34 protein-coding genes and 1 riboswitch are annotated in these 43617 nt (G+C 48.2%); of the genes, 14 read left to right on the top strand and 20 right to left on the bottom strand.

Going from position 1 to position 43617, the window contains the following annotated elements:
* Positions 1-110 (bottom strand): GIY-YIG nuclease family protein (locus KDK19_RS21375; protein ID WP_257276131.1); only part of this gene is annotated, 110 nt, incomplete at its 3' end.
* Positions 111-547: 437 nt separating this feature from the next.
* Here KDK19_RS21375 and pgtP point away from each other — a divergent pair.
* Positions 548-1903 (top strand): phosphoglycerate transporter protein PgtP, encoded by a 1356-nt coding sequence (gene pgtP, locus KDK19_RS21380; RefSeq protein WP_257276130.1) that lies wholly within the window; start codon positions 548-550, stop codon positions 1901-1903.
* A gap of 173 nt (positions 1904-2076) precedes the next feature.
* Here pgtP and KDK19_RS21385 read toward each other — a convergent pair whose 3' ends face one another.
* On the bottom strand, positions 2077-2508 hold the full coding sequence (locus KDK19_RS21385; protein WP_257276129.1) for a DUF2147 domain-containing protein: 432 nt from the start codon (positions 2506-2508) through the stop codon (positions 2077-2079).
* 97 nt (positions 2509-2605) lie between these two features.
* Positions 2606-3817, bottom strand: coding sequence for an aromatic amino acid transport family protein (locus KDK19_RS21390; RefSeq protein ID WP_257276128.1), 1212 nt, complete (start codon positions 3815-3817; stop codon positions 2606-2608).
* Between the two features lie 138 nt (positions 3818-3955).
* On the opposite strand from KDK19_RS21390, the gene KDK19_RS21395 reads away from it, so the two are divergent.
* The gene (locus KDK19_RS21395) at positions 3956-4297 is read left to right on the top strand and encodes a 5-carboxymethyl-2-hydroxymuconate Delta-isomerase (RefSeq protein ID WP_257276127.1); all 342 of its coding nucleotides are present in this window, start codon (positions 3956-3958) and stop codon (positions 4295-4297) included.
* On the opposite strand, the gene hisA is transcribed toward KDK19_RS21395, so the two are convergent.
* The gene (hisA, locus tag KDK19_RS21400) at positions 4294-5061 is read right to left on the bottom strand and encodes a phosphoribosylformimino-5-aminoimidazole carboxamide ribotide isomerase (RefSeq protein ID WP_257276126.1); all 768 of its coding nucleotides are present in this window, start codon (positions 5059-5061) and stop codon (positions 4294-4296) included. The two genes, KDK19_RS21395 and hisA, sit on opposite strands and share 4 nt — an antisense overlap.
* A gap of 143 nt (positions 5062-5204) precedes the next feature.
* On the opposite strand from hisA, the gene KDK19_RS24630 reads away from it, so the two are divergent.
* The gene (locus tag KDK19_RS24630; protein WP_368736483.1) at positions 5205-5408 is read left to right on the top strand and encodes a S1/P1 nuclease; all 204 of its coding nucleotides are present in this window, start codon (positions 5205-5207) and stop codon (positions 5406-5408) included.
* Here the strand turns inward: KDK19_RS24630 and KDK19_RS21405 are convergent.
* Complete coding sequence (locus KDK19_RS21405) at positions 5402-6151, bottom strand: META domain-containing protein (protein WP_257276125.1); 750 nt, start codon at positions 6149-6151, stop codon at positions 5402-5404. The genes KDK19_RS24630 and KDK19_RS21405 overlap by 7 nt on opposite strands.
* Positions 6152-6329: 178 nt before the next feature.
* Here KDK19_RS21405 and KDK19_RS21410 point away from each other — a divergent pair, with 178 nt between their 5' ends.
* Positions 6330-6461 (top strand): hypothetical protein, encoded by a 132-nt coding sequence (locus tag KDK19_RS21410; RefSeq protein ID WP_257276124.1) that lies wholly within the window; start codon positions 6330-6332, stop codon positions 6459-6461.
* Positions 6462-6534: 73 nt separating this feature from the next.
* Here KDK19_RS21410 and KDK19_RS21415 read toward each other — a convergent pair whose 3' ends face one another.
* The 3 genes from KDK19_RS21415 to KDK19_RS21425 form a co-directional block, all read right to left on the bottom strand.
* Complete coding sequence (locus KDK19_RS21415) at positions 6535-6915, bottom strand: SET domain-containing protein (RefSeq protein WP_257276123.1); 381 nt, start codon at positions 6913-6915, stop codon at positions 6535-6537.
* A 143-nt stretch (positions 6916-7058) separates the two neighbouring features.
* A complete protein-coding gene (locus KDK19_RS21420; protein WP_257280691.1) occupies positions 7059-8861 on the bottom strand; it encodes a DEAD/DEAH box helicase in 1803 nt (600 codons plus the stop codon).
* A 656-nt stretch (positions 8862-9517) separates the two neighbouring features.
* Complete coding sequence (locus KDK19_RS21425) at positions 9518-10093, bottom strand: lysophospholipid acyltransferase family protein (RefSeq protein WP_257276121.1); 576 nt, start codon at positions 10091-10093, stop codon at positions 9518-9520.
* A 330-nt stretch (positions 10094-10423) separates the two neighbouring features.
* Between KDK19_RS21425 and KDK19_RS24635 the strand changes: the two genes are divergently transcribed.
* From KDK19_RS24635 to KDK19_RS24650, 4 genes are all read left to right on the top strand, one after another.
* A complete protein-coding gene (locus KDK19_RS24635; protein WP_368736487.1) occupies positions 10424-11026 on the top strand; it encodes a hypothetical protein in 603 nt (200 codons plus the stop codon).
* Between the two features lie 237 nt (positions 11027-11263).
* On the top strand, positions 11264-11863 hold the full coding sequence (locus tag KDK19_RS24640; RefSeq protein ID WP_368736484.1) for a hypothetical protein: 600 nt from the start codon (positions 11264-11266) through the stop codon (positions 11861-11863).
* Between the two features lie 250 nt (positions 11864-12113).
* Positions 12114-12713 carry an RING finger domain-containing protein gene (locus KDK19_RS24645; protein ID WP_368736485.1) on the top strand — a complete coding sequence of 200 codons (600 nt, stop codon included), beginning with the start codon at positions 12114-12116 and terminating at the stop codon, positions 12711-12713.
* 202 nt (positions 12714-12915) lie between these two features.
* Positions 12916-13494, top strand: coding sequence for an RING finger domain-containing protein (locus tag KDK19_RS24650; protein ID WP_368736486.1), 579 nt, complete (start codon positions 12916-12918; stop codon positions 13492-13494).
* Between the two features lie 73 nt (positions 13495-13567).
* Here KDK19_RS24650 and moaA read toward each other — a convergent pair whose 3' ends face one another.
* Positions 13568-14548 carry a GTP 3',8-cyclase MoaA gene (gene moaA, locus KDK19_RS21430; protein WP_257276120.1) on the bottom strand — a complete coding sequence of 327 codons (981 nt, stop codon included), beginning with the start codon at positions 14546-14548 and terminating at the stop codon, positions 13568-13570.
* Positions 14537-14702, bottom strand: a riboswitch (molybdenum cofactor riboswitch). It overlaps the preceding gene by 12 nt.
* A gap of 407 nt (positions 14703-15109) precedes the next feature.
* Between moaA and moeA the strand changes: the two genes are divergently transcribed.
* From moeA to aqpZ, 6 genes are all read left to right on the top strand, one after another.
* The gene (moeA, locus tag KDK19_RS21435; protein ID WP_257276119.1) at positions 15110-16348 is read left to right on the top strand and encodes a molybdopterin molybdotransferase MoeA; all 1239 of its coding nucleotides are present in this window, start codon (positions 15110-15112) and stop codon (positions 16346-16348) included.
* A 267-nt stretch (positions 16349-16615) separates the two neighbouring features.
* Positions 16616-17785, top strand: coding sequence for a Na/Pi symporter (locus KDK19_RS21440; protein WP_257276118.1), 1170 nt, complete (start codon positions 16616-16618; stop codon positions 17783-17785).
* Between the two features lie 105 nt (positions 17786-17890).
* On the top strand, positions 17891-18637 hold the full coding sequence (locus KDK19_RS21445) for a TonB family protein (RefSeq protein ID WP_257276117.1): 747 nt from the start codon (positions 17891-17893) through the stop codon (positions 18635-18637).
* A 287-nt stretch (positions 18638-18924) separates the two neighbouring features.
* Positions 18925-20529: an esterase-like activity of phytase family protein gene (locus tag KDK19_RS21450; protein ID WP_257276116.1), complete on the top strand. Its 1605-nt coding sequence runs from the start codon at positions 18925-18927 to the stop codon at positions 20527-20529.
* 200 nt (positions 20530-20729) lie between these two features.
* Positions 20730-22436, top strand: a complete 1707-nt coding sequence (gene pilB, locus KDK19_RS21455; RefSeq protein WP_257276115.1) for a type IV-A pilus assembly ATPase PilB — start codon at positions 20730-20732, stop codon at positions 22434-22436.
* A gap of 326 nt (positions 22437-22762) precedes the next feature.
* Positions 22763-23473, top strand: a complete 711-nt coding sequence (gene aqpZ, locus KDK19_RS21460) for an aquaporin Z (protein ID WP_257276114.1) — start codon at positions 22763-22765, stop codon at positions 23471-23473.
* Positions 23474-23520: 47 nt separating this feature from the next.
* Here the strand turns inward: aqpZ and putP are convergent, their stop codons facing one another.
* The 11 genes from putP to KDK19_RS21515 all read right to left on the bottom strand — a co-directional run.
* Positions 23521-25011, bottom strand: a complete 1491-nt coding sequence (putP, locus tag KDK19_RS21465) for a sodium/proline symporter PutP (protein WP_257276113.1) — start codon at positions 25009-25011, stop codon at positions 23521-23523.
* Positions 25012-25170: 159 nt separating this feature from the next.
* Entirely contained in the window at positions 25171-28341 is a 3171-nt protein-coding gene (gene putA / locus KDK19_RS21470) for a bifunctional proline dehydrogenase/L-glutamate gamma-semialdehyde dehydrogenase PutA (protein ID WP_257276112.1), read from the bottom strand.
* 304 nt (positions 28342-28645) lie between these two features.
* Positions 28646-30442, bottom strand: coding sequence for a hypothetical protein (locus KDK19_RS21475; RefSeq protein ID WP_257292908.1), 1797 nt, complete (start codon positions 30440-30442; stop codon positions 28646-28648).
* A gap of 141 nt (positions 30443-30583) precedes the next feature.
* Positions 30584-32617 (bottom strand): hypothetical protein, encoded by a 2034-nt coding sequence (locus KDK19_RS21480; protein ID WP_257292909.1) that lies wholly within the window; start codon positions 32615-32617, stop codon positions 30584-30586.
* 200 nt (positions 32618-32817) lie between these two features.
* A complete protein-coding gene (locus KDK19_RS21485; RefSeq protein WP_257292910.1) occupies positions 32818-34932 on the bottom strand; it encodes a hypothetical protein in 2115 nt (704 codons plus the stop codon).
* A 111-nt stretch (positions 34933-35043) separates the two neighbouring features.
* Positions 35044-36837: a hypothetical protein gene (locus KDK19_RS21490; protein ID WP_257280687.1), complete on the bottom strand. Its 1794-nt coding sequence runs from the start codon at positions 36835-36837 to the stop codon at positions 35044-35046.
* 88 nt (positions 36838-36925) lie between these two features.
* Positions 36926-38491, bottom strand: coding sequence for a hypothetical protein (locus tag KDK19_RS21495; RefSeq protein ID WP_257276106.1), 1566 nt, complete (start codon positions 38489-38491; stop codon positions 36926-36928).
* A 156-nt stretch (positions 38492-38647) separates the two neighbouring features.
* A complete protein-coding gene (locus KDK19_RS21500) occupies positions 38648-40615 on the bottom strand; it encodes a hypothetical protein (RefSeq protein ID WP_257292911.1) in 1968 nt (655 codons plus the stop codon).
* 114 nt (positions 40616-40729) lie between these two features.
* Positions 40730-41275, bottom strand: coding sequence for a hypothetical protein (locus KDK19_RS21505; RefSeq protein ID WP_257288069.1), 546 nt, complete (start codon positions 41273-41275; stop codon positions 40730-40732).
* 58 nt (positions 41276-41333) lie between these two features.
* Positions 41334-42410, bottom strand: a complete 1077-nt coding sequence (locus KDK19_RS21510; protein ID WP_257292912.1) for a hypothetical protein — start codon at positions 42408-42410, stop codon at positions 41334-41336.
* Positions 42411-42515: 105 nt separating this feature from the next.
* Positions 42516-43617 (bottom strand): hypothetical protein (locus KDK19_RS21515; protein ID WP_257254203.1); only part of this gene is annotated, 1102 nt, incomplete at its 5' end.

Below are 43617 nucleotides of genomic sequence, written 5' to 3' on the forward strand. Positions count from 1 at the left end.
CCGCCTTTCTTTTCGCCCGAGTGCTCTTTCCAGCGCCGTTCGATATTGGTGGTAATACCCGTGTACAGACTGTTGTTACTTGCCAGAATGATATAAACGAACCAGTTCATGGAACCTGCATATAAAAGATAATTAACAGCATTTTACTGTACCGGACAGGCAAGTACATGGCTTCAATAACAGAAAATTAAACGATAGTTCTATTTAACAAATTTCATTCGGATATTAAGTTTTTTAGACTTTCGACTTGCTAAATCACAAATCTGGACTGAAATTAACACTTGATAAAAACCCATAGGCACATCTTCACACAGGTTCTGTGGGACTTATAAAGCAGCTTCTCTTTTGATATCGGTGAGTCTAACCATCATTTTGCAGTTGCCTGTAAGAATGATTCTCGCAGTATGGAGAGAAAAGCCGTTTCGGATCATTCAGCCATGGACCCAATTGTCGGCCAAAGGAATACAAGACGTAACTCTTGGCTGCCCAGACATAAAAACATATTCGGGAAAAATGGCACTAGCAAATAAATTCGGGAGTACTTCATATGCTGGGCTTTCTCAGTCCTCCTGCTCATCAAGAGCAGATTGCGTCCAAAGAAGTCGATGAAACTTATAAAAAGCTCCGTTTTCAGGTTTTGTTCGGCATCATTGTTGGCTATGCCGCTTATTACCTGATTCGCAAAAATTTCTCTCTGGCCATGCCCAATCTGATTGAACAGGGTTTTAGCAAATCCGAACTCGGCGTGGCCCTCTCAGCCGTCTCTTTTGCCTATGGCTTTAGCAAGTTTCTCATGGGCAACCTGTCTGATCGCAGTGACGCCCGGAAATTCATGAGTATTGGCCTGATTCTTTCGGCTCTGACCATGATCTTTATGGGAACCGTTCCTTTTGCCACAGCTTCAGTCCCTGCCATGTTTGCCCTGCTGTTTCTTAATGGCTGGTTTCAGGGCATGGGCTATCCGGCGGGCAGCAGGGTCATGACACATTGGTTCTCCGTTAGAGAAAGAGGGGTTAAATGGGCCTACTGGAATACCTCTCATAACCTCGGAGCCGGTCTGGTGGGACCTATGGCCATATTTGCGGTCTTTCTGTTTGGCGACTGGCAATCACAGCTCTGGTTCCATGGCGTCGTAGCCCTTGTTCTGGCCGGTATCACCTGGACATTATTAAGAGATACCCCCCAGTCCTGCGGTCTGCCCAGCATCGAAGCCTGGACTGGCGATAAGCTTAAATCCTATGACGAGCATCACCATGAGCAAGAGATGTCGGCCAAAGACATCTTTTTCAAATATGTATTCAACAATAAACTGCTCTGGTATCTCTCACTGGCCAATGTCTTCGTTTACCTGGTTCGCTACGGAGTACTGGACTGGGCGCCAACTTACCTGAAAGAAGTTAAAGGTTTTTCAATGGCTCAAAGTGGCTGGGCCTATTTCTTTTACGAGTTTGCAGGCATTCCGGGTATCCTGCTCTGTGGCTGGGCCAGTGACCGCTTTTTCAGAGGCTGTCGTGCTCCAGTCAGTATGTGGATGATGGCGCTGGTCTGTGTAGCCATTGTTATCTACTGGCAGAACCCTGCCGGGCACCCGATGATTGATAACCTCTGCCTGATATTTGTGGGCTTTCTGATTTATGGTCCTGTGGTGCTGGTAGGTTTGCAGGCCGCTGACTCAGCCCCGAAGAAAGCGACCGGAACCGCCACTGGCCTGACCGGCCTGTTTGGTTACCTCGGTGGTGCGCTGTTTGCCAACCTGGCCATGGGAGTCATTGTTGACGCGATGGGCTGGAGTGGCGGTTTTATGCTGATACTGGCAGCCTGTGGCATGGCAATTCTGTTTTTGGCACTGACTTTGAAAAAGGAGAAAGACGACAAAGCTGAGCTCTTCAGTCAGTACAAATGACTGCCATATGGCTTCATTGGAGCCATTCACTGACCCCGGCAGTCATCTCTGCCGGCTATTATTGGCCCATGGACTTAGGGCCATTTTCAAATCTATCTAGCAGCCTGTCGGACTTAAGGCTGTCCTACTGCGTCTTGCAATCCTCGCTACGGACGCTTAAGTCCGACAGGCTGCTAGTCGGCTTTAACCCAAACCTGGGTTCTGCCTAACAATGAAAAGCCCACATACCCCCTAAGCTTGAGCTTTTTACCTCCGTCAATCAATTTCATGCTGCCGCTGTATACTTTGCCCGACTTCGGATCTAGCACTTTTCCGTTGTCGTATTGAGAACCGTCTTTTTTCATCCCCCAGAGAAAAGTCAGCCCCTCTATCTTCTGATCCTTATTATCACCTTTGCATTTTTCACAGACCGCATTTCTGGATGCAGGATCAAGGATCTCCACAATCTTGCCTTTCAGCTGATCACCTTCTTCCCAGATAGTCACCAGAGATTCCTTTTTATGGGTTTCTTCATCAACGGTGTACCATTGACCAACGTATCCATTGGCAAGAGACAAAGCCGGGAGAAGCAGCGCAGAGGCTACCAGAAGTGCTTTTCGTAACATGAGGAGTTCCTGTTTTCCTGAGTGGATGAACTGATATTAATCGGATCATTCTCAAACAACCAGACAAACTCTTCTGACAGTGATTTTTTATGAATGATCAAGAATCCAGAGCTGGCAGCCAGCCGGAAACAATGCCTGCCTGAGCAAGAATGACGGCCAGCCCGATCAAACACATAATCACCAGCAACAGTTTGCCCCCGGCCACCTGATAAGGCTCTTCAAGGTCCTGCTTTCGTGCTTCCCAGACCAGCATGACAGGAATAAAGACCGCCAGAATCACCAAAGCCACAGCAGCATAGCCCAGAGTCATCACGAAGCCTCCCGGAAACAAAACCGCCACCAGCAATGGCAGGCCCAGTGTCAGGCAGACAGTCTGAATACGACCCATGATGTTATCAGGTCTCTGGCTGACCTCAGCCAGATAATCAAACAGGCCAATGGCCACTCCTAAAAATGAAGTACCCAGCGCACAGACTGTGAAACCACTGATGAGATAACTAAAGCCGGAATAATGACTGGCATCCCCAATTTTACGGATAAGCTGGCCCACTGCATCCGGACTACTGTGCAGGCTGTTGATCTCCACAGATGACAAAGTACCGTTGGTCGCAACCTGCCAGAGTGAATAGACCACAAGGGGCAAGACACTGCCCAGCACCAATGCCAGGCGAAAATCTCCGGGCCTGCCTTTGACATATCGCACGACGGTAGGTACTGCACAATGATACCCAAAGGAGGTGTAAAGTACTGGCAAAGCGGCGAAGAGCATACCGGGTTCACCGACTCCAAGGGTGAGATTTTCGGCTTCTGCTTCTGGCAGTAGAAGCACCATGATGAACATCAATAACATCATCATCAGGAAGAACATTGTGCGATTGGCATAATCCACAACCACAGTCCCGATCACCACCATAACGGCAATAACAACTGCCACCAGCGTAGCTGACTGAGAAAAACTGAGAGCCAGTCCCATCCTGTGGCTGAAGGAAACAACTTGCCCTGCGCCGGCTGTGATATAGGCTGAACAGAGTGAATAATATAGAAACAGCATGGCCAGAATAGCCACAGCCTGACCAGATTTTCCCAGCAACCGCCCCACCACACCATGAAGGTTATCGGCTTCTGGCACGGCGCGGCAGGCCTCCGCTATGAGCAAACCTCCATAGCAGGCCAGAGCAGCCATTAACATCATCAGCAGGATGCCTGACCAAATACCCGTAGCAGCAGAAACCAGCGGCAAAGCCAGCATACCTGCCCCAATAGATGTGCCTGCTACCAGCAGGGTGCTTCCCAGTGTTTGACTGTTCATGTATTAGTTCATCGTTTCCTTTCCAAACAACCAGAATAGACAAGAATCAACAGGAATTTATAGAGCCACCTTTCTTGCTGTTTCTCTTCCCGAGCTTTTGATAGGCTACTTCACAACACTTCTTAAAGACAATTCGCCATGCCACATTGCGTCATCGAATACTCTTCAGACATTGAACAGAATCACTCAATCAGAGATCTGATTTCAACTGTTCATCAAAGCGCTCTGGAATCAAGGCTATTTAAAGCAGAAGACATCAAGTCCAGAGCCATCCCCTGTGAGTACTTTCAAACCGCTCAGCCTGAGCAATCCTTTGTTCACATCACCGTCAGGATTATGAAAGGTCGTACCACCACCGAGAAGAAAGACCTGAGCCAAAAAGTGCTCAGTGCTGCTGACCAGATCATCCCGAACGTGAATATTCTGACGGTTGAAATTCTTGATATTGATACTGACAGTTATTCAAAACGGCTTGCTTAAGATGGGTAATCCGTTTTACAGCTCGCGACGACATCCATAAACGCCAGGGAACCACCAAAAATATCCAGAGCACTGCCTATGGTAATGTGCACCTGACCGTTACCGGCTTTTCTCACCGCCTCAATGTCTTCCAGAGAGGCAATCCCCCCCGCATAGGTCACCGGAACGGGTGAATATTGAGCCAGCAGGGAAACCAGTTCCAGATCAGGCCCACCCATCAAGCCTTCAACCGATGCGGCATGAACAAGAAACTCATCACAATAGTGAGCCAGCTTCTCCAGTGTCTGAGCATTGATTCGAGTATCGGTAAACTTCTGCCAGCGATTCGTGACAATGAAATAGTCACCGCCTTTTTTCTTACAGGAAAGATCCAGCACCAGGCGCTCCCTGCCCACCGCGGCCAGCAATTTGTTGAGATTTTCAAAATTGATCTGACCATCCTTAAAAACGTAGGAGGTCACAATGACGTGGGAGGCTCCCATATCAAGGTACTGAACGGCATTTTCTGCTGTAATACCGCCGCCAACCTGAAGGCCTCCGGGCCAGCCTGAAAGAGCTGAAGCGGCGGCGACCTCATTACCGGGCCCCAGTTTTATGACATGGCCACCGGTTAACTGTTCCTGACGGTAAAGTTCCACAAAATAAGCCGCTGAACGGTCACTTTCAAAATTCACCTGAGCCGAATTATCACCATCACGCAGAGAGCTTCCCACAATCTGTTTCACCTTGCCTTCGTGCAGATCAATACAGGGTCGAAACTGCATAACGGGAACTCCTTTGTGTCTTGTTAACAGTAAAATGGAAGGTCTAAATCTATCACATTAACCGTGAGCTGAGAGAATCTTTCCAGCCATACCCTGACCAATAAGTTAGTAGTTGCTTCCGGAACAGAGGAAAAGAAGGCGCCATGTGTCGGTGGAAGTCCCCTGCAAACCGGACCAGGGAGAGCCTTGATATACAGAGAACATCAGTCTTTGATCAGATCAAAACAGGCAAGCCTCTCAGCAAAGAATATTTGCTGAGAGGGCAAAGGATTGCAAAAGAGAGGATAACGACTTCAGGTTATCAACTGGCTGAAGTTCTGAACAGGCATTCAAGCCATAATCATTGACCTGAGTTAAATTCCAGAGGTCTGGAGAAATCAATAATCTTATTCGAAGTACTGTGGGAAATCAGCTTTCCATTTTGCCTGACTTCTACAGCAACAGAATAGGTGTGGTTTGGCTCAATCAGAGAGGGCGAGTATGGAACATCAAATTTCAAGGGTCCATCAACCCCCTGATCCAGCCTGATTTTTTTCTCACCAATCAGATTCGAGTGATGATCCTTGTTGGTGATATCTTTCATCGAAACGATAACATCCGAGCCAGCAGGGAAACTGCCTGTGGATGATTTGATGACCCCTCTGACTTTCGCGCTCTCTGCAAAATAAGTGATCGTCTCATCATTGTGGCGCCCCTTGAGAGTCATCACCAGACCATTGGACGTCATGGTGTCAACCTGCTGAAGCCCTTTGAAATAAGCCATTTCCTGTTTCATGTAAGGTTCCGGACAGGCCATCATGGTGGAGCCCACTCTACCAAACTGCAGCTCATCCTGCTGCATCGTATAGCTACCAAAGTAACCATTACAAGGGCCGCGACCACTGATCTGACCATCCTTGCTGGAAGCAGACTGAAACTCAAGGGTAACTCTTTTACCATTTACCGGTGGCGCGCCATTCAGGGAATGCAGCACCCAGGTTTTACCCTCAACGTCAGTGGGTGTTACCACCACACTCTTGTCCGGTGTAGTACAGGCAGCAAGAAAACCTCCTGCTGCCAGCACCAGAACATAACGGCCCATGGTTCTCATGATTTTACCTTATACCTCACGTGAGACGGTTCTTGATTTCTGCTCTGGCAGAAAGGCCTGAGCATAAACCCTGAAGCTGCTCATTGAAAACCGCCAGAAACCTTCATTACCAAGGCCTGACACAAAATACGGAGCTATATACGGAATACAGTTCTATAAAAAGTAGTACAGAATCCTGATGAAACCCAAGATTGCAGTGACACCACTAACCCGGATAGAAGCGACACCTATACACGACAAAGAAGTAGCAAACAGTAGAACATCGACCGATACTCATATGACTGAACACCTCCAGATAAACATCTCTTAGTGTAGCAGCCAAATGATTCACAACATAAATCAATCATACTAACTAATGATTCCTGAATTCAGGTATCCACTGTTCAGGGTTCCCACTGAATACCTTCCCAAAGCGGCGATCGATCGTTTGGTGAACCGTTGTAGTTAATCGTTATCTCTTCATTGGGCCGAATTTTTTTAATGGCAATAAATTCAATCACCCGGTCGTCCATATCAAACCGATAGAGTGCATTAGGTGTGTAAGAGTGGTTATAAATTGAACCCAGCCCCAAAGCAATGGCGGCTGAATCCATTGCCTCGCCCCAGGTAAAGTAATAGTTGTATATTGACGTTTGATCGATATGTTCAAGATCTTCAGGAGGCAATTCAAGAACAGGGCAACGCTCGATGACCGTATCTCGCTCAATCTTTTTACGGGTAAAGACTCCTCGCCCTTTCGAGCCAGAAAATGCCACGTATAGCATAAACGAGACCTCTTTAATTTTTATTTCCTGACAGTCTACCCGCCCTTTAACGGTCTGTTAATCGACTTTTGCAGTGCTCCACTCAAAAAAAAAGCAGAAGTACCGGGCTTCTGCTTTTTCATCATCAGGGAAAGATGACCGGCTTATGCTTCACGACGAGGCCTGCGTGAACTCTGACGTCTGTCTCCACCACGATTATCACGATCTCTTCTGAAACCTTCACCTTCACGACCACGACCACGACGAGGAGGACGACTGTTATCACGACGACCATCATCAACCCAAACTTTCAGACCGAGAGCCTTGTTGCGTACCTTGACATTTTTCAGAGCATCCAGCGTAGTCGCATCCACACCTTCCGGCAGGTAGATGGAAGAGCAGGTGTCGAAAAGGCGGATGTGACCGATGTTTTTGCCAGAAATATTACTTTCGTTGGCAATCGCACCGACCAGGTCTCCGGGCGAAATACCCTGATCGCGACCTACATCAACACGGTAACGAACCATGCCTTCATTATCTTCTTTCCGATCACGACGAAGACGCTCACCACGATCACGGTCTCCCCTGTCGCCACGATCCCGGCGCTCACGCTGTGTACGTTCTGGTTCTTTACCATCCGGGAACGGACGATCTTTCTGAGCCATAAAACAAAGAACAGCGGCCATGTCTTGGTAACTCAGTGCATGTTCGGTTTCCAGCTCAGCAATGATTTCACGAAATGCATCCAGCTCTTCACCCATTTCCAGGGATTTCACAACCTCTTCCTTGAAGGCACGGATGCGCATATCACGGACGTCACGCATGGATGGCAGACGCATAGTTTCGATGCGCTGACGGGTAGCATGCTCAATAGCACGCAACATACGACGCTCACGATGCGTAGCAAACAGAATAGCAACACCCTGACGACCAGCACGGCCAGTTCGACCAATACGATGAACATAAGCTTCCGTGTCATAAGGAATGTCGTAATTTACGACGTGAGACATACGCTCAACGTCAAGACCACGGGCTGCAACATCGGTGGCGATGAGAATATCGAGAGAGCCTTTCTTCAGTCGATCCACCACTTTTTCACGCAGCCCCTGACTCATGTCACCGTTTAATGCAGCAGCAGCAAAACCTCTTGCCTCCAGCTTTTCAGCCAGCTCTACGGTCGCGGTTTTGGTGCGCACGAAGATAATCATGGCATCAAAAGGTTCGACTTCAAGGATACGGGTCAGTGCGTCCAGCTTGTGAAAGCCGCTGACCATGCAGACTTTCTGAGTGATGGTATCAACAGTGGCGGTTTTCGCCTTGATCTCAACAGTGGCAGGATTTTTCAGATGCGTATCAGCAATCTTGCGAATCTGTCTGGGCATAGTGGCAGAGAACAGGGCTACCTGACGCTCTTCAGGTGTCTGTTCCATGATCCATTCAATGTCATCGACGAAGCCCATGCGCAGCATTTCATCGGCCTCATCCAGAACGACCGCTTTAAGTGCATCCAATTTGAGGCTTTCTCTGCGGATATGGTCCATGACACGACCCGGCGTACCCACAATAACATGAGCACCACGCTTGAGACCTCTCAGCTGACCACGCATATCCTGACCACCATAAACTGGCAGTACATGGAAGCCAGGCATGTGACGGGCATAACGCTGGAAAGCTTCAGCCACCTGGATGGCCAGTTCGCGCGTTGGTGTCAGGACCAGAACCTGAGGATCATTGGCCTTCATATCCAGTCTGGAAAGCATTGGCAGGGCAAAAGCGGCGGTTTTGCCTGTACCGGTCTGGGCCAGACCCAGCAGGTCTCTACCATCCAGAATCCGGGGAATACTCTGAGCCTGAATAGGAGAAGGTGTTTCATAACCAACATCCTGTACCGCCCTGATCACCGCCGGAGAAAGGGGCAGTTCAGCAAAGGTAATCATTGACTCAGTAGGGGTTGTGTCGTCAGACATCAAGTGCTCCGAAAAATTAGGCATTGATATGATCAGTGCTGTCCCTGTAGATACTCTGACAGGCAGCCGACGGGGTAATGCCGGTCTTAAGCCGTGAGAATCACCCATGGGCCAGTCGCAGGTAGAAAGACGGTCATCATGTTCTATGGAACAGGACAGGTTTCAGAGAGTCAGACAAGTTATTGATTAGCTTGAATAATCCAATGAAAACGCTGATCGCTCTTTCCGGATCTTGCGACCTGAGCCTGTGAACAGACTCCCATGTACACTGATCCACTGCACGATCCTTTTCGTAACGTGCGGTGATTATTAACCATGTTCCGGCCGCTCATTAACAGCCAGCGGCCTTTTCACTCATGGCAGTTGGGTGTCCATGACTTCGTTGATGATCTCGAAAGAACTGACAGGGTCGGTATCCGATGAGCATTCAATATGCAAACCGACCACAGAGGTAAACGGAGTACCAGGACTACTGGGAAGCCTTATTGAACAGCCTTCCCACAAAAGGGCGGTCATTCTATCGCTAATCGCTCAACATAGATAGCTGTATTTCAAGCAACCGGCCTGTTTTTAGCCGATAGAGAGAAGGGGTTTATAGCTACTGATGACTATTTGCAGCCATTTACCTATCCCACACCAAATACCAGCAGGTCTCTTCAGAATCTATGAGGCCTTTTGCCCGTCATCCCCCGATAGAAGTCCTGAATCTTCTTCAGGTCATCCTCGTATTTTTCCGTAGGGAAGAACATGGGACCAAAACCTCCCACTTTGGTTTTAAAATCCAGAAACCCCAGGGCAATGGGCACACCTGCACCAGCCGCAACATGATAAAAACCACTTTTCCACTGGCCTACCTTGCTGCGCGTTCCCTCAGGAGGGATAGTCACGATAAGATCCTCAGAAGCATTAAACCGGTCGACGACTTGCTGCACCAGTCCGGTATTTCGGCTTCGCTCCACAGGAATGCCACCCATCCAACGCATTATGGGGCCCATGGGCCCCTTAAAAAGGCCGCTCTTGCCCATCCAGGAAATCTTGATACCGAATCTGAAGGCAATGGCTATCACCAGAATAAAGTCCCAGTTGCTGGTATGGGGGGCAGCAATAAGGACATATTTTCGAGCATTTGGCTTTTTACCTGACAATTTCCAGCCTGTCAGTTTCAGACCCAGAGTAGAGATAAAGCGAAAGAGAGTATTAACAATGGGAGTATCAAAGATCGTATGAGTCATCAAGAAGGTTACCACAGGCAGTCAAGATCGAGACTGGCCCAGTATCCATAACAAATTAATGTTTATGATAAATTACATTCGCCCGGCCAGTCTTCGAGCGGGATTATACCCGTCCTAACCGGAATGTACACTTCAGCACACATTTTTACGTTTACCAAATTTCTCTTAAAATGGCCCAGAGGGGCCATGACGTGCAGGCACTGATAGAAGCGATCAGTCCGGGGGACTGATCATTCGGTGGGTGTTTGCAGATACAGAGTGTTTTTTTGTAGTGTAACCTTTCGTAATCTATCATCATCGAATGCTACCTGAAATTGATGCGCGATGAATATGTTTAGTTTATGCAAACTAGTGATTGTTATCTCACTAATATCATATGGTGCTTCCTACGGGTCTCAAGATAATACTTTTAATGATGAACGTGTAAATTCCAACCACACTATTTCAAATGAGGATTACGAACAGAACTTTTCGAGTGATCTAATAAATTTATTAACCTCAGTCTTGTTATATTATGATGAATTCAGACTGCCTTTACGTATAGCTGAAATATCAACTATTTTTTTGCTAAATTTCTATCTACTTAAAACGGGTAATATTTTCCCCCGTGAATGTATTTTTATTCTTGCCATTGCCTTGTTGTCAAGCTTTGTCTCTAACACTTCATATGACCTAAAAACAATTACCAATAATAGTGATAAAAACTCACCAGTAATCTATTTTAAACTCGTTGCACAAGAAATAGAGCACGTATCATCTTTATTGATTTACGACTACCTGTCAGTAAAGCTCTTTGCCGGGTTGTGTCCTATCTGTATAGAAACAGTGAGATACCCTGGCTGCTATGCGGCCTGTAAAAGGCACTGGTATTGCGAAGTGTGCATTCGTTCATGGCAGACACAATCACTTCTTTGCCCTCTATGTCGGCAGTAACCTCCAATTAAAATAATGAGAGCAACCGTCACCTCCTTCAATAAATGAACATTTCGGACAGTGAACTGCTTTTAGCTGAAGCATCTTTTTCTCCAGCCATTTTCTGTGGATAAAATATAGCCAGGACTTTCGTAACTCAGCAGTTGTTCGCAAGCGCAGTCTGCTGAATTTTTTTGTGATGTGACGCTTCATAACCTATGCTGACCAACTACACATTTAAATTCACATACAATAATTATGTTTGATTTATGCAGATTAGTGATATTTCTCTCGCTACTGTCTTATGGTGCTTCCTACGGGTCTCAAGATAATACTGGTTATGACGAACATGAAAGCTCCAACCGCACTATTTCATATGAAGATTACAAACAGAGCTTTTCGACTAACCTGTTAAATTTATTAACCTTTCTCTCGTCACATTATGATGAATTCAGGCTACCTTTACGTGTGACCGAGATAGCAGTTGTATGTTTGTCACATTTCTATCTACTTAAGCTGGGCAATACCCTTCATGATGAATATAATTTTATTTTTTTATCAGGCATTTTATTAAGCGGTGTTGCTAATATTTCATATAATCTAAGAATTAATCTGCATAATTATGAAAGCCTAACATTATTCATATTTAAATTAATCGCGCAAAGAACAGAGCACGCATCATCATTATTAATAACCGAATATCTGGCAGTAAAACTTTTTTCAGGATTATGTCCTATTTGTCTGGAACCGATGAGATACCCTATCGCCGTTGCAGCCTGTAAAAGGCACTGGTATTGCAAAGCATGCATTCGTATGTGGGAGGTGCAATCACCTCTGTGCGCCGTATGCCGACAGTAACCCTCGATGCACTATAGTGTATATCAGCCTTTCAAGGTAGCCGCTCATTTGCGGTGATCTTAAAAATTTCCAACCTGACCGCCAGCCTTTGCCCTTCAAACAACGCATTATTTACCATCCGGCTTGGATACTGAGAGCTGATCCCGCGAGCCTGGAAGGATAAATTCGGGGCCAATCCACTAAAATTCAATCTCGATAAGCAGGAGGTGTCTCTTCCCTGCTTGGATGTTCAGGAATTCAGGTAATAAATATGTATCATTTATGCAAATTAGCGGTGTTTATCTCACTAATATTTTATGGTGCTTCCTACGGGTCTCAAGATAATACTGGTTATGACAAACATGAAAGCTCCAACCACAGGCTTTCATATGAGGATTACGCACAGAGCTTTTCAAGTGACCTATCAAATTTATTAACTGCTCTCTCGTTATATTATGATGAGTTCAGGCTACCTTTACGTGTAACTGAAATAGCATGTCACAGTTTATTAAATTTTTATCTGCTTAAGCTGGGCAATACTTTTCATTATGAGTATCTTTTTATTGCTGCATATGGCACATTTTTTAGTCTTCTCGCTAATGCCGTATATGACATAAGAAAAAACAAGAATAATCCCGAAGACTTATCATTGTTCATATTTAGATTCTTTGCGCAAAGAATAGAGCACATATCGTCTTTATATGTTTCAGACTATTTGTCTGTAAAACTTTTCTCGGGACCATGTCCTATATGCCTGGAACCCGTGAGATACCCTATCGAAGTTGCAGACTGTAGAAGGCACTGGTATTGCACAGCATGCATTCGTATGTGGGAGGTACAATCACCTTTGTGTCCTGTATGCCGACAGTAAGCCATCGATGAAATAAAGAGTATACCGGTCAGCCTGTTCAATAAATACCCATTTCGGAAACAGAAAGGCTTTTAGCTGAAGCAGCTTTTGCTCCAGCCATTTTCAACGGGTGCTCGCAGGTGCAGTGTGCTGGACTTTTGGTGATGTAAGCTTTCGTAATCTACCATGACCTGGTGTTCCCTAAAATTCATATACAATAGATATGCTTTATTTATGCAAATCAGTGATATTTACCTTACTCATATCTTGCAGTGTTTCTTACGGGTCTCAAGATGATGCATCCAACCACACTATCTCATATGAAGATTACGAAAAGAGTTTTTCCAAAGACCTGATAAATTTATTAACTTCTCTTTCGTTATACTATGATGGACTCAGGCTCCCTTTACGTTTAGTTGAAATAGCAAGTGTTTCTTTTGTAAATTTTCATTTACTTAAACCAGGTAATGTTTTTCGTCAAGATTTTATAACTGTTTTTTCAACGAGCTTGATATTTTGCTTTTATTCTAATTTTACTTATGACTTAGTAGCATTTATCAAGAGTAATGAAAGCTTATCACTGGCCTTTTGTAGTCTCGTTGCACGAGTAACAGAGCACGTATTATCAGCAAGAATTTCCGACTACCTGACAGTAAAGTTCTTTGCAGGATTATGTCCTATTTGTATGGACCCCATAAGATACCCTGTCGCCGCTGGAGCCTGTTTAAGGCACTTCTATTGCGCATCATGTCTTCAAATATGGAAGGCACATTCACCTTTGTGCCCTGTGTGCCGACAATAATCCCCGATGAACCAAAGAGTATACCGGTCAGCCCATTGGAGGCCTAACCCTCTTAATCGAAGGGCGGGATCTCTCAGCCACCAATCTGGGCAAGATTCCGGGTGCCTCCGGTATACCCCTGATCCAGAAAATGACTGTCGACTTTCAATCTCAGTACTGATCGAATCTCCCGGATCAATTCATCCTGCTGACTGTCGTCCTGTAATAAACGTCGAAGGTCGTGGCCTGATTCAGAGAACAGGCACAGTTGCAGATGGCCCTGACTGCTAACCCTCAAACGGTTGCAGTCTTTACAGAAGTCTCTTGAATAGGGGGTGATCAGTCCAATGCGCCCCTGATAATCAGGATGACAATATTCGTAAGCCGGACCCGCATCCTTATTTCGGGCCATTCTGACCCAGCCCTGCTCCAGAAGCTGATCTCTTATTTGCTTTCCGGGGACATGGTATTGATTGAAAAAACAACCATTATCACCCGTCTGCATCAACTCAATGAAACGCATGGTAACAGGCTGGTGCTTAATCCAGTTCAGAAACGCGCCCAGTTGAATGTCGTTGACCCCTTTCATCAAAACTGCATTGACTTTGATAGAGGTAAGACCGTTCGCAAAGGCCTTATCAATACCTACCAGTATTTCCTGAAGACGGTCGTGCCCGGTTATTGCTGCAAACGCTCGGGGGTCGAGGCTGTCGATACTGACATTAATCTGATCAACACCGGCATCCAACCAGGACTCTACCCTCTGATCCATTTTGTAACCATTCGTGGTCATGGCAACATTCTGAATACCCGGAATGGACTTGATCGTACTGACAATGTCATTAAAGTCATTGCGCAGGGTGGGCTCACCACCGGTCAGACGAATTTTCTCAACACCGACCGCCACAAAAGCGGTCACCAGACGTTTAATTTCGGCAATACCCAGCGACTGCATGTGACTGTGCTCTTCACAGCCATCAGGCAGGCAATAGTTGCACTTGAAGTTGCACAGATCAGTCAGAGACAGTCTCAGATAGGGGAACGTTCGTCCCTGTCGGTCATGTAATGGTCGCATTTCACACCTTTCCAAACACGGGAGGCCCAGACATTTCTATATGAACCCTGGCAACCTTGCGTGTAACACACACAGGTTACGGCTTGGCAGCCATGCCTTCAGGACTATTACCTGATCAAGGGTTAGGCTGCGAAGCTCGGCGCTTTATTTAAATTAATTAGGCCCCCATCCTAACGCCAACTCAGTTAAATAGCCATGCCCGAAAGGACAATATTGAATGGCACAAATACCGTGAAACAGGCAAACCTTCCCGGTAAATTCAACCATGACACTGCGTAATCCCTATCAAAACCCGGAAAGAGTGATTGAGTAGCAACGGATACTTCAATAGACTTCTGCGCACTCAATGAATGATCGGGAATGCAAATACTGCCCCCCTACTGCAATCCTTCCCCTGAGCTGTTATCGGACTGACCGCATTCAACGGTTCGGGTAAAACAGCCCTGCTGGAAAAGCTGATCCCTCAGCAGGATCTCAACGACCCGGAGCAGATTGCTGAATTCATTTACGGCTTTTGTTTCAAAAAAGCCGTTGCAAAAACAGTAACGAGGAGATCTCTCAATGACTGACTGCTGTACTACCCCGGGGCTGATGCCCCTGCATGAAGGGCTGGAGAAGCTGATGACGGAAACACCGGTCGTCACAGAAACGGAAACGGTGGCTCTGGCTGACTGCCTGGACAGGGTTCTTTCTGACACGATCATTTCGCCGGTTAACGTTCCGTCCCACGATAATTCAGCCATGGACGGGTATGCACTCCGTTTCGGCGACCTGGCACAACATTCTGTAATGCCGCTGGCCGGAAAATCCCTGGCCGGACACCCTTATCAGGGTACTCTGCCCGCTGCTCACTGTATAAGAATCATGACTGGTGCCTCTCTTCCCGAAGGTGCCGATACCGTCATCATGCAGGAGCAGACCGAGAAAACTGAACAGGGTATTGCTTTTCGCAAGCCCCCTTCCCGCTCAGGTGATCACATTCGCCGTGCCGGTGAAGATATTCTTCATGGCTCTCAGGTTTTTGAAAAGGGTCACATCATCAAAGCTCAGGATGTAGGGCTGCTGGCTTCATTGGGACTCCCCACAGTTTCGGTCGTTCGCAAAATTAAAGTAGCGCTCTTTTCAACGGGTGATGAGCTGAAACTGCCCGGTGAAACACTGGGTCAGGGCAATATATACGACAGCAACAGATTTGCAGTATCTGCGATGCTCAAGCGCCTGGGAGCAGAAGTGATTGACCTTGGCAAACTCCGTGATGACCGCGAGGAGATCTGCAAAGCTTTACTGGAGGCTGATCAGCAGGCTGATGCGGTTATTACCTCCGGAGGGGTATCCGTGGGTGAAGCCGACTTTGTCAAAGATATTCTCAATGAAATAGGCCATACTTCCTTTTGGAGACTGGCCATCAAACCCGGCAAACCGTTTGCCTTTGGTAAACTTCCCAACAGTATCTTCTTTGGGCTACCGGGCAATCCGGTTTCCGCTACGGTGACTTTCCAGCAGCTGGCAGCACCCGCGTTGCATCATATGATGGGAGCAAAACCCGCTCCTGCTGCTGAACTGCCAGCAACCTGTCTCACCCCCCTCAAGAAACATCCCGGTCGCCTGGAATTCCAGAGGGGCATACTCTCAACCAACGAGAAAGGAGAAGCCGAGGTAGTCACAACAGGCAGTCAGGGGTCGGGCATTCTCAGATCCATGAGCATGGCTAATTGTTACATCGTTTTGCCTGCTTCCCAGGGAAGTGTTGAGGCAGGAGAAACAGTTAAAGTACAGATGTTTGACAAGCCTCTCGGGTAATTGCTCCCTGCCCTGAGGGCTGTCCCTAAACTCAGGTTTCCGCGCTTTAAGGCTCTGTAGGTTCTGGCGTGGAACGAGTTGAGCTTTCAGATACATCAGAAAACGATGACTGTCGTTTTTAGACGGTCTTTGTCCTGACTGCCTGTCATTGATCGACAGGTGTCTGCTTTAAATATTTCAAAAAAAAGTCATAACTGTAATATTTTTGAAATAAAACACCTATATTTTCGCCACCACCTTTATCCAAACAGCACCAAGGTGCAGAAAATGTCTGAAGCAACAAGTCAAGCCAGCACCAAAGCTGACTACAAATACACCAGCAGGCACTATGGACGCATCTGGATGAGAGTTATCCTCTGGATCTACGCTCTCCTGGTTGCCGTCAGCGTAGTGGGCTCTGGTTTTAAAATGGCTGTGGGCGGCGCAGAAGCTGCTGCCGAGCTGTTCAGCTTTGCCAACAATGCTATGCTGGCTCTGATTGCCGGTACCCTTGCCACCGCCCTGGTTCAATCTTCCAGTACGGTGACCTCTGTTATCGTTGGCCTCGTAGCTGGGGGCCTGCCCGTTGAAATGGCGATCCCCATGATTATGGGCGCCAATATCGGCACCACCATTACCAATACTCTGGTCAGCCTGGGTCACATGGGTTGCGACAAGTCCTTCAAACGGGCCTTTGCTGCTTCGACGGTTCACGACTTCTTTAACTATCTGGCGGTTCTGATTCTGCTACCTCTGGAATTGATGACCGGTTTCCTGAAAGATATTTCACAACACGTAGCCGCATTACTGGTAGGTGGCTCTGCTATTGACATGGGCGGCCTGAATTTTATCAAGCCTCTGACCAAGCCGGCCGTGAATATAGTGAAAGAGTTTGCAGGCCTTTTGCCGGACAGCACACTGGGTGGCCTGACTATGATCGCCTTCGGTATCTTTCTGATCTTCAGCTCAGTAGTGAGACTGGGCAAGCTCTTGAAAAAAGTTATGGTCGGTCGTGCCAAGGACGTTCTGCACAAGTCTATTGGTCGTGGTCCGGTTTCCGGTATTGCCTCCGGTACTGTTATGACCGTCATGGTTCAGTCATCTTCTACCACCACCAGCCTGATGGTTCCCCTGGTGGGCAGTGGCGTGTTCACCGTTCGTCAGATGTACCCTGTTACACTGGGTGCTAACATCGGTACTACCATCACAGCCCTACTTTCGGCAACGGCCATTGTCGGTGCAGAAGCCGGGCACGCCATGACCATTGCCCTGGTACATTTGTTCTTTAACGTGTTTGCTGTAGCCCTCATTTATGGCATCAAGTGGCTGCGTGAGATTCCTCTTTACGCTGCGGAAAAGTTGTCAGACCTGGCTGTAAAGAATCGCTCTTATGCGTTCCTTTATCTGTTGCTGGCCTTTTTTGTCATACCGGGCCTGGGGATTTTCATAGCCCGGTAAAGCTTGCTTGATATCCTGAAGAAGCCCTGAGCATGTCAGGGCTTCTCTCTAATAACTGCTTATTTAATTCCTGTTTAATCTGCTATGCTCCGTGGGTTGCAAATCATGGAACAGGAATCCACCATCAGGCACCTGGCCATCCCCCTGACCCTGTCAGTGGTCTTTCACACCTTGCTTTTGGGCTTTATCGGAAGTATCCGGATGCCTGCTCCCAAAACACCGGGTATTCAAATACAACTGGTGTCTCATCACCGCTCTGTCACACCTGCCATTGAAGAAAGCCTGACCGGCACAAACGCGATAAACGACTCGGAACTAACAAAGCATGATTCTCAGAAAGAAAACACTGAGCACACTCAAATCACTGAACAAACAGAGCAGGCTGAAAAAGCAGAAAACAAGAAAGTCATAACAACCAGAGCAGAAAAGAAAGAGATTCAGCAAGAACCGACCAAACACGAAGAAAAAAAACACAGTGATGCAAGGCCTGCCGAACCTCCAGCTTCCACAGTCAGTCAGCAGACAACAGGAGAGCCTGTTGAGGAACTCATCAACTCAGAAGCCGGGCACACAAAACCAGATGAGTTTCAGAAATGGGTGGCTAAACTTCAGTACCGGATCAATCGCTACAAAGTTTATCCCTATCAGGCCAAAAGAAGGCGACTGGAAGGAGAAGTAAAAATGAAAATTGAAATCAACTCTGACGGAACATTGGGAAAGACCAGTGTGCTGGACGGTAAAAAGGCGTTTGAAGCCAGCAGTCTGAAAGCCATAGAACGCTCCCTACCCTTACCGCCCCCTGACAAAAAGCCTGTTACCTTGATTCTCTCCATTCATTATCAACTGCTGTGACATCGACCCCAACGTAAAGTTACAGAAGCCGGTTTCCGGAGTGTATACTTTCCAGAGCTTGGTGTTCTCATTCCTACACTTCAAAAACGCTGAAAAATCCACCAACAGAGCAACAGGTTCTGTTAGCCAGACTTCTTAAAACAGACCACATCAAACCTGGCTCTCAGATTTTAAAATACTTCTTTCCTGCCTCCGGCACTTTAGGAGCGACTTCAGTCAAAAATACACCTGCAATGAAAAATTGTGGCTATCTTTATGGGGTTGTTTCACTTCAGGTGTTGTAATCAATGATGAAAAGAAGAAGTGCCCTGCTTGGCTCAGCGCTTTGCTTCATTCTTTCGGCTACCGGCTGGTCAGAAGAACCCACAGGTAAAGAGGCCCCTCATAAAGGCGTCCGTTACTTGGGCAACCACATAATGCCCTCAGACACCCAGAGAAAGGTCACTCATATTACCGGTGCGCATTTCGTTTCCACCAGAAATGATTCAGCAGGGAGACTGTTCCTGCTTTCTGGAGATGCCGGGGCAGGTTTCACTGGTACTAACGGATGGAGCGTCTTCTCTAAACCCCACTATTACGAGGTCAATTTAAGCAGGCTCAAGCCGGATCGCCAGAACCCTCGTGACTCCATATTCTCACCCAATGATGTTACTGAGTATCAAATCACTGAGGGCAAGTATGCCAGAACCCACCCCCTCTGGCTGAAGGATGGCCATATTTCCCCCAGTAGCATCACAGCGACTCAGGACGGCAAACTGCTGATTGCCTCCAGTCAGAGTGAAAGAAGGGGCATTACCGGCGTTATTGATTACAGGGCTATCGATATCCCCGCTTATGCAGGCTACGGTTACCGACACGCCAATCGTGACGAAACCAGCATTGAGACCAGGAACAATGGTTTCCTGAAGGCCTGGTATGATGCCCATGAATTTTTTTCCGTGCCGATCCTTGACCTGATTCCCGCTGCTTTCCTGCATACCTTCAGGGAAATCCCTTTGCAACTCTCAAAAGGTGTTCACTTTTGTGATGTGGGTCTGTCATCAAAATTTCTGCTTACGAATGCGTATCCCAGAGCAGGTCAGGTGGATAGCGCATTAAGACTGCCCAAACATTTTGAAAACAACAACTGGATTCCTTTACATAAAGGTTTCAGTGGTATTCAGCAGGGACTTGGTGTGAAAAGTCTCGACCATATTCCCGATAGCAACGTTTACGTTGCTGCGGCCGCTGGTCCTCTGGTTCAGGATGCCACCAAGTGGGCTATCAAGGGACATGTCCCACCTGTCAGGGTGGTGACCTTCACTACCGAACGACTGTACAGTGGTGACGAGCTGATGCACGGACAATACTCAAACAGTGATGAGCTTCCCGCCAGGGGTGTAGTTTCAACTCTGTCAGAGAAGCTCTACAACTTCTCTCTTCTGGTTGTCACCCCCACTGTCAGAAAACAGCTAAAGAGTGATCCTGTTCGAACCGTCAGCGATATTGCGGTTCTCAATGATAAAAAGGCTCTGTTCCTTGAGAAAACAGAAATGCCTTATCAGGGTGCTCAGCCCAGCTTTATCACCAAGGTTTATCTGGTCGATCTGAGCAGCGGCAAGAATTTCAAAGGCAATGAAACCTTTGTTGACGAAGCATTGAACAAAGTATTTATGAAAACACCCAAAGACTTTATGTCCAAGACACTGCTCTTTGCCAGCAACCACCCTGATTCTCTGAGACAGATGCCTGACAAACCAGACTTCGATATTCATGAGGCCAATTTTGAAGCCATTGCACTGGGTCCTGATACTGCACAGGGGGACAAAACCTTCATGCTGGTGAGCTACAACAACGGCGAAGTCGAAACCCAAACTCGTCTTCTGCACTTTACCCTGCCGGTCATTGAATAGAGGCTGACACCTGACCTCTATAGAGTGTCGACAACGCCATTATCTCTGGTAATGGCTTTGTCGTTACCGGACTTCCTTTCCCGGGAACGACGCGCCCGCTTCAACACTTTACTAAATATCCTGTTTATGCTCTTGTCTTAGTGCTGATATAGTAGAAATCAGAGAACATACTCAAGAACAATAAAACGGATAGACAAGGCATGGTCGATAAACCTCTGACAGGACTGGCTGCTCGACTGGTTGTCGACCAGCTAATTGATGAAAAGACACTCCGCTCAGCACTTTCACAGGCAACTAAAACAAAGCAGCCCCTGTCCAGTTACCTGATCCGGGAAAAACTGCTCAGCGCCAAAGACATATCCGTGGCTACCGCGGAAGAATTTGGCATGCCAGTCATGGACCTTAACGCCTTTGACCCTGAAAACGTCCCAAAAAACCTGATTCAGGAAAAGCTGATCCGCAAGCACAAACTTATCCCTCTGATAAAACGGGGTACCAGGTTGTTTGTCGGGGTTATTGATCCCAGTGACCATACAGCCATTGACGAAATCCGGTTCAGCAGCGGCCTCATGGTGGATTCGGTAATGGTTGAAGAAGATAAACTGGACAAGTTTATTGATCAACTGCTGGATAGTGGTTTTGATGCCCTGTCGAATTTAGATGACGATGAGTTTGGTAACCTTGAAGAGCTGGAAGTCGGTGCCGTCGAAGATACCGATGAGGAAGTAGCAGGAGGAGAAGATGACGATGCTCCTGTCGTAAAATTCGTAAATAAAATGCTGCTAACCGCCATCAAAACAGGTGCGTCGGACCTTCACTTTGAACCTTATGAAAAAACCTATCGGGTGCGCTTTCGAACCGACGGTGTTCTCCATGAAACCGCCAAACCCCCTTCAGGCCTGGCGCCCAGAATTGCATCCCGTCTGAAAATAATGTCCGCTATGGATATTTCAGAACGACGTAAACCTCAGGATGGCCGTATTAAAATGCGTCTGTCCAAAAGCAAATCCATCGACTTCCGGGTTAACACCCTGCCCACCCTTTGGGGTGAAAAAATTGTACTGCGGATTCTTGATCCTTCCAGTGCCCAAATGGGTATTGATGCCCTGGGTTATGAAGAAACCCAGAAAGAAATGTACATGGAAGCCCTACACCAACCCCAGGGTATGATTCTGGTCACTGGCCCCACCGGTTCGGGTAAGACCGTCTCTCTCTACACAGGTCTTAATATACTCAATACCCCGGAAAGAAACATTTCCACGGCCGAGGACCCTGTAGAAATCAATCTGGAGGGCATCAACCAGGTGAACGTTAACCCAAAGCAGGGAATGGATTTCTCCCAGGCTCTGAGAGCCTTCCTTCGTCAGGATCCCGACATCATTATGGTGGGGGAAATTAGAGACCTTGAGACGGCCAACATTGCCATCAAAGCGGCCCAGACCGGTCACATGGTCATGTCCACACTGCACACCAACAGCGCTCCGGAAACTCTGACACGCCTGCAAAATATGGGAGTTCCTTCCTTCAACATTGCTACCTCTGTCAGCCTGATCATTGCCCAGCGTCTGGCTCGACGTTTATGCAGTCACTGTAAGGAACAAAAAGAGATCCCAAAAGAAACGTTGCTGGAAGAAGGCTTTACAGAAGCGCAGATCGAGGGTGCCAAAATTTTTGGGCCCAAGGGATGTGATCAATGCAGCAAGGGTTACAAAGGCCGTGTAGGCATCTATGAAGTCGTAAAAATCACACCGGCTCTACAGCAGATCATTATGGAAGAGGGTAACTCCCTTCAAATTGCCGAAATTGCCCAGAAAGAAGGGTTTAACAACCTTCGCCAATCTGGATTGTTAAAGGTTCTGGAGGGTATAACCAGTCTTGAAGAAGCTAACCGGGTAACCCTTGAGTAATAACGGCACCCAAACAATGAACATCGAACTCACAAAACCAAATGAAAAGCATTCATATTCATAACTTTGCAAAAAACAAAAAAGTTGTAACGAATGAAAAGTTTTCGAACAGACATTCAAAAAAACACGCTAAAAGTTTAAACAAAAAAACAAACTAACGACCATTTCCTAATAATTTGCAGGACAGAATGGCTTTTACTGACTAAATTGAATCAGGCGAGGGAAGGTATCGAAAATCAATACATTGTCTTCGTATTATAAGTCGGCTTAACAGTCGCTGTTGATGCGATTCCAACTGGTGTGCTGTTAGCTTTAATCAGGAAAATATGATGAGCTTAACAAACAAATTGGCGGCTGAGTTTTTCGGTACGCTTTGGTTGGTATTAGGCGGTTGTGGCAGTGCAGTACTGGCTGCTGGCTTTCCTGAACTGGGTATCGGTTTTGCTGGTGTCTCTTTGGCATTTGGCTTAACCGTTCTGACCATGGCGTACGCTATTGGCCACGTTTCCGGGAGCCATTTAAACCCTGCCGTATCCTTTGGTTTATGGTCCGGTGGCAGATTCCCGTTGAATGAACTGGTTCCCTACATTATCGCACAAGTGGCTGGGGGTATCGCCGGTGCGGCAATATTGTATTTCATTGCCTCAGGCGCACCGGATTTTGATGTATCGGATGGTTTTGCTTCAAATGGCTATGGGGCCCACTCCCCTGGCGGCTACTCAATGGTGGCGGTGCTGATCGCTGAGGTAGTGATGACCTTTATGTTTCTTATGGTCATTCTTGGAGCGACCGATAAGCGCGCTCCCGCGGGTTTTGCGCCAGTCGCTATAGGCTTGTGTCTAACCCTGATTCACCTGATAACCATTCCGGTGAGTAACACCTCGGTTAACCCGGCCCGAAGCACCAGCGTGGCAGTATTTGTCGGTGATTGGGCAACTGCCCAGTTATGGTTGTTCTGGGTAGCGCCTGTTGTTGGCGCCTTACTGGCAGGTAAAGTTTACGGCTGGGTGAGTGCTGAGAATGATGTACGTCAGTAATCCAGTGACTGCTCTTTAAACCGCAGCCACTGGAATACTCATGGCCTTCAGGCCAGAGCTTTTTCTACCCCATCAAACTCATCCACGATTTCCGCTTCAGGCTCGCAAGACATCAGGCTGACAACAACAATGGCAATGAGAGCAAACAAAATGCCTGGCACAATTTCGTAGAGGTCGAAGATACCCCCGGACACTTGTTTCCACAAAACAACAGTGACACCACCAACAATAATCCCCGCAAGAGCACCGTTGCGATTCATACGTTTCCAGTAGAGACTCATGATCAGTGCGGGGCCGAATGCGGCACCAAATCCAGCCCAGGCATATGAGACCAGACCCAGAACGGAGCTGTCAGGCGACATAGCCAGAACAAGGGCGACCAGAGCGATGAGGACTACCGCCAAACGACCAACCATCAAAACCTCTTTCTGCTCAGCATTCTTGCGAATCACTGCCTTGTAAAAGTCTTCTGCCAGTGCAGAAGAAGACACCAATAGCTGAGAGTCAGCGGTACTCATGATCGCAGCCAGAATAGCAGCGAGCAGAATGCCGGCGACGACCGGATGGAACAGTGCGTTGACCAATACCATGAAGATCGTTTCACCATCACCCAGAGACTGATTTGTTTCATTGATATAGAGCAAACCGATCAGCCCCACCAAAATGGCACCTAGCATGGAGATAGCACTCCAGCTCACTGCTATACGACGGGCTGTAGGTACATCCTGTTCCGAACGGATTCCGGCAAAACGCGCCAGGATATGAGGCTGACCAAAGTAACCCAACCCCCAGGCGACCAGAGAAATAATGGCCATCCACCCGAGAGCATTGCCGTCAGACGTGGTAAATGGATTCAACAGTTCGGAGTTATGAACACGCAGCTGCTCAAACACTGACGCATCGGAGCTTCCGGTTTGCAATGCAATAACCGGTACGATCACCATAGCCGCGGCCATCAAAAGGCCCTGAACCAGATCTGTCCAGGAAACAGCCAGGAAGCCACCGAACAAGGTATAAGAAATCACACAGAGCGTTCCGATGATGACCGCCCAGCTATAATCAAGGCCGAATACTGTTTCGAACAACTTGCCACCGGCAACCAGACCGGAGCTTGTGTAGAACAGGAAGAACAGCAGGATAAAGAGCGCCGATACTACCTGCAGCACCTTTGAAGTATCACGGAAGCGATTGGTAAAGAATTCCGGCAGGGTGAGGGCATTTCCGGAAGCTGCGCTGTAGACACGCAGACGACGGGCCATCAGTAACCAGTTCAACCAGGTACCCACCAGCAGGCCACCGGCCAACCAGAAGGCTTCAACGCCTGATGCAAAGGCATAACCCGGCAAACCCAGCAGAAGCCAGCCACTCATATCAGAAGCGCCTGCACTCAGGGCAGCAGGCCAGGGTCCCAAACTGCGTCCACCCAGAAAGTAATCTTCAGAGTCTGAAGTCCGCTTCCAGGCCCAGAGGCCTATCATCAGCATCATGCCCAGATACACGACAAACGTCATAATTGTCGCAAAGGTATTTATAATCATTATTTTTCTCCATACTGCATAACTTGTCCTGAGTACTGTCAGACAGAAATTTGATCCGCTCCCAACAGAGACACAGGCAAGATTTTGTTTTCAGAGCATCTGAAAAAGAGTAAAGGCTACAACCCTGCCCCTAAAGCCATAAAGGGCAGGCAAAGACGATCAGTGACCAGCCCCCAGAGACAACAGCGTGGCGTTACCACCGACTGCCGTTGTATTGATAGTGCGGGTACGTTCAGTAGCAAAGCGATACAGATAGTGAGGTCCACCGGCTTTTGGGCCTGTGCCGGAGAGTCCCTGCCCACCAAATGGCTGAACACCAACTACTGCACCAATCTGATTACGGTTTATGTAAGCGTTACCTACCTTGAGGCTCTGCTCAATGTAAGACGAAGTCGCTTCGTTGCGGCTGTGTACCCCCAGAGTCAAACCGTAACCTGTGCCGTTAATTTCCTGAATCACTTTATCCAGTTCAGAAGCCTTATAGCGGACCACGTGAAGAATCGGACCAAACTGTTCCTTTTCCAGTTGGCTGATGCTCTCAATTTCAAAGGCAACCGGCGCAATAAAGTAACCTTGATTGCACTCAGCGCCCAGATCCACTTCAGCAATCAACCGTGCTTCCTGCTTCATGCGATCGACATGAGCCTGCAGTCCTGTGTGGGCAACTTCGCTGATGACAGGACCAAGGTCTGTTTCGTGCAGAGCTGGATTACCCACCTTCAGTTCTGCCATCGCACCGACCAGCAAGTCCTCAATACGTTCAGCAATATCATCCTGAACGTAGAGAACCCGCAGAGCAGAACAACGCTGCCCGGCACTGGCGAAAGCTGACTGAACAACGTCATTAACGACCTGCTCCGGCAGAGCAGTGGAGTCTACGATCATGGCATTCTGACCACCGGTCTCAGCGATCAGTGGAATGATAGCGCCCTCACGCGCAGCCAGAGTCTGGTTTATGAGTCTCGCTGTCTGGGTTGAACCGGTGAAAGCGACACCAGCAATTCGGGGATCGGTGGTCAACTGATGACCAATATCCTTACCTTCACCCGGAACCAATTGAATCACATCGGCAGGCACGCCGGCTTCCAGCATCATCTCAACAGCACGTGCCGCAATGAGAGTAGTTTGCTCGGCGGGCTTAGCCACAACGGTGTTACCAGAGGCCAGAGCCGCGACAACCTGCCCCAGGAAAATAGCCAGAGGGAAGTTCCAGGGACTGATGCAAAGGAATACACCACGACCGGTCAGATAAAGCTCATTAGATTCGCCGGTAGGCCCGGGCATAACCTGAGGTGCAGAGAATTTCTCACGAGCCTGGTTGGCATAATAACGACAGAAGTCAACCGCCTCTCGCACTTCATCGAGACTGTCGTGAATCGTCTTGCCGGCTTCTTTGTGACAGAGTGCCACCAGCTCTTCAAGATTGGCTTCCAACAGACCTGCCAGCTTTTCAAGGCTCTGGGCACGAGTTTCTACTGGCGTCTGATTCCAGCTGTCAAACGCCTTGTGAGCCACTGAAATAGCCTGATCCACTTCTTTTTCTCCGGCGTAATACAGACGACCAGCCAGCTCACTGAGCTGATAAGGACACTGCACATCTACCGCTATTCCAGTTTCAACCTGTTGACCGGAAATCACAGGGCCTTTCTGCCATGTTTGGCTCATAAACTTCTGAACCGATTTCGAAAAAGGCTGCCATTGGGACTCAATATCGATATTTACACCTATGGAATTGACTCTGTCCCCTCCAAAAATATCTGAAGGTAAGGGAATTCGGTCATTGGCCAGAGAGCTGTGTTTCTCAAGCACACTGACAGGATGATGCACCAGATCCACCGCAGGCGTCCTGGCATCCACCAGACGATGAACAAAGGATGAGTTAGCTCCATTTTCCAGTAGTCGGCGCACGAGGTAGGGCAGCAAATCTTTGTGACTACCCACGGGTGCATAAATGCGAACGTCTGATTTTTCCTGATCCAGCACTGTGTTATAGAGGGCATCGCCCATTCCGTGCAGACGCTGGAATTCATATTGTTTGTGTTCAGCCATGCTCAGAATGCTGGCGACAGTATGAGCATTGTGGGTAGCAAACTGGGGATAAATAGTCCCTTTAACAGGCTCACTCAGCAGAAAACGTGCACACACCAAATAAGCGACGTCTGTTGCTTCTTTGCGAGTATAAACCGGGTAGCCGGAATATCCTGACTGCTGACACAGTTTGATTTCACTGTCCCAGTAGGCGCCTTTTACCAAACGCACAGGAATTTCATCACCCTGCTCTTTTGCCAGAGCAGCCAACCAGGCAAGAACGGGGAGTGCTCTCTTACCGTAGGCCTGAACAACCAATCCAAAACCACCCCACCCCCGGCATTCAGGATGACGGTAGAGCTTCTCGAACAGTTTCAGTGACAGCTCAAGGCGATCTTGCTCTTCGGCATCAATGGTGATTCCCACATTCAGACTTCTGGCACTTCGAATCAGTCCCAGCACACTGCCAAACAGTTCTTTAAGAACACGGGCTTCATTGGCCACTTCATAACGGGGATGCAAGGCAGACAGTTTGATAGAAACGGTGGGACGAAGGCCTTTATCACCGATACTCTGTTCCAGGCCAACGGACTCGACAGCCGCCATATAGGAAGCCAGATATTTCTGTGCATCTTTTTCGGTCAGTGCCGCTTCACCCAGCATATCAAAAGAATAGGTGTAGCCTTTCTCTCTTGGCTTTCGACCATTCTTAAGCGCTTCTGAAATCGTGCGACCCAGTACAAAATGCTCACCCATAATTTTCATCGCCTGATTCACAGCCTGACGAATCACGGGCTCACCCATTTTTTTAACCAATCGACCAATCACGCTAGCCGGGCGGCCGTCTTCAGACTTGCCCAATGTCACCACCTTACCGGTCAACATCAGCCCCCAGGTGGAAGCATTCACCAATAGTGAGTCACTTTGTTTGAGATGTTTTTCCCATTCAGCGACACTGAGCTTGTCGCGAATCAGGGCATCCGCAGTTTCCGAGTCAGGAATTCTCATCAGGGCTTCTGCGAGGCACATCAGCAGAATACCTTCACGGGTATCCAGACTGTATTGCAACAGCATGGAGTCAATCATATGAGTGGAATCTTCCCGGGCTCGAACCTGTTCGACCAGGTCGGTGGCTCGTCGGGTCACTGCAGCGAGCTGCTGCGGATCAGGCCTGGCCAAACCGGTCAGCTGTGCCAGCAAGGCTGACTCATCCACGCTGTATTGTGGAGAAATAGCCTCCCAAAGTTTGGCTGGACTCTGCTGGATGAATTCAGGCTTAAATACGGCACTAGCCTCGAACATGCGGTGTCTCCCCCAGTCACGGCAAACGTAATCCTATGCCGTATGATCAATCTAATCGGAAAATGCCTGTGTTTTTCATACCTATTGATGATGGCATTTCCACTAAAGGCGAATTAGCAGCCTCCAATGGCTTTTGGCCAGTGCACAATCATGCACAAAATCAAACAGAATTCCCAGATCTAAAGAACAGATTTTTCAATACTCCATATGCACTTTTTTATAGGATTTCCAGGACACATATTGCGGCTCAGCAGCTGTATCCAGCAATTCATTCACTTTACCTTTTGAGTCCGGGCAGAAGTCATCACTCCTGATTCACATCAACCACCTTGCGTTTTCGATGTCTTGTCTTATGTTCCAACAGCGCCATAACATTCTTACAGACTGTCCCACATGGTTGTTGCTGGCCATCCTTCCCGATCACGGTGGCGTCACAGATTTCTTGCCCGGAGTGGCATTCGCTTTTGTGATCCGACAGGGCGCGGGCGCTCTTGAAAGCCGCCCCACATGCCCATTGCAGGCCATCTTCCCTGACTCCTAACACGTCACATATTTTTTGTTCACCGTGGAATTTGCTTTTGTGTTGCACCAGGACGCGACCATTTTTGCAGACTGTCCCGCAGGGCCTCTGCTGGCCATCCTCTCCAACTACGGTCATGTCACAGTTTTTTTGCCCGGTGTGGTATCTGCTTTTATGAACCCTTAGAGATGGATTATTCTTGAAGACAAGCCCGCATGGCCGTGGCTGGCCATCGTCCCCGACCAGAGTCTCGTCACAGGTTTGTTGCCCGCTGTGGACTACTTTTTTGTGAGATGACAGAGATAGAGCATTTTTGCAGACCATCCCGCATCTCTGCTTTTTACCGTCCTCTCTGACCACATCCACGTCACAGATTTGTTGCTCGTTGTGGTCTCTTTTTTTGTGATACGACAGGGCATTAGCATTCTCACAGCCCCTCCCGCATGGCCTCGTCTGGCCACCCTCATCGATCACGAGTACGTCACAGGTTTGTGGCCCGCTGTGGAATCTTCTTTTATGACACGACATACCTCGGGCATTCTTGCACACCGCCCCGCACTCCCACTCCCGGCCATCCTCCCCGACTAGTGTCTCGTCACAGATTTGTTGGCAGTTATCTTTGGCCTGTATTGCGCCGGACTGTGAAAGGTGAGCCTGGCTCTGACTCGATTGGGATGATTCAGCGGTGGTTTGTTGTGTTTCTGAATGGTCAAGCAATATGGAAATTCCGATTTCTTCGAAAAGACTCTGAAATATTTGATCAGTGACGTATGGGGATTGCATGGAAGAGAGATCAAACCATGTTTCGAAAGGCGGGTTTTGCAGTAAATTTGTGGTGCTTGGAGGATCACAATACACCATGCAACGAAGGCAGCACCCATAAGCCAAATGAGAGCATGAGCTTTGTCCGGATGTTGCTTCTGTCTGGATGGTCGAATTTTCTTCAGAATTCACCGGCCTTTCAGATCGTTCTCCGCTATCGGATGGTGGCCGGAATTGACAAATGCCACTGCAAGGATAGGCGAAACAATTTAAGCCTAAAGTATGCGATTTTTTTTGAGGGCCTCCGTTACCGTCGCTATAGTCAACATTCAGTGGACTGGTGAGAGAGCCTGTTTGATGAGAGGAAGCTTCTGTTTTTTCCTGAACGGATGATTCTGAAGGCTGGCCTTGTTGTTGCCTATGTTCAGAGCCAAACATCCTGATGATGGCCGCAAGTGAGCGATCCCCCTGTGTCAGCATAGATGTTACTTCCTGCTGTTCAATAGGGTTAAACAGTGTTGAATCCGGGCTCGAATAAGGGATGGCGCTTATAGGAACATTCTTGGCGATCAGGATCAATTCAAAAGCGGCCAGCAGGCAAGTGGCATATGGCCACTGCCATGAAGTCGATTCAATGATAGATATTTTTGCTCCATAACGGCCAATCCCGGATCGTTTGTTATCAAACAGCGAGCCCGGTCCTGCATAGCCGTTTGCGTCGGCCATGTCTGAAAATGTATTCAGGTGACGCTTCATAGAAAAGCTCTGGTTTGGAAAACCTGTTTTCTCTCCAAACTCAACAATAAAAGGTTCTGTCAACGTTTCGGCCTGGCAAACAGCAGACAACAAAAATACCAGCAGTGCCGCAATGAGTGAGTGTTTAATAATTCCATCCTTGCTTTCTGGTTCACAGAGAGGAAGGATAGATCAAGAAAACCTCGAGAAAGGGCGGATGTCAGATCAGGGACTGATGTCATCGATCTGGTCCAAATCAGCAGGCTTGCGTTTTCGATGTATTTTCTTGTGATCCCACAGGGATTTAGCATTCTTATAAATCATCCCGCAGGGCCGTTTTTGACCATCCTCCCCGATCACGGTCGCATCACAGACCTGCTGCCCGGTGTGCTTTCTGCTTTTGTGATTCCACAGGACATGAATATTCTTGCAAACCTTTCCGCATGACCGCTGCTGGCCATCCTCCCCCACCACTGTTACGTCACAGGTTTTTTGCCCGTTGTGACATTGGGCTCTGTGAGCCGACAGAACTGCAGCATTGCTACAAACCTTCCCGCATGGCCGCTGTCGGCCACCTTCCCCGACCACTGTGACCTGACATTTTTTTTCCCCGGTGTGGTCTTTTAGTTTATGGTGCAACAAGGAATTAACATTCTTGCAGACCTTCCCGCATGGCCGCTGTTGTCCATCCTCCCCGACCACAGCTACGTCACAGTTTTTTTTCCCGCTGTGGACGTTTCTCTTGTGATTCCACAAGGCTACAAAATTCCTGCAGACCGCCCCACACGGCCGCTGCTGGCCATCCTCCCCGATCATGGTCACGACACAGGTTTGTTGCCTGGTGTGGGCTCTTGTTTTGTGCCCCCACAGGGCGTTACTATTCCGGCAGAGCACCCCGCACGGTCGCGGCTGGCCATCCTTTCCGATCACGGTTACATCACAGTTTTTTTGCCCACTGTGGTATCTGTTTTTGTGTGACGACAGCGATTGAAGATTCTTATAGGTCCTGCCGCATGGTCGCGGCAGGCCATCCTTTCCGATTACAGTCACATCACAGTTTTTTTGCTCAGTGTGGTATCTGTTTTTGTGTGACGACAGCGATTGAGCGTGCTTATAGACCATGCCACATGGCCGCTGCTGGCCATCTTTCCCGACTATGATCACGTCACAGGTTTTTGGTCTGCTGTGGTCTCTTTGTTTGTCATCTGACAGACCTTGAGTACTCTTGCCTCCCCCCCTGCAAAGCCGCCACTGGCCATCCTCCCAGTCTTCTCCCGTCTCCCAGACGCATTGTTCGATGTTGTCTGTTGCTTGCATTGCGCCTGACTGTGAAAGATGAGGCTGGCTCTGACTCAGTTGGGATGATTCATTGTCTGTTTGTTGTGTTTCTGTATGGTTAAGCATTACGGCGATTCCGATTGCTTCGGAAAGATTCAGTAATAGTTGATCAGAATCCCAAAGTTCTTGAAGGGGGGGGAGATCAGTCCATGACTCGAAAAGCAGTTCTTTTTGGGAATCTGCAGCGTTCTCAGGATCAAAATGGCCTATGCAACGAAGGCAGCGTCCAACAGCTGAGTGGGGACATGAGCTTTGTCCGGATTCAGCTTCTGTTTGGCTTGTCGAACTTTCCCCCGAATTCAGCGACAATTCAATAGCCTCCGTGCTAACGGGTGATGTTCGGAGTATACAAACGCCACGACAGGGATAGACAAAACAATTCAGACCCAGAGTATGCAGGTGTTTTTGAGGGCCTCTGTTGCCATCACCATAGTCAGTATTTAAGTAGCTCATGGAAAAGCCTGAGCGGTGGGTAGTTGTCTCCGGGGCTGGCTGGCTGGATGACTCTGATGACAGGTTTGGTTGTTGGTTGTGTCCCGCGCCAATCATCATAGTGATGGCCGCAAAGGAGTGCCTCCCCTCTGTCAACACAGAGGTTGCCTCTTGTTCTTCAATCGGGTTAAACAGCGGTGAATCGGAACTCCAATAGCTTTTTAAAATCCAGGCGACAACGATAACCACTTCTACAGGTAGCCATGAATAAAGGGTGATGCTCATAGGAGCATCTTTGGTGGTAAGGATCAGTTCATAGGCAACCGGTAGGTGAGTGGCATAAAGCCACTGCCACGAAATCGATTCAATGATGTTCGATTTTGCTCTGTGACTGTTAATCCTTTGTCGTTTTTTATCGGGTTTTGAATCTGATCCTGCGTAGCCGTTTTTGTCGGCAATGTCTGAAAAATTATGCAGGTCATGCATCATAGAAATGCTCTGGTTTGAAAAACCTGTTTTCTGCCCAAGTTCAACAACAAAACGTTTTGTCAACGCTTCGGTCTGGCAGACAATAGAGAACGACAGTAGCCCAAGCGATAACGCAAAGAGTGAATATTTAATAATTCTATCCCTGCCTTCCGGTCTAGAAAGAAAGGATAGATCAAGAAAATGAAAAGGCAGTTGTCAAATCAGGGACCGGGGTCATCGCTCTGGTTCAAATCAGCAGGCTTGCGTTTCCGGTGTTTTCTCTTGTGCTCCGACACAGATTCAGCATTCTTGCAAATCCTGCCGCATGGCCGTTGCTGACCATCTTCCCCAATCACGATCTCATCACAGGCTTGTTGCACGGTGTGCTCTACTCTTTTGTGACTCGAGAGAGCGCGAGCACTTATGCAGGCCTTCCCGCACGGTCGCGACTGACCATCCTCAGCGACCACAGTCATTTCACAGGTTTGTGGCTCGCTATGGTGTCTTCTTTTATGATCTGTCAGGCTTCCGGCATTTTTGCATAACTTCCCGCAGGGTCGCAGCTGGCCATCCTCCCCGACCATGGTCACTTCACAAGTTTTTTGCCCGGAATGGGCTTTGCTTTTGTGAACCGACAGAGCTAAGGCATTCTTGGAAAGTTTCCCGCACGGCCACGGCTGGCCATCCTCCCCGACTACGGTCACGTCACAGACTTTTTTCCCGGTGTGGCATCTTCTCTTGTGATTCAACAGGGCGCGGGCGTTCCTGAAGAAGGTTCCGCATGGCCGCTGCTGGCCATTTTCTCCAACCACCATCGCGTTACAGGTTTTCTGCCCGGAGTGGTATCCGCTTTTGTGCTGTGACAAAGCCTGAGCACTCTGACAGACCCACCCACATGGCCGCTTCCGGCCACCCTCTCCGACCAGGGTGACACCACAAACTCGTTGTCCGCTATGGGTTCTTCTTCTGTGACTTACCAGAGCAATAGTATTCTTGCAGACCTTCCCGCATGGCAGCAGCTGGCCATTCTCTGCGACTACTTTTACTTCACAGGTTTGTTGCCCGCTGTGTGCGATTCTCTTGTGATTCAACAAGGCTTGAACATTCTTGCAGACAGTCCCGCATGGCTGCTGTTGACTATCCTCCCTGACTATGGTCACGCCACAGGTTTGCTGCCCGCTGTGGATTTTGCCTTTGTGATCTGACAGGGCTTTAATACTTCTGCAGACTTTCCCACATGATTGCTGCTGACCATCCTTCCCAACCACAGTCATGTCACAGGTTTTTTGTGCGATGTAGTCTCTTTGATTCGTCAGAGCTTGTTGGTGATGGGCGGCCCCTCCGGAAGGAAGGCAACCCGAAAATGGAGTCTCCGTTGGGTCTGTGAGATTGGGAGCCGTACAGGAAATCCCGTTTTCTTCCGGAAGACAATGATTGCTCAGACTGAGTAACCCATCGATTATAACCCAGTCATCAGCGTTGGCAGACAACTTCCCGGGCACTTGTACATCATCATTAAATCTCCCTTCAAGGGCATTGGCACAGGCGGGCTCCGCACTCATTGAGTGTGTAGCATTTCCAAAATCAAAATGGTTTATGGAGCTAAGGCAGTGTTCATTCACCGAATGAGAACGTGAGCTTTGTCTGGATGTTGCTCCTGATGGTCGCAATTGACAGACGCCATAACAGGGATGGATGAAACAATTTAAACCTAAAGTGTGTGAGTATTGTTCAGTGTCTCCGTTACCACTGCCGGAATCAGAATAAAGGAGGCTGGTGAAAGAGCTTGAGGAGTGGGTGGTGGCTGCCGAAGCTTGGTGGCCGGATGATTGTGATGTTGGATATTGTAATGAGCTACCTCCAGAACCATGCATCATAGTGGTGATCGCAAACGGGTAACCCCTCTTTGTCAGCATAGAGGTTACCTTTTGTGGTTCAATCGAAAAAAACAGCGGTGAATTGGGCTTCCAATAGCTTTTTAAAAGCCGGGCAACAACGGCAACCACTTCTACAGGTAGCCATGAATATAAGAGAGAGCCAAAAGGAGTATCTTTCGTAGTCGGGATAAATTCGTAACCAACCAACAGATGAGTAGCATAGAGCCATTGCCACGAACTCGACTCGATGATGGTCGTTTTTACTCCATAATTGCAAACACTGTGTCGTTTTTTATCAGCAAGAGAATCTGATCCTGCATAGCCGTTTGTGTCAACAATGTCTGAAAAGGTGTGCGGGGCACGCTTTATAGAAAAGCTCTGGTTTGGAAAATCGCTCTTCTGTCCAAATTCAACCACAAAACGCCTTGTCAACGCTTTTGCCTGGCTGAAGATAGACAACAACAATATCAGCAACAGTGCCGCAAAGAGTGAGCGTTTAATAATTCTATCCTTGCATTTTAATTTACAGAGAGGAAGGATGGACCACCCCGTGAAAGGGCGGGCGTCTGATCAGGGACTGAGATCATCCTCCTGGTCCAGATCAGCAGGCTTGCGTTTTCGGTGTTTTCTCTTGTGCTCCGACATAGATTTAGCATTCTTACAAATCCTCCCGCATGGCCGTTGCAGACCATCTTCCCCAATCACGGTCACATCACAGGCTTGTTTATCTGTGTGTACTCTGATTTTGTGATTCGATAGAGCATGAACATTCTTGAAGACTGTCCCACATCGGCGCTGTTGGCCATTGGCCCCGATCATGGTTACATCACAGCTTCTCTGCCCACTGTGACATTTGCTTTTGTGAGCTGACAGAGATGCAGCATTTTTGCAGACTTTTCTGCATGGCCAATGCTGGCCGTCTTCCCTGACTACTGTTACGTTGCAGGTTTTTTGCCCGCTGTGATCTCTTCTTTTGTGGTACGACAGGGAATTACTGTTCTTGCAGACCCTCCCGCATTGCTGCTGTCGGCCATCTTCCCCGACCACGATCGCGCCACAGGTCTGTTGCCCCCTGTGGAATTTGCTTTTGTGATCATTGAGGGCGCAAGTACTTCTGTAGATCATCCCGCATAAGCGTGGCTGACCATCCTCCCCGACCACAGTCACGTCACAGATTTGTCGCCAGCTGTGGCATAGACTTTTGTGATCCGACAGGGCTTTAGTATGTCTGAACATCGCGCCGCATGAACGCTTCTGGCCATTTTCCCCGATTACTTTTACGTGACAGGTTTTTTGTCCTCGGTAGTCTGTGAATTGTGGTGTACCTGACTGTGAAAGTTGAGGCTGGGTCTGACACAATTGAGATAAGTCAGTGACTGTTTGTTCTGTCTCTCTAAGGTTAAGTGTCATGGGACTTCCGAATTTTTCGCAAAGACTCTGTGGTGGTTGGTCAAAGTCGCATCGAAGTGGTATACGAGAGAAATCAACCCATCTTTCGAAAAGCGGTTTATGTCGAGAGTGTTTAGCGTTTTCCGGATCAAGATCCCCCATGCAAAGCAGGCAGTATCCAAAAGCCAAATGGGGGCATGGGCTTTGTCCGGAGGTTGCTTCTGTTTGGTTTGTGAAACTTTCTTTTAAATTCAGCGACCAACCATCAACCCCACTGCTATCGGATGATTGTCGCCATTGACAAACGCCACAACAATGATCAACAAAACAATTTAAACCCAAAGTATGCAGCTGTTTTTTTGGGCATCTGTTACCGTCGCCACATTCAGTATTCAGGTGGCTGCTGCGAGAGCCTGCAGGGTGGATGTTGGCTTTTAAGGCATGTTGGCTGCATGCTTTTGATGGCTGCCCCTGCTGTGGGGTTTGTTCAGAGCCAACCATCATAGTGGTGATCGCAAACGAGTTATCCTGACTCTTGGTTTGTTGTTCAATGGCGCTAAACAGCGGTGTACAGAGGTTCCAATAGCTTGTTGAAAGCAAGACAACAGCGACAACCACCTCTAAAGACAGCCATGAGTATGGGTTGACACATATAGGGGCATTTTTGGTCGTCGGGATCAATTCGTAAGCAACCAGAAGATCAGTGACGTAAAGCCATTGCCATGATATCGATTCAATAAGGGCCGTTTTTACCCTATAACCTCCGGGCCAGAGTGGTTTTTCGTCAGGTGGCGAATCCAATACCGCATAGTCCCTTGTGTCGGCAATGTCTGAACATAGATGCTGGTCACGCTTTATAAAACAGCTCTGGTTTAAAAAACCTGCCTTCTGTCCGAACTCGACAATAAAAAGCCTTGTCAACGCTTCAGCCTGACAGGCAAAAGACGACAATATCAACAACAGCGGCAGTGCCACAAAGAGTGAGTGTTTAATAATTCTATTCTTGCTTTCTGGTATACAGACAGGAAGGATAGATCAAAGAAATGAAAGGGCGGGTGTCAAATCAAGGTTTGGGGACATCGTACTGATTCGCACCAACAGTTTTGCGTTTTCGATGTCTTCTCTTGTGGTCTGCCAGGGATTTAGCATTCTTACAGACCAGCCCGCATGGCTGCAGCTGCCCATCCACCCCAACCACGGTCACGTCACAGGTTTTTTGCCCCGTGTGCTCTCTCCTTTTGTGATTTGACAGGGCATAAATATTCTTGCAAACTCTCCCGCACTGCCGCGGCTGGCCATTCTCCCCGACCACTGTTACCCCACAGATTTTTTGCCGACCGTGAGCCCTGCTTTTGTGATCCGACAGGGCGTTAGCATTACCGAAAACCTTTCCGCATGGCCGCCGCTGGCCAGCCTCTTCGAACACGGTCACGTCACAGGTTTTTTGCCCGGTGTGGTTTCTCCTTTTGTGCGAAGACAGGTAACTGGCACCCTTGAAAACCTTCCCGCATGGCCGCTGTCTGCCATCCTTGCCGATCACGGTCACGACACAGACTTCATGCTTAGTGTCGTATTTTTTTTTGTCATTTGACAGGGCTTTTTGACAATGGGTAGCACCTTCGGAAGGGAGACAATTCAAAGCTGAGTTCCTCATTGGGCGTGTGGAATGGGTAAGCGTGATGGAAATCCCGTTTCCTTCTGGAAAACTATGACCAGCTAAACTGAGTAACCCATCGATTATAATCTGGTCATCAGCCGTGACAGACAAATCCACGGGTATTTGCACATTATCATTGGGTGCCCGGTCAGAGGCAGAGGTACAGATGAGCCCGGTACTCGTTGATTGTGTAGCGTTTGCAGGATCAAAATAGTTTATACAACTAAAGCCGTGTTCATTCGTCGTGTCTGGGTATGAGCTTTTTAGGGATCCTGATAACCGGAATTGACAAACGCCATAACACGGATGGACGAAACAATTTAAACCTAAACTGTGCAAGTATTGATGAGGGTCTCTGTTACCACCGCCATACTCAGAATACAGGAGGTGAGCGAGAGAGCCTTTAGGGTGGCTGGTAGCTGCCAAGACTTGCTGGCTGGGTAATTCTAATGGCGAGTATTGAGATGGGTTGTCACCAGAGCCATAAGTCATAATGGAAGTCGCAAACGCATACTCTCCCTTCAGCAAAGATATTGCCTTCTGTTGCTCAATCGGCTTAAACAGCACTGAATCGGGGTTCCAATAGCTTTTTAAAAGCCAACTGACAGTGATAACCACTTCAAAAGGTAACCACGAATCTGGTTTGGCGCCCAGATGAGCGTTTTTGGTGGTCAGAATCATTTCGTGATCCATCCACAGATGAGTGGCGTAAAGCGGTTGCCTCGAAATCGATTCAATAGTGATGGTTCTTATTCCGTAAATAACAGGTTTGTGTCGCTTGCTATCAGATGATAAGTCAAGTCTTACACAGCCGTTTTTGTCAGCAGTGACTGACGGGCTTTGCGACAATGTATGCCGACCACGCTTTATAGAAAAACTCTGGTTTGGAAAGACTGCATCCTGTCCAGGCCCAACAATAAAACTTCTTGTCAACGCTCCGGCCTGACAGGCGACAGACAACAACAGTAGCAACTGCAGTACTGCGAAGAGTGAGTGTTTAATAATTCTATCCTTGTATCCTGGTTTACAGATAGGAAGGATAGATCAAGAAAATAACTGTGTTTTTACGCCAAAAATCTTCTGTTAAAAACTCTCTGTTAAAAACCAAAGGCGACAACGGGAATAAACTCATCCTTTCTGATCCACATCAGCAGGCTTACGTTTTCGATGCATTCTTTTGTGGTCCAGCAGGGCTCTGGCATTATTGCAGACTTTTCCGCATCGGTACTGTCGGCCATCCTCCCCGACTATGGTCACATTACAGTTTTTTTGCCTGCTATGATCTTTGCTTTTGTGATAAGACAGGCGTTGGGCATTCTTGCATACTTTCCCGCATGGCCGCGGCTGACCATTCTCATCAACTACAGTCGCGACACAAGTTTGCTGCCCACTATGGACTTTGCTTTTGTGATCCGATAGTGCTTGAGCACTCCTACAGATTTTCCCACATGGCCATTGCTGGCCATCCTCCCCAACCACTTCCACTTCACAGGTTTTTTGCCCGGTGTGGTATCTTCTTTTGTGATCCATCAGGCTTTTGGAACTCTTGCAGATCTCCCCGCATGCTCTCTGTTGGCTATCCTCCCCGACCACTGCCACATCACAGGTTTGTTGCCCGGTGTGATATCTTTTTTTATGAGATAACAGGCATTGTGCATTCTTGCAGACAGTCCCGCACGGCCGCTGCTGACCATTTTCCCCGACCACAGTCACGCCACAGGTTTGACGCCCGCTGTGGAATCGGCTTCTGTGATCTGTCAGAGCTTTAATACTTTTGTAGACCTTGCCACATGTTCGCTGCTGACCATCCTCCCCGACAGTGATTGTATAACAGGTTTTTTTCCCACTATGATGTCTCCTTTTATGATCTAACAGGGCTTGAGCATTACTGCAGACCTTTCCGCATGGGCGCTGCTGACCACTCTCCCCAATCACGGTCGCGTCACAGTTTCTTTGCCCGGTATGAATTCTACTTTTGTGAGACGACAGAGATTGAGCGCTCTTGCAGACTGTGCCACATGGCCTCGGCTGGCCATCCTTCCCGATCACGGTAACAATACAAATTTTTTGTTCAATGCCGTATTTTTTTTTGTGATCTGACAGGGCTTGTTGCAAATGGGTAACCGCTACTGACGAAAAACAACCCGAAGATGAAATCCCGTTACCTTTTGCAAGACTGTAGCCGCCCAGACTGAGTAACCCAACGATTATAATCTGGTCATCAGCATTGACAGACAAATTCCCGGGCATTGGTACATCATCATTGAGCGGCTCGTGAGGGTCGTCGATATAGGTCAGCGCTGCGCTCATTGAGTGCGTAGTGATTCCAGAATCAAAATAGTCTATGCAACTGAGGCTGTGTTCTTTCACCGAGAGAGGATACAAATTATGTAAGGGTGTTGCTCCTGATGGCCGGAATTGACAAACGCCATGGCAGGGGTGAACGAAACAATTTAAACCTAAAGTGTGTGAGTGTTGCTGAGGACTTCCTTTACCATGGCCAGAGTCAAAACACGGAAGGTGAGCAGAAGAGCCTACAGGGTGGCTGGTGGCTGTCAGGGTTTGCTGGCCGGATGATTCTGATGGCGGATATTGCGGTGGGTTATCTCCGGAGCCAGTTATCATAATGGTGATCGCAAGTGGACGCCCCCCCCGTAGCGTAGAAGTTGGCTTCAGTTGTTCAATCAGGTTGAACAGCGGTGAATCCGGGTTCCAATGGCTTTTTAAAAGCCAGGCGACAGCAAAAACTGCTTCTGAAGGTAACCATAAACAAGGGGTGAGGCATACAGGGGCATCTTTGTTGGTCAGGATCAGTTCGTAAGCAACCAGAAGATGAATGGCATAAAGCCATTGCCATGAAATCGACTCAATGATTGTCGTTTTTACTCCGTAACCTCGGGGCCTTTGGCGTTTGTCATCATTCCGCGAAGTTGATCCTGCGTAGTCTGTAGTGCCAGTATTGTCTGACGACTTGCCCGCTAATGTAGGTCGGCCTGATTTTATAGAAACATTCTGTTCTGGATAAGCTGCACCCTGTTGAAGCTCGAAAATAAAATGTCTTATCAATGCTTCGGCCTGACAGGTGCCAGGAAACAACTGTAGTAACAGCAGTGCCGCAAAGAGTGAGTGTTTAATAATTCTATCCCTGCATTCTGGTTGACAGAGAAGAAGGATAGATCAAGAAAACCTCGTTAAAGGGCAGGTGTCTGATCAAGGACTGAGGAAGTCGTTCCGGTTAGAATCAACGGGCTTGGGTTTTCGATGCATTCTTTTGTGATTCAAAAGGACTTGAGTATTCTTACAGACTCTCCCGCATGGCTGTGGCTGGCCATCCAAACCAACTACGGTCATGTCACAGGTTTGCTGCCCGGTGTGGTCTCTGATTTTGTGAACTGACAGGGTTATATTATTTTTGCAGACCTTTCCGCATGGCCGCAGCTGGCCATCCTCAGTGAACACTGTTATTTTACAGCTTTTTGGCCCACTATGGCTTCTTCTTTTGTGATCACTCAGGGCTCGGGCACTCCTGTAGGCCTTACCGCATAACCGCGACTGGCCATCCTCCCCGACTTCAGTTACGTCACAGTTTTGTTGTCCGCAGTGGTAGCTGCTTTTGTGATATGACAGGCGGTGAACATTCTTGAAAGCCTTCCCGCAGGGCCTCAGCCGGCCATCCCTCCCGACTACGGTTATGTCACAGGTTCGTTGCCCGCTGTGGTATCTGTTTTTGTGAGCTGTCAGGCGATTAGCATTCATGTAGACTCTTCCGCAGGGCTGCTGCTGGCCGTACTCCCGAACACGGTCACGTCACAATTTACTTGTTCTCTGTCGTATTTTTTTTGCGATCTGATAGAGTTTGTTGGCATTGCGTAGCCCCTCCCGAAGGGAGGCAACTCGAAGATAAGGATCCCATTGAGCCTGTGAAATCGGCAATCGTACGGAAAATCCCGTTTTCTTCTGGCAGACTATGACCACGCAGACTGAGCATCCCATCGACCAGATGATCAGGGCTAAAAGGAAAATTCCCGGGCATTTGCACATCATCATAGAGCGGACTGTCGGAGTCAGTGCTACAGGCGAGCCCTACAGTCATTGATTGTGTGGCGTTTTTAGGATCAAAATCGTCTATGCAACTAAGGCAGTGATCAGTTTTCGTGTGAGGGCAGGAATTTTGTGGGGGTGTTGCTCCTGATGGCAGGAATTGACAAACGCCATAACAGGGAAAAACGAAACAATTTAAACCCAAAGTATGCAGAAGTTTTTGAGGGCCTCCGTTGCCGCCGCCACAGTCAAAATGAAGAAGGCCAGGAAAATAGCCTATAGGTGGGCGGGTGGTTTCAGTGGCTTGCTGGCTGGATGATTCTGATGGCGGGCATTGTGATGGGTTATCTCCAGAGCCAGGCATCATAGTGGTAATCGGAAACGTATTACCCCGCAGTCTCAATATAAATTTAGTCTCTTGCTGTTCAATCGGATTAAACAGTGATGAATCGGGGCTCCAATAGTTTTTTAAAAACCAACCGACAACAACAGCCACTTCTAAAGGTACCCATGAATGAGAGGGCGAGCTTAGAAGAGAGTCTTTGCTGTTCAGAGCCAGTTCGTAACCAACCAGCAGGTGGAGGGCGTAGAGCCATTGCCACAAAAGCGACTCAATCAGGGACGTTTTCATCCCGTAACTGTATGGTCTGTATCGCTTTTTATCCGATGGCGAAGTTGATCCTATGTAGCAGTTGTTGTCGTTAATCTCTGACGGGTTGCCCGTCAATGAATGCCAGTCACCTTTTACAAAAAAGACCTGTTTTGGAGAACCTTCATCCTTTTGAAGCTCGATAATAAAATGTCTTGACAGCGCTTTGGCCTGGCTGACGAGAAACAACGACAGTAGCAACAGCAGTGTCTCAAAGAGTATGTGTTTATTAATTCTATCCTTGTTTTCTGTTTGACAGTGAGGAAGGATAGATCAAGAAAAGCACGTGAAGTAGTCGGCGTCAGATCAAGGACTGAAGTGATCGCCCTGTTCCAAATCGACAGGCTTACGTTTTCGATGTCTTCTTTTGTGGTCCGTTAGGGCCTGAGCGTTCTTACAGCCCTTGCCGCATGGCTGCAGCTGGCCATCCTTCCCGACCACTGTCTCCTGACAGGTTTGTGGACCGGAATGATATCTTCTTTTGTGAACCGACAAGGCCACAACACTATCGCAGGTCATCTCGCATGGCCGCGTCTGACCATCCTGCCCGACTACGGGCACGTGACAAATTTGTTGTCCACTGTGGTATCTGGCTTTGTGATCCAACAGGTATAGAGAATTCTTGCAGACAAAGCCGCATGGTAGCCGCTGGCCATCATCCCCGACCACTGTTGTGTCGCAGATTTTCTGCCCACTGTGGATTTTTCTTTTGTGATACGTCAGGTTGCGAGCATTTCTGCAGGCGGCTCCACATGGCCGCTTTTGTCCGCCCTTCCCGACTACCATCACGTTACAGGTTTTGTGCCCGCTGTGGTATCCACTTTTGTGATCCCACAGGGCTTTGAGATTCTTACAGACCTTTCCGCATCGTCGCAGCTGGCCATCTTCACCGAACTCCATCAGATCACAGGTTTTTTGATCAGTGTGGTATTTACATTTGTGTGCCAACAGGGCTTCAACATTCTTGCAAACCATCCCACATGGCTGTTGCTGACAATCCTCTCCAAACACCATCACTTCACAGGTTTTTTGCTCACGGTGAACTCTTTTTTTATGATGTTTGAGGGTATTAGCATTCCTGCATACCGTCCCGCATGGCCGCTGTTGTCCATCCTCCCCATCCACTTCCACGTCACAGGTTCGCTCTCCGCTGTGGAATTTGCTTTTGTGATCAGTCAAGGCGCAGGCATTTCTGCAAGCCTTCCCGCATGGCTGCTGTTGACCATCCATCCCAACCACGGGTACGTCACAGGTTTGGGGCCCGCTGTGGCTTCTGCGTTTATGATCTCTCAGGGCTCTCATATTTTTGCAGACCTTCCCGCATGGTTGCTGCTGACCATCCTCCCCGACCATGGGTAAGTCACAGGTTTTTGGCCCGCTGTGGTATCTGTTTTTGTGATACGAAAGG

Source organism: Endozoicomonas sp. ONNA1, from assembly GCF_024606325.1.
Classification (GTDB): domain Bacteria; phylum Pseudomonadota; class Gammaproteobacteria; order Pseudomonadales; family Endozoicomonadaceae; genus Endozoicomonas_A.

What these genes read in the sequence shown, in the direction of transcription:
- pgtP (WP_257276130.1), top strand. Translation starts at nt 548, where the DNA reads ATGCTGGGCTTTCTCAGTCCTCCTGCTCATCAAGAGCAGATTGCGTCC.
- KDK19_RS21385 (WP_257276129.1), bottom strand. Translation starts at nt 2,508, where the DNA reads ATGTTACGAAAAGCACTTCTGGTAGCCTCTGCGCTGCTTCTCCCGGCT.
- KDK19_RS21390 (WP_257276128.1), bottom strand. Translation starts at nt 3,817, where the DNA reads ATGAACAGTCAAACACTGGGAAGCACCCTGCTGGTAGCAGGCACATCT.
- KDK19_RS21395 (WP_257276127.1), top strand. Translation starts at nt 3,956, where the DNA reads ATGCCACATTGCGTCATCGAATACTCTTCAGACATTGAACAGAATCAC.
- hisA (WP_257276126.1), bottom strand. Translation starts at nt 5,061, where the DNA reads ATGCAGTTTCGACCCTGTATTGATCTGCACGAAGGCAAGGTGAAACAG.
- KDK19_RS24630 (WP_368736483.1), top strand. Translation starts at nt 5,205, where the DNA reads ATGTGTCGGTGGAAGTCCCCTGCAAACCGGACCAGGGAGAGCCTTGAT.
- KDK19_RS21405 (WP_257276125.1), bottom strand. Translation starts at nt 6,151, where the DNA reads ATGAGAACCATGGGCCGTTATGTTCTGGTGCTGGCAGCAGGAGGTTTT.
- KDK19_RS21410 (WP_257276124.1), top strand. Translation starts at nt 6,330, where the DNA reads ATGAAACCCAAGATTGCAGTGACACCACTAACCCGGATAGAAGCGACA.
- KDK19_RS21415 (WP_257276123.1), bottom strand. Translation starts at nt 6,915, where the DNA reads ATGCTATACGTGGCATTTTCTGGCTCGAAAGGGCGAGGAGTCTTTACC.
- KDK19_RS21420 (WP_257280691.1), bottom strand. Translation starts at nt 8,861, where the DNA reads ATGTCTGACGACACAACCCCTACTGAGTCAATGATTACCTTTGCTGAA.
- KDK19_RS21425 (WP_257276121.1), bottom strand. Translation starts at nt 10,093, where the DNA reads ATGACTCATACGATCTTTGATACTCCCATTGTTAATACTCTCTTTCGC.
- KDK19_RS24635 (WP_368736487.1), top strand. Translation starts at nt 10,424, where the DNA reads ATGTTTAGTTTATGCAAACTAGTGATTGTTATCTCACTAATATCATAT.
- KDK19_RS24640 (WP_368736484.1), top strand. Translation starts at nt 11,264, where the DNA reads ATGTTTGATTTATGCAGATTAGTGATATTTCTCTCGCTACTGTCTTAT.
- KDK19_RS24645 (WP_368736485.1), top strand. Translation starts at nt 12,114, where the DNA reads ATGTATCATTTATGCAAATTAGCGGTGTTTATCTCACTAATATTTTAT.
- KDK19_RS24650 (WP_368736486.1), top strand. Translation starts at nt 12,916, where the DNA reads ATGCTTTATTTATGCAAATCAGTGATATTTACCTTACTCATATCTTGC.
- moaA (WP_257276120.1), bottom strand. Translation starts at nt 14,548, where the DNA reads ATGCGACCATTACATGACCGACAGGGACGAACGTTCCCCTATCTGAGA.
- moeA (WP_257276119.1), top strand. Translation starts at nt 15,110, where the DNA reads ATGACTGACTGCTGTACTACCCCGGGGCTGATGCCCCTGCATGAAGGG.
- KDK19_RS21440 (WP_257276118.1), top strand. Translation starts at nt 16,616, where the DNA reads ATGTCTGAAGCAACAAGTCAAGCCAGCACCAAAGCTGACTACAAATAC.
- KDK19_RS21445 (WP_257276117.1), top strand. Translation starts at nt 17,891, where the DNA reads ATGGAACAGGAATCCACCATCAGGCACCTGGCCATCCCCCTGACCCTG.
- KDK19_RS21450 (WP_257276116.1), top strand. Translation starts at nt 18,925, where the DNA reads ATGATGAAAAGAAGAAGTGCCCTGCTTGGCTCAGCGCTTTGCTTCATT.
- pilB (WP_257276115.1), top strand. Translation starts at nt 20,730, where the DNA reads ATGGTCGATAAACCTCTGACAGGACTGGCTGCTCGACTGGTTGTCGAC.
- aqpZ (WP_257276114.1), top strand. Translation starts at nt 22,763, where the DNA reads ATGATGAGCTTAACAAACAAATTGGCGGCTGAGTTTTTCGGTACGCTT.
- putP (WP_257276113.1), bottom strand. Translation starts at nt 25,011, where the DNA reads ATGATTATAAATACCTTTGCGACAATTATGACGTTTGTCGTGTATCTG.
- putA (WP_257276112.1), bottom strand. Translation starts at nt 28,341, where the DNA reads ATGTTCGAGGCTAGTGCCGTATTTAAGCCTGAATTCATCCAGCAGAGT.
- KDK19_RS21480 (WP_257292909.1), bottom strand. Translation starts at nt 32,617, where the DNA reads ATGATGCATGACCTGCATAATTTTTCAGACATTGCCGACAAAAACGGC.
- KDK19_RS21505 (WP_257288069.1), bottom strand. Translation starts at nt 41,275, where the DNA reads ATGAATGCTAATCGCCTGACAGCTCACAAAAACAGATACCACAGCGGG.